The 47,806-nt window shown below is 60.8% G+C and carries 30 protein-coding genes and 1 riboswitch (1 of these 31 running past the window's edge); of the genes, 9 read left to right on the forward strand and 21 right to left on the reverse strand.

The genetic code is table 11. The features are described from left to right. From drmB to ATN37_RS22715, 12 genes are all read right to left on the reverse strand, one after another. Positions 1-1,971, reverse strand: the 5' portion of a protein-coding gene (gene drmB, locus ATN37_RS22665; protein ID WP_256933458.1) for a DUF1998 domain-containing protein. The gene continues 96 nt to the left of window position 1, outside the view; 1,971 of the gene's 2,067 nt are visible here — the first part of the coding sequence; its start codon is at positions 1,969-1,971; the stop codon falls past the left edge of the window. After that, positions 1,971-5,687, reverse strand: a complete 3,717-nt coding sequence (gene drmA / locus ATN37_RS22670; RefSeq protein WP_218695635.1) for a DISARM system helicase DrmA — start codon at positions 5,685-5,687, stop codon at positions 1,971-1,973. The genes drmB and drmA overlap by 1 nt, the downstream gene beginning before the upstream one ends. Then, on the reverse strand, positions 5,687-9,757 hold the full coding sequence (locus tag ATN37_RS22675; RefSeq protein WP_218695636.1) for an Eco57I restriction-modification methylase domain-containing protein: 4,071 nt from the start codon (positions 9,755-9,757) through the stop codon (positions 5,687-5,689). Before ATN37_RS22675 ends, drmA begins: the two co-directional genes overlap by 1 nt. Continuing rightward, positions 9,757-12,921, reverse strand: a complete 3,165-nt coding sequence (drmD, locus tag ATN37_RS22680; RefSeq protein WP_218695637.1) for a DISARM system SNF2-like helicase DrmD — start codon at positions 12,919-12,921, stop codon at positions 9,757-9,759. Before drmD ends, ATN37_RS22675 begins: the two co-directional genes overlap by 1 nt. Before the next feature lie 1,185 nt (positions 12,922-14,106). Next, the gene (locus ATN37_RS22685; RefSeq protein ID WP_218695638.1) at positions 14,107-15,150 is read right to left on the reverse strand and encodes a DUF262 domain-containing protein; all 1,044 of its coding nucleotides are present in this window, start codon (positions 15,148-15,150) and stop codon (positions 14,107-14,109) included. 111 nt (positions 15,151-15,261) lie between these two features. Further along, entirely contained in the window at positions 15,262-15,753 is a 492-nt protein-coding gene (locus ATN37_RS22690; RefSeq protein WP_218695639.1) for a hypothetical protein, read from the reverse strand. Next, a complete protein-coding gene (locus ATN37_RS22695) occupies positions 15,750-16,604 on the reverse strand; it encodes a ParA family protein (RefSeq protein WP_003940667.1) in 855 nt (284 codons plus the stop codon). Before ATN37_RS22695 ends, ATN37_RS22690 begins: the two co-directional genes overlap by 4 nt. Positions 16,605-16,637: 33 nt before the next feature. Then, positions 16,638-18,146: a Z1 domain-containing protein gene (locus tag ATN37_RS32750; RefSeq protein ID WP_256933459.1), complete on the reverse strand. Its 1,509-nt coding sequence runs from the start codon at positions 18,144-18,146 to the stop codon at positions 16,638-16,640. After that, complete coding sequence (locus ATN37_RS32755; protein WP_256933460.1) at positions 18,119-19,561, reverse strand: hypothetical protein; 1,443 nt, start codon at positions 19,559-19,561, stop codon at positions 18,119-18,121. Before ATN37_RS32755 ends, ATN37_RS32750 begins: the two co-directional genes overlap by 28 nt. Beyond that, positions 19,558-21,075 carry an ATP-binding protein gene (locus tag ATN37_RS22705; protein WP_218695640.1) on the reverse strand — a complete coding sequence of 506 codons (1,518 nt, stop codon included), beginning with the start codon at positions 21,073-21,075 and terminating at the stop codon, positions 19,558-19,560. Before ATN37_RS22705 ends, ATN37_RS32755 begins: the two co-directional genes overlap by 4 nt. Beyond that, on the reverse strand, positions 21,068-23,191 hold the full coding sequence (locus ATN37_RS22710; RefSeq protein WP_308125229.1) for a hypothetical protein: 2,124 nt from the start codon (positions 23,189-23,191) through the stop codon (positions 21,068-21,070). Before ATN37_RS22710 ends, ATN37_RS22705 begins: the two co-directional genes overlap by 8 nt. A 109-nt stretch (positions 23,192-23,300) precedes the next feature. Continuing rightward, entirely contained in the window at positions 23,301-24,401 is a 1,101-nt protein-coding gene (locus tag ATN37_RS22715; RefSeq protein WP_054825837.1) for an LLM class flavin-dependent oxidoreductase, read from the reverse strand. 296 nt (positions 24,402-24,697) lie between these two features. Here ATN37_RS22715 and ATN37_RS22720 point away from each other — a divergent pair, with 296 nt between their 5' ends. After that, complete coding sequence (locus ATN37_RS22720) at positions 24,698-25,699, forward strand: MBL fold metallo-hydrolase (protein WP_058037188.1); 1,002 nt, start codon at positions 24,698-24,700, stop codon at positions 25,697-25,699. 42 nt (positions 25,700-25,741) lie between these two features. Here the strand turns inward: ATN37_RS22720 and ATN37_RS22725 are convergent, their stop codons facing one another. Both ATN37_RS22725 and ATN37_RS22730 read right to left on the reverse strand, forming a co-directional pair. Next, positions 25,742-26,662, reverse strand: a complete 921-nt coding sequence (locus ATN37_RS22725; RefSeq protein WP_218695642.1) for a universal stress protein — start codon at positions 26,660-26,662, stop codon at positions 25,742-25,744. After that, a complete protein-coding gene (locus tag ATN37_RS22730; protein WP_007729264.1) occupies positions 26,659-28,104 on the reverse strand; it encodes an amino acid permease in 1,446 nt (481 codons plus the stop codon). Before ATN37_RS22730 ends, ATN37_RS22725 begins: the two co-directional genes overlap by 4 nt. Before the next feature lie 160 nt (positions 28,105-28,264). Here ATN37_RS22730 and ATN37_RS22735 point away from each other — a divergent pair, with 160 nt between their 5' ends. Next, positions 28,265-30,058 (forward strand): alanine racemase, encoded by a 1,794-nt coding sequence (locus tag ATN37_RS22735; protein ID WP_218695643.1) that lies wholly within the window; start codon positions 28,265-28,267, stop codon positions 30,056-30,058. Between the two features lie 31 nt (positions 30,059-30,089). Continuing rightward, the gene (locus tag ATN37_RS22740; RefSeq protein ID WP_218695644.1) at positions 30,090-30,932 is read left to right on the forward strand and encodes a hypothetical protein; all 843 of its coding nucleotides are present in this window, start codon (positions 30,090-30,092) and stop codon (positions 30,930-30,932) included. Here ATN37_RS22740 and ATN37_RS22745 read toward each other — a convergent pair whose 3' ends face one another. Continuing rightward, positions 30,933-31,907, reverse strand: coding sequence for a TauD/TfdA family dioxygenase (locus tag ATN37_RS22745; RefSeq protein ID WP_218680129.1), 975 nt, complete (start codon positions 31,905-31,907; stop codon positions 30,933-30,935). Between the two features lie 234 nt (positions 31,908-32,141). Here ATN37_RS22745 and ATN37_RS22750 point away from each other — a divergent pair, with 234 nt between their 5' ends. Continuing rightward, positions 32,142-32,567, forward strand: a complete 426-nt coding sequence (locus ATN37_RS22750) for a nuclear transport factor 2 family protein (protein WP_029538424.1) — start codon at positions 32,142-32,144, stop codon at positions 32,565-32,567. Positions 32,568-32,570: 3 nt separating this feature from the next. Here ATN37_RS22750 and ATN37_RS22755 read toward each other — a convergent pair whose 3' ends face one another. Continuing rightward, positions 32,571-32,804 (reverse strand): hypothetical protein, encoded by a 234-nt coding sequence (locus ATN37_RS22755; protein WP_047269827.1) that lies wholly within the window; start codon positions 32,802-32,804, stop codon positions 32,571-32,573. A 279-nt stretch (positions 32,805-33,083) separates the two neighbouring features. On the opposite strand from ATN37_RS22755, the gene ATN37_RS22760 reads away from it, so the two are divergent. Continuing rightward, a complete protein-coding gene (locus tag ATN37_RS22760) occupies positions 33,084-34,577 on the forward strand; it encodes a stealth family protein (RefSeq protein ID WP_020970156.1) in 1,494 nt (497 codons plus the stop codon). A 51-nt stretch (positions 34,578-34,628) separates the two neighbouring features. Here the strand turns inward: ATN37_RS22760 and ATN37_RS22765 are convergent, their stop codons facing one another. From ATN37_RS22765 to ATN37_RS22775, 3 genes are all read right to left on the reverse strand, one after another. Continuing rightward, positions 34,629-35,996, reverse strand: a complete 1,368-nt coding sequence (locus ATN37_RS22765) for an NtaA/DmoA family FMN-dependent monooxygenase (RefSeq protein ID WP_007729254.1) — start codon at positions 35,994-35,996, stop codon at positions 34,629-34,631. A gap of 20 nt (positions 35,997-36,016) precedes the next feature. Further along, positions 36,017-37,255: an LLM class flavin-dependent oxidoreductase gene (locus ATN37_RS22770; protein ID WP_256933461.1), complete on the reverse strand. Its 1,239-nt coding sequence runs from the start codon at positions 37,253-37,255 to the stop codon at positions 36,017-36,019. Positions 37,256-37,342: 87 nt separating this feature from the next. Next, positions 37,343-37,456: riboswitch (SAM riboswitch) on the reverse strand. A 78-nt stretch (positions 37,457-37,534) separates the two neighbouring features. Then, positions 37,535-38,440, reverse strand: coding sequence for a phosphodiesterase (locus ATN37_RS22775; RefSeq protein WP_218695646.1), 906 nt, complete (start codon positions 38,438-38,440; stop codon positions 37,535-37,537). Positions 38,441-38,779: 339 nt separating this feature from the next. Between ATN37_RS22775 and ATN37_RS22780 the strand changes: the two genes are divergently transcribed. Then, entirely contained in the window at positions 38,780-40,153 is a 1,374-nt protein-coding gene (locus ATN37_RS22780) for a dicarboxylate/amino acid:cation symporter (protein WP_058037184.1), read from the forward strand. 172 nt (positions 40,154-40,325) lie between these two features. Beyond that, positions 40,326-40,685 carry an excalibur calcium-binding domain-containing protein gene (locus tag ATN37_RS22785; protein ID WP_003940648.1) on the forward strand — a complete coding sequence of 120 codons (360 nt, stop codon included), beginning with the start codon at positions 40,326-40,328 and terminating at the stop codon, positions 40,683-40,685. Between the two features lie 52 nt (positions 40,686-40,737). On the opposite strand, the gene ATN37_RS22790 is transcribed toward ATN37_RS22785, so the two are convergent. Further along, entirely contained in the window at positions 40,738-41,865 is a 1,128-nt protein-coding gene (locus ATN37_RS22790; RefSeq protein WP_165639749.1) for an alpha/beta hydrolase family protein, read from the reverse strand. Between the two features lie 112 nt (positions 41,866-41,977). On the opposite strand from ATN37_RS22790, the gene ATN37_RS22795 reads away from it, so the two are divergent. Next, positions 41,978-45,160, forward strand: a complete 3,183-nt coding sequence (locus ATN37_RS22795) for a DEAD/DEAH box helicase (RefSeq protein WP_218695647.1) — start codon at positions 41,978-41,980, stop codon at positions 45,158-45,160. A 113-nt stretch (positions 45,161-45,273) separates the two neighbouring features. After that, complete coding sequence (locus ATN37_RS22800; RefSeq protein ID WP_003940660.1) at positions 45,274-45,849, forward strand: TerD family protein; 576 nt, start codon at positions 45,274-45,276, stop codon at positions 45,847-45,849. Between the two features lie 81 nt (positions 45,850-45,930). Here ATN37_RS22800 and ATN37_RS22805 read toward each other — a convergent pair whose 3' ends face one another. Further along, complete coding sequence (locus ATN37_RS22805; protein ID WP_233405556.1) at positions 45,931-47,220, reverse strand: plasmid pRiA4b ORF-3 family protein; 1,290 nt, start codon at positions 47,218-47,220, stop codon at positions 45,931-45,933. Between the last annotated feature and the right edge of the window lie 586 nt (positions 47,221-47,806).

A 47,806-nucleotide genomic window follows, 5' to 3' on the forward strand; every position in this document is an offset into this window, starting at 1 on the left:
CTTCTCACACGAAGTTTCTGATGCAAAGGAGCAGCAGTGGCATGCGGCGCCGTGGAGGAAATCCTCCGGGTCGCGCGGGGTCCGTGTGGCACAGACCGGGTCCGAGGAGCATCGCACTGCGCGGCGTAGCGCCGACACCAGCAGGTTATGGAGTCGGGCCGGTTCGGAGAGTGCGACCAGCCCGCCGAGAGTGCCCTCGCTGTCGGAAGCGGTGGTGCAGATCAGCAGTCCTGCCGCCGCCTCACGTTGTGGAGTTGCGGTCCATCCGTAGATACGTTCGCTGAGGCTGGCTGCACCGTAGCCACACGACATCGCCATTTCACGGATCAGGACATGCGAGAGGGTGTGGAGCAACCAGTAGCGCGGAGCAGGCAATCGGGTATCGGGGTCGACCTGCTTGGCAGTCTCGGAAAAGCGTCGCTGAAAGTTACGCCTGTGCGCGTCCTGATGGACGTCCCACAACCGTGTTCCGCGAATCTTGTTCTCCCACTCTGCGACTGCATCGAGGTCGAGCTGGAGGAAGACACCTTCACCGCGGTCTTCGGTGGCCGGAACCCATGTGGGCTTGCCACTGCGGGTGAGCTTGACGAGGCGGCTGGCGAGATCGTTGACGCGATCCATCTCGTCGAGTCGCGTGAACCCGAGTACCGCATTGACCTTCTTCATCTGGTTGACCGCGACGACGCGGCTTACCTTCGGATGCAGCCCGGGCGCGCGCTGCATCTCGGTCACCATCAGACCACTGGAGTTCGGCTGCTGCGGGAACAGCGCTGGCTTCTGCAAGTACCGCCATTCCGGTACAAGCAGCTCGACCGGATCCCAAGCCGCCAGCTTTTCCTGCCGATCTTCCTCCGAGTCCGCAGGAGCGAGTACATCGGCTATGGCCGCCGAAAGGTCATCGTCGGTGACACTCGACATGTCGATGCCCTTGGCTCCGGCCAGGGCCCGGATCACGGCGATCTGGTCCCCGAACTGCTTGACCTGATCGAGGCCCAGCTCGACGCGAAGCTTGTCGGCAAGGGCCTTCTTCTCTTCGGCTTCGGTGCGGGGCATGACGATGATCGACTGTGTGGACGCGAACCATAGATTCGATGCGCCCATCATGATGAGCGCCGGGCGGGCTCCACAGTTACTGTCGAACGCCCCGAGATGCGGGTGCCGACCGCGGCACTTCTCCGGAAGTTTTTCGCGCCCAACCGTTCCCTGTGCCTCGGCCATGCCGCGAGTGGATCCACACGAAGCGCAAGCGATGATCGACCCGACGCTCTGGCCGACGTTGGCGTCACGCATCTTCAGATCGGGCAGCTCTGCCTTGGGGCATTGGCGACCACGGTGCACCCATAACGTGTAAGGGAATTCGTCGAGGTGCCCGTTCGTGCATGTCAGCAGATGCTGCGCCGGGACCGCGGGGCTTTCGCGTTTACGGGCAGGTGCTCCGGGCCGCGGTCGACCTCGCCCTGGGCAGCTCTTGTGAGTGAACTGGGCGAGGTCGGGCCGGAACGGATGGGTGTTGGTGTAGCTGAACCGCGGCAACGGGCCAAGATAGTCGCAGCCGGTGCAACGAAACCATTGTGGGAACACCCGGGCGGGAATGCCGAGGTCGGACCCTTCCTTGGACATCGCGCCCTGTTTGGGCTGCCACGGGTAGGGCCGAAGAGCGTCGACTTGCTGGCCTAGATGCAGTCGGACCACGCTGACCAGTCGCGGTTCGAGGATGCTTGGGATGTGCTCGCGACGCTTCCAGATGGGTCCCCAATCGTCGAGTCCCGCAGGCATGACGGCGAAACCGGGTAGATCCATGATCGCGCCGGGGCCGTACGTGTAGAGCAATGACGAGGGGCGGGCCGAGCCGACCTTGGCGCGGTTCTTGACCAGACCCTCCTCGGCGTCGGCGAGCGGGTCGAGGACATCGGAGGCGTCGTGCAGCATCTCGACGGGAAGATCCGACTCGGTGGTTGCGGTGTCAGTCATCAGTTGTCCTCCCCGGACGGCAGAACCCATGTCGGTGCATCGTCAGGTGTTCGGGCGAACAGCCGATCCGGGATCGGGCTGACCAGCAGGTTGATTTCCGGTTGCACCTCGCGCATCGAGTTCGCGATGATGAACGGGGCCTCCGTCGAACTGCCCGTGGACGCCTTCGCATTTTCCGGGCTGATGATCAGCGGTAGGTACTTGTCACCCTCGCCGGTGCGCTCGTAGACGAGTGTCTTGCTCATCAGGACCGCGCGCTTGGCGCGTTCGGTCCAGCGGTCGAGCCGATTGACCAGCAGATCATTGGCACGCTTGGTCGCCTCGTCGCTCTGCGCGGCGGCAGCGATGCGTTTCTTGAGCCGCTCTACCATCGCCTCGACTGCCGAACGCTCATCCTTGATTCGCCATGCGCCGCGCTCCTGCGAGAGCCCGTCGGGTTGCACGGCCTGCATAACCCGAGCGACGCTGACCAGCAGACCGTCGATCCCCCGGGCGAGCGAGGTAGGTGAGTACGGCGTGACTGACAGCGCTTCGACCTGGGCATAGAAGGTTTCGTGGTAGTGCCGGAACTGTTCGAAGTGCGCGAGGTCGCGCGGTCGAGCCCAGTTGCCGAGGGCAACAACGAGTCCAGGGCGATCAGAGGGATCGCGTCCGACGCGGGAGGACGCCTGGATATATTCGGCGGTGTTCTTCGGTTGTCCGACCACCAGCATCAGACCCAGCCGCTGGACGTCGACGCCGACCTGGAGCATCGAGGTTGCGAGCACCACGTCGAACGGCATCTCGGTGCGGGCGGGCATTTTCTTTCCGGTGTCCTGCTTTGCCATTCGCGCGCGAAATGCCTCGGTGGTGTCGTGGTCGGGATCGAACTCCAGACCGAGTCGGTCGAGAGTGCGGCCGATTTCGGCTGATGCGATGCGTGAGGTCAATTCACCGATGTTGAGCAGACCGAACGATGTTCCGAGCCGTGACGGGAATCCGGAGTCCCTGCGGGGACGCTTGACTCGGCTCTGGACGTCGTCGGCCATGTAGCGCGCCATGCCGGCCAGCTCACGAGTGGCATTGAAGTAGCCGACCAGCGTCATGTAGGGATCCGCCGCGGCACCAGCGTGATCGAAGAGCAATTGACCAGAAGACAGCAAGACCTCCGCAACGCGAATCTCCGCGCTGGAGAGGCGCACGCCCTGCGCGCTCACCCCGATGTAGCGGCGCCCTGGGTTCGCCTTGTCGATCGGAATCTCTTGGGAGAAGTACGTGTCCGCGACGTCGAGTAGCTGGGGTGGGAAGATTTCGACCTGCCGGCCGTACAACCCCCGCGCCTGTTCCTGGGCGTTGCGCACCGTTGCGGTCGATGCAACGATCAGCGGCTTGACGGGCTTGCCGTCCTTGGTCTCCCATGAGCACAGGGTCTCGACCGCAACCTCGAACAGGCCGACCGAGGTTCCCAGCGCGCCGGTGATGAGGTGGAGCTCGTCCTGGATGATGAGGTCGGGGGGCCGCAAGCGATCTACCGGTCGAACCGTCGCGGCGGGGTGACCGCTCTTGCTCGCCGGGTGCGTCGTGGTGATGTCGCACTTGGAGTAGTCCGAGTGCACATACCCGTGCCGTCCGCACCGTCGGCTGACGTACCCGAATAGTGCGGCAGCTTCGCCTTCGCGGGCGAGGCGCGCAAATTTGTCGACGGTGGCGATTACGAACGCCGGTGTCAGCCGGTAGATTTCTTCATCCACGGTGAGCACTGGGAGTCCCTCGGATGCCGCGCCGCCCTTGGAGAACGGGCACCGAGCAAGCTCGTCACCGCAATACACGTAGATACGGCGCATTGTGGCATCAGCCTTGACCTGTGCCGCCCCGATCGGGGTGCCGCACCACGGGCATCGCTGAATCTGCAGCACCGTGAGTCGATGCGATCCGTACTCGTTTGCCTTGGTGAGTTGCTCGTCGGCTTCCTCGAAGCGCTTGGGGCTGACGTCCGTTCCGACCCACAGGCCGATCCGGAACGGTTCGACACCCCAAGTGGCTTCGTCTTCGAGCCGGGCGAGCTCCGCCGCACACATCAGAGCCGTCGCACGCTGGAACTGCTGGGCGGTCAGGAGCCTGAGCGTGTAGCGCATCAGAACTGCAACCCCGTCGCGGCCGTCCAAAGGTCCGTCGCCGGACTCGATGACGCCTTGCCTGCGGCGAATCGCGAAGGTATACGCAGCGAGGCCGAGATAGGCCTCGGTCTTACCACCACCGGTTGGGAAGAACAGCAACTCCACCCGCGCATGATGTTCGGCGCTGCGCAGTTGCGCGGCAGGGTCTGTCAGCGCACCGAGCTGCATCAGGATGAATGCCAACTGGAATGGGCGCCACGACGCCGCACCAGCACCCCGGGCGGCAACTTCGGCTTGCGCATGCTCGATGGTCATGGTGCCGTCCGCGGCCCGTGCCGCTGCCACCTGAGAGGCGATGCGCTGATCGCGCATCGAACGGTTCATGAACTGGAAGCAGCGCAGCGCTTCGGGATCGGTCGCGACGTGCTCCAGGCCCGCGGCCAACCGGTTGTGTGCCTGCCGGGCCTCCAAGAGTGCGAGTTCTGCGGTCTCCTTCAGGTGCTCGGGTAGATCGTGGGCAGCATTCTCTTGGCTGCTAATCCACGCGGCATAACCCTTCACCAGTGGCTCCAGTCCGGCGCGAAGTGCGTCAGGCGTAACGGATGACAGAGCGTCCATGGACAGCATCGCGTCTTTCACCGACCGCGCGCGTGTCTGGGGCGTCTCCCCAACAGGGAGCCAGGTTGTGGATACCTCGGTCGCGCGACGTGCGCCGTCCTTTGCCACCCAGTCGACCGAACAAGTTCGTCCTATCGCGAACTCCAGGCGGTTTCGGTACTGGAGGTTCAGACGACGAACCTCGTCGTCATGCTCGGGCCAGTTGTGTTCCACTACATCTCGGACCGGCAGGAACACCTCCGCTCCGCCCGCATGGATGCGGATTTTGGTCTGGAACATCCACATGTTCATCGGGATGGGCATGGGGGTTTCACGGTCGTTGCACAGCGCGATTTCCACTAGCACACGCCCGAATTCGGGGTCGTCGTACCGGTCCACGCGCAGGCAGGTGGAGTCGCGCAACGGAATCCCAGCGGTCTGGCCAGGTACGAGGTCAGCCAGTTTGATCGTGCGTGGCTCCTCCACCGGCGTGCGCTGGAAGTCGCGGATCGGTCGTCCAGCCTTGGTCGTCCTCTCGGTTTCGACCGATTCGTACGTTCCCCACGACGCCGTAACGGTGAACGAATCGAGGTCCGCAGGCACCTGGAACCGCAGCCCCATCGACGCGGGGATCATCAACCCCTGCTTCGGAGTTCGGTCCTCGACGTCATCGTCCTCGGAATCCGCTTCCGTCTCGTCGGCCGACTGGGCGGGCACACCACGTTGCTCATGTGCGGCGTCGCCGTCGGTGCGCGCCGCGACGAGGTCACCTCGTTCCGTTGTACCCTCAGAGTCGCCGCTCGCGATGGAGGCACCGGTGAGCTTGACCGGCGCGATGTGACCCACAAGGTACTGCGAGCGAGGACTGAACGACAGAATCTCTTCCGGACCATGCATTGGCCCGAGGAGTTCGCGCTCCAAGATGTCGACAAGGTTCTCGCGAACATTGAACGACGTGCCATCCGGTTCGTAACTCAGCTCATAGGACGCCTCTGGACCTGCACTAACTGTCACGTCACTCATTACAGCAGTGTCCCTTGTCCCTCTGGTACGTGCTTGGCCTTACGGCTCCTGGTCGAGCCTTTGCTGTCACCCTCGTCAGCTGCGGTGCGGCGGTGATTCTCTTCAAGCAGGCGGTCGAGTATTTTCACCCGAGCAGCCGGGCTAACGGTCCAACGCTCAACTTGACGGTGGGTATGAATGCCGTGTTCGAGGCAGATGTCTGACCACCCATAGGCGTCCATCACCACCTGATCGAGTTCGGTATGAATGGTACGTAGTCGCCCTATTTCTGGGTCCGATTTCTCCGTAACTCGCGGATCATTCACAAGGTTGTACACTTGCGTGACACCTAGGTCTCGATCCAGCATTAAGGTTCGTCGGTATGTGTCTAATTTGGCTCCGATAGCGTTTAAATCATCGTTCATTTGGGGAAGAGGGAATGTCTCGAACACATCGGATACGGTGTAAGAGATGCGGGACCCCATAGTCGCGCCATACGTGATTGACCATAGTTGGTGCAGACTTGAGGAGAGCACGGCCTGAATACTGTATGAATCGGTGGCGAAGATATAAAGGGTGTTACTGAACACCTGCGAGGTCGAAACCCTTAGGGGCATTACTGCCTTGCTGACTCTTGCGATTGCGAGCACCTCGGTCATCCCCGTGATTGCTCGGGTCAAATCAAGGGCGAGCCCGGTGAATTGCCACCAGATCTCCCGACGCTTCTTGACTGAGTTCTTTGCTCGCTCGGACTTCACACGTTCCTTCACTCTCGCAAACGGAAGTTGGTAGTTAGACGCCTCAGACTCCGTGCGCGTTCCGAAGTTGATCACCCAACGTGACGGTGATACATCGGAACGAGAACTGAGATCGTCGCCGTTGATGTAGGGGAAGATGACATCCTTATAGTGTGGTTCGCTTTGGAGCCACGTTATGGCTTCTTGTGAGTCGAGAATAAAACCGGCCCCAAGCGGAATGCACCCCTGGAACCCAAGTCCACGGTTCGTAGCTATCCTCTTAGGCAGATGAGCATACTTTCCGGCTGCCTCCAACAAAGTTGAGATTCGTTCAACCTCTTCACCGTCCGCGATCCGCGCTGCGGAGTCCGCAACCGCTCGTCCCCCCCAAACAACTGCGTATTGAAGGTTGGCGCTGAATGATGGCCAAGGCTCACTCTTGACGGAGCGATTAATGATCAGTCCTGCCTCTACAAGCCGATCCAATCCCGCAGCTCGTGTGTCACCCTCGGCAATGGTGTTCGTGGCCACGAGACCCATGACACCTGAACGGGCTAGCAGATGAAAAGCTCGATTGAAGAAGAAAGCGACTAGGTCAGCATTGGCAACGGTGCCTCCTCCCAGTATATTTGCATACCATTCCCGTACATTCGCGCCTACAGCTGGCGTAATCTTCTTGAAGCCCAGGAAGGGTGGATTCCCGATGACCACATCGAATCCCTCACGGTCGATGAGTACATCCGGAACCTCCAAGACCCAGTGGAGGGGTTGCCAGCGCTCATAGTCAGTCACGACGGTCGGTGTCAGACCCGAGTCGACGAGCGCGCTCAGCAATGATGAGTCTGGCGTACCGCTCTGAGGATGCGCGGCCTTCACCGCGATACGCAAGTTCTCGTACGATTCTTCCAACGCCTTCCCAGGTTTCCCTCCCAGTCTAAGTCCTGCTGCAACGATTCCGTCTGCGATCTTTCGAAGGTCGGCGGTGACCACGTGGAGCTGCGTGAGCTGCCGTCGCTTTGCGGCACTATTCTGTGCAGGGTTGTCCTCATCGATCTCGGTGGCGAGCCGCTGGCGGAGTTCGACCGCTCTGCGAGTAATGGAATCGATGTCGACGTCAAAGATTTCGAACATCTGTTGTTGCGATACGTGGGATGGGTCGATGTGCAGCTTGCGGAGCTGGTCAAGGCTGGTCAGCCCGAGAAGCGAGTTCCCAACAAAGATCTTGTCGTCGACAAATGAGAAAGGCAGGTCACGGTCGAGCGAGACGAGCCAGAGTGAGAGCTTGCACATCTCCACGGCCATGTCGTTGATGTCCGCGCCGTATAGGCAGTTGGCAACAACACTACGAATGGCCCGCACGTATAGGTCGTTGCGTTGTCCATTGGCGGAGTCTTCATTTATCCACGCCTCGACGACGCGGTCAGTGAGGTAGCGGGCCGCAGCGACCAGGAATGCGCCTGAGCCGCAAGCGATGTCAACGATTTTGAGATCAAGAAGTTCATCGGAAGATCTCAGATTCCACGCAGACTCTTCGGCAGTCTGGTGTGGGCCAGGTGAGTAGCACAGCGGCTGGAGTGAGTGGAGGACAACCTCTTCGGCCAGAGACTTGGGTGTGTAGTGCGCGCCGGCGTTCTTCCGTGATGGGGTCTCCTTGACCAACAACCCTCCAGCAAGTACTACAACCGGGTGCTTGCGCAGGTCCAGGCGAACAATGCCCAGCCAGGGTCGGACTCGCTCACGAAGTTCGTGATCATCACCCACGGCTTGGGTCAGGGCACTGATCACACTCGGGTCCAGAGTCGAGGTGAACGCCTTGGCCATGGCGGCGGCCGAAGGCGGGATCGCGGATGGTTGGTCCTCCCCTGCCCATCCACGGATCGCCGTCATCAGATTCTTTGGGTCGGGATTGATCTCAGCCAGCGACTCAAGCATCGACAACGGAATCTCCGGCTCCGCGCCTGTCTTGCCCAACAGACCCACATGGACCTCGTCGACCGTCGTACATGTGTAGCCGAGCAAGCCCTCGTAGATGTAGCCGATCTGCTCGACGTCGACGTCGCGGAAAGAGATCTGGCGCGCCTCGCCACCTTTGAGGATGGCCAACTGCACCGAGCGCAACACATGCAACATGACACGGTCGGACACTATTACTGAGAGCGTGCCCTGCTTGTTGGTATCGGTCAGGAACGGGAACCTCGCCGGGTCGAACAGTGACCCGCCGTACGCGGGCATACGCATACTCTCGAACGAGGCTCCACTGTAGAGAGCGGCGCTAGTGGCAAGTAAGCGATGCCACGTCAAGGATGTCGCGTCGAGCGCTTCCTCACTCTCTTCGCTCTCACGCGCGACGAGTCGGGCCAGCTCGCGAGAGATGCCGTACCCCTGCTCGAACAATTCACCTGTCGGCAGTAGGTTTCTCTCCTCCGCAAACAAGAGAAACACGACGCGCATCATGACGGTGACGGCGGCCTCGTACGTCTCGTGCGTTCGAGTAGGTAGTGGATCGGGTAAACCTTTCCGGCTGGAGTCTGCGGCTGATTCCGAAAACGACTGGATGAGCAATTCGACAGCGCTGCGCACCTGCCCGCCAAGCGCCTCCGTCACTTCCTCGGCGGCTGTCACGGATTCTTCGAAGAGCACCGGGAGTCGCTCGGACGGCTCACCGCCCATGATGTGCTGTCGCCCGATAAGAGTGAGGAAAGCGTCCCGCGTACGTGGCTCCTCGACCCAGGTAAGGGCGTCTACGATGCCGGATGCGGACATGCTGCCCTCACGGGCGAAAACGAGGCCCCACCAACGGCCATCAGTGACGATACCGATCTCACTCTTGTTCTCACGCAACAGCGCTTCGATTCGATCTACAGGAGTCGCGGCCCAAAAGTCGCCCGGTGTCTGCCGCAACGAGTTGACCGGGTCGACGACATGAACCAATGCACCAGTGCCGTCGGCGCCCTGAAGCGCGGCCTGCGAGGTAACTACGACGGTTCGGTTCGGTGATTGTGCCTGCACACCGGGAACCTCGCCCCAGAGGAGAGACTCTGCCCACCCCGCGATGTCGCGCAAAACTGTCTCGACCCATACGTCGCGAGCGGCACGGTAAGAATCGAGCGTCGTCTCGCTATCGGGGTGTCTGTCGAGATCCTCCCACGCCGATTCGAAGCGCTTCCGCGCATCGACGAGCACGTCGAAACGGTCCGGGTGAGTCTTCTTGAAGTCTGGGATGCCGTTAGGCCACACCCTTTTCAAGGGCGGGATCGCGAGGAACGGGCCCTCGGCGTCGACGAGTTCGAGCCACCCTCGGTGTAGGTCGGCGGCGTTGGTCGTCGGCGTGTGGCGCCGCGTCTGGCGTGCCATCAGTCCACCCATCCTTCAGTATCGGTGCGGGTCAGCGCGAACACCACAGCAGCAGCAGTGGTATGAGGTTTCACGTCCGCATACCGGTCGGCAATCGCGGCGATCTCACGCGACTCCTCGTCGCCCACTTCGTCCAGACGACGGCTCATCGCCTCGATATCACGCCGCCGCTGACGCTGCTGGTCATCGGGCAGCAGCATCATTTGTGCGTCCTCTTCGGCAGTCCGGAGTGCCTTGAGCGAGTCGTGCAGATTGGCACGAAAAGCCGCGAAAATCTCGCGAGCCCGCCGCACATCCGCTTCTTTACGCTGCGCAAGCTGCTCCATGACCAGCTGGTGCCGTCGGTTTGCCCGGGCTTGCATCGACTCTTCCAGCCGTGCGCGAAGCGGAGCGTCGGACATGTTCCACATGCCGCACAGTTGGTCGCGTACCCGATCGTCCGCGAGCTCGAGATTGTCACCGTCGAGCGCCTTGTCGAGTGCAGCCTCGGCCTTCTCCTCGGCCATTGCACGGCGACCCTTCAACCGCACGCCGGCGAGGAAGACCTCCTCGTGCAGCCGCAGGCCACCACGGCCGACCAGGACCATGCGAGTCACCGCCGCGACAAACGACTCGGGCAGGTTGTCGACCACCACTGCGGTGACGCGATCGAGGGGCGAATCGACGCTCCACAGTGACTGGCGCAGCAGGCGTTGCGACTTCTGCACGATCGGATGCCCCAGGTGGACGTACACCAGGTCGTTGCGATCCTTGCCGTTGTGATCTTTGGCCGCCGTGGGGTCGAACGTGATCGGGCGCAATACGCCTGGTTGCAGCCGAGTGTCGAGTCCGTTGAGCGTGCCGTGCCATCCCGAGGTAAGTGTGGGGACATCGAAGACCTCAGCATCGGTATCCTGGGCGAAATCGTGATTGGGAACAAGCGCCGATTGGTGGTTGATTCGCAGGGCGGTGTCGACCACGCGTCGCAGGTTCGCCGGGTCCAGGTGCATCTCGGTGCGCGAGGCGTCGAAGCCCTGCTCGAGTTGCGTGAGTCGGGCATTAAGTTCCATGCCGCCGGCAAGAGCGCTGTTGATGACCTCGTTCGGGTCGACGCCTTTGGCCTTTGTTCGGGTCGGCGCCCGTTGAGCAAAGTGATTCTGAATCTCTCTACCGATCACCTCGTTGACCGAGCCGAGATCCTGTTCGACATTCGCTACTTTCTTCGCGATTCGTGCCATGAAGCCCGCGTCGGCAGCATAGGTGGACGAATCGGCGTCGGGTAGGAAGTGAAAGACCTGCGGTTCTTCAGTCTGCCCGTACCTGTCGATGCGGCCTATCCGCTGTTCCAGACGGGAGGGGTTGAACGGGATGTCGAAGTTCACCAGCCGATGGCAGTACGTCTGAAGGTCGATGCCTTCGCCTGCCGCATCCGTCGCCAGCAACACGCGGACCGGCTCGTTCAACGGGTCCTCGGTGAACTGGGAGCGAATGTACTCACGATCCTCGGGCTTAGTGGAGCCCTGGATCACCGCGAGCACGTCGGCGTATCCACGCTGCGTCAGTACACGAGTGAGCCAGTCGACGGTGTGGGCATACTCGGTAAAGATGACGACGCGCTCGGTGGTCCAGTGCTTGCCGTCCGGACGGCAGACGGCGTCGAGCAACTTCAGTAGCTCGTCGAGGCGGGAGTCCGCTCGACTTTCGAAGCCTAGGCCCCATTCAGTAAGTATCTGCAGTTGGCCGGGCCCGGCGGCACTGAGTGGGTCGGAACCCTTCGACTCGCGGAGCCGGTCGGCCTCGTCCTGATCCAAGAGGCCTTCTTCCTCATCGGACTGGCCCTCTCCGAAAACGTCGTCGTAGTCCTCTTCGGAGAGTCCGCGCCCAGCTTTGGAGTCCAGGTAGTGGCTCAGCGTCATGCCGAACGCGAAGGGGCTGGACAGGAAACGCTTCTTAAGGAGCATCGTGACAATGTCGCCACCGGGCTTGATGCCGTTCAGCTTTGCGCTCTTGGTGACGATTTCGTCGAGCAGGGCGAACATCTTCTGTTCGTCTGCCCGCGGCATGAACGGCACTGCGCTCACCTTGCGCTGCTTAAAGCCCTTGCCTGAAAGATCACGCTTGAGTCGCCGCACGGTGACATCCTTGAGCGCTTTGGAATCGAGCAGCGCGCCGCGCGAGAAACGCCGTGGATCGATCATCTCAAGCAGTGCAGTGAACGATTCCGGATGCCCGTTGTGCGGGGTGGCACTGAGAAACAGGCGGTGCTCACACTTGTCGGCCAACTGCCGGACCGCGACTGTCCGTTGTGTGTCGACAGCGTATCCACGCCCGCCTGCAACCGCCGAAGGGCCTGATGGTGCAACGTGATGAGCCTCGTCGACAACAAGAAGGTCGAAAGCGAACCTCTTGCCCGACTTCGGGTTACCGGCCTGTGCGTACACGTCACGGAGCAGGCGTTGTGCACGAACCTGAGGCAGCCACGCCATGCTCACGATTACCCGGGGAAACATCAGGAACGGATTGGCATGCAACCCGTGCGTACGACGGATCTGCGCCATCAGCTCACTGTTCACGATTGTGAACCCCAGACCGAACTTGTCGCGCATCTCGTCCTGCCACTTCAGCGACAGACTCGGCGGGCACACGATCACCGCAGTGCGTGCCCGGTGCCGCAGGAGCAACTCCTGGATCACCAGACCGGCCTCGATCGTCTTACCCAGGCCCACGTCGTCGGCGAGCAGGAGGTTCGTGCGCGGAGCCCCGAGCGCGCGGCGCAGCGGTTCAAGCTGGTAGGCCTCGATGTTGACTCCCGACCAGAACGGCGCCTGATAGCGGTTCGGGTCCGCCGACGTCACCGCTCCCCAACGCATCGCGTCGACGAAACCCGCCAGCGTGGTCGGGTCGTCGAACGACTCTGTAGAAATACGGTCCGGCAACCCCTGTGCCGGCGTGACCGTATGGCCCACTTCAAGTTCCCACACCACGCTCAATTTCTCACCGAGCCGGTCTTCGTCCAGCGACTGGAGCTCGACCACATGATTGAGTTGAGCGATCGCATCGTCGGCTGAACTGCGGGGTAGTCCCTGCGCCTGAACGCTGGCGACGGCCCACGTCGAACCACGCACCTCGACGACTTGCCCATGTTCCGGCAACTGCGGACCGCCGATAGTAACTGCCTCCGTCAACGCTTCTCCTCATTCGCAATCATCGCTTGGTTCCGCCTTGTGTTGTTACAGCTTCCTCATCGACCGCGCAGGCTTTCGCTTCCGGAGTCAGCTCACTCTATGCGCCGGTCCGTTGTCGGCGAAGCTTTGGCTAGTACGCCACTCGCTGCCCCACTCAGCATAAATACCGAGGAGGACGATCCGACAAGGATCGCGAACAGTTTCGATGATCCGGCCGCTCGTTTGTCCTACTGTCACTATATGGCCTGATGTGACTTGTACGATTAGCACCCGAAGCAGGTGGTAATCCGGCATAGCGAACAGCCCTCACGAGGGCCCAACGATCAATTTGAAAGCTTGGGAAAAGATTTTGAGACTGCAGACCCCTCGAAAATTCTCCGCCAGTGCAGCAGCTATTAAATCGGCAAATTCACACACCACAAGAGCCATGAGAATCCACCCCAAAGAAAAGAGGAATATCAGTTGAATGTCAATTTCACCCGGAATCCAGCGAAACGACAACGAGCGGATCGCATCCATCTATCCGCGTTAGCAGCCAAAATATACGAAACGGAGCAACGCCACAATTCGCAATCTATAAACATCGAAATCAAAAGCGGCGATATTTATCGCGTAGCGGCAATGGATATCAATTCAAGGTTCCTGCACCAAACTGAAAATCTTTGGGATCCGCCGGGCTGAATTTCTCGGAGCCAAAATGGCACGTCTTCCACGGATCTTGCACTGAAGACCTGTTTCGCCGAACCCCATGTATCGATGTTTCGATGCGCTACAAAATTTCGAAGCTTCCGAAGATCATCAGCACACGAGTTACTCGCTCCAATTGCGCCCACAATCGAGGCACCGTTCGCAAGGCCCAATTGCATAACAATGGGAATTACGCGTCGAGAATCTCCCCAATAAATTATCTTTGGACGCTTTCCATTCCTCGGAGCAGCCGCCCAGCATAACGCGATGTCAAAACTACCTCGGGTAGCCACCTCCACCGCCAAAGTCAATCGAGCACCATTTTCCATAACCGGTCTTCGAACCGCTGAGACCAAGACTAAATTCTCAACAAAACGCTCCCATTCGGCATAAATGGAGAGAATACAATAACATGCTGACTCAACATCAGGCGACGATAGGAATTTTTGCTCAATCACCCTAGCTCGCAATATGAACTTTCGACTGACGTTGGACAAACTATTGACCATATCCAACTCCATCTTCATCGCGTCCCGTCAGAGCCCAGAAATATGCGTTGAAACGAACCTTTCGAGTAGCGATTCTCTGAGTGGAACCCTTTGAAGCTGCTACGAACTGTGTGAAGTACGCCGATTCCGCCACCTCTTCGTCGAGCGCAACTGCAAGATTCTCAAGCCGGGGCCGAGCTTCATGTGGGAAAACAGGTATGCCCGATTCAAGCGCCGAAGAATACGCGGCAAAGAACATCAAGAATTGAGTAGAGCGCCTTAACTCGGTCTCAAGTATCAGATCCGAAAAATTATCGATCATTGAATTCAGAGAATCCCTGAAACGGTGCTTGACTTGCACTATCTTCGGAATTCCATCATCATATTTTTTGTAAAGAGAATTTATATAACTCGCACCACCATCTTGAAGACCCTCGATGAGAAACCCATACATCTCAGCGACCAACTCATCATCCTTCATGCGAAGACGATCTCGACCCCTTACTATTCCTAATACATCCCAAAGGACCCTCCATTCCACAGCAGCGTTAACTACCTCCCATTTAAATTCACCTTGAAACTCTGCATGCCGCTTCTCTGCCGGAGAAAGAGAAACGGTATACGAATTGAGACGCGCAAAAACCTCAAGCACATCAGTATCGTCAGCATTAATGAGTTGATCAACTGCAATTGGGTAAGTTAGAAAATCTTCCTTCAATTCTTGACTCAGGTCATCGTAAGTCATGCCAGAGAACTCACGAGCGCGGCCCGTTAGCCTTAATTCACCGCTTGCGAACTGAATAATCGCTTTTAATCTTTGCTGACCATCGACGATTTCTCGGACTGATCGTTTTGTATTCAGATCGACTTTTGTCCGAAGATAGATCTTCGGCATTGGCATCCCACGTAACACGGAGTCGATGAGCATCACTTTAGCGATCGGCGCCCATATTTCACGACGTTGAAAATCGCGGTTAATCTGAAGGGTTCGATCATCGTTCCATGAAAGAAAATCGTGAATCTTGTATTGTTCCAGTATCGATTTGGTAGACATTTTAAGCACCTCTCAAGATAGAAATAGATCTTACTACGGGAGAAATCGTCAAAGATAAAAAATCGATATCCGATATACATCGATCTGATCCATCGCACGTTCGCACCGATGTCAACGAAAGGCACTCCCCTTCGAAGTCAGTGCCTTCACTCGCTCGACGGTCCAGACTGCAAGCACATCCACTTTGCGCTTGCGGCCCGTCTCCTTGTGCGTATCCATTTCCTGTTCCGCGATGATGTCCTTGAGACCGTCTGCGTCGAGGACCGAAAGACGCTCCAAGAGCACCGCTTCACCATCGACCTTGAAGACGTCGAACGGGTCGAAAGCCCCCGGCTCCCGCTTCACCTTCGGTACAGCAGCACGACGACGCGGCGCCGGCGCAGAAGCAGGTACCACAACGGCGGATCCATCCGACGGAACTGCGAAAGCGCTTTCGATTGCCTTCGCGAACCGCGGGGTACGGGCAGCTTCCTCCGCGACGACCTGAACCAGCTTGGCCAGCAACACCGAGGCCGAGGCATTAGTTGCACCCAACTTCAATAGCGCGGCACCGGTCTCCTGCACCTGCACGCGACGACGCGCCTCATCGATACCCGCACTCATAGCTTCGCCTGCGCTTCCGTGAGAATGTTCTGCGTAATTGCACGCATCTGATCGAACTGACCTGCATTGCCGTACTTCACCTTCAAAGTGCTGTACGGGTGAAACTCCGCCGACGCGGCAATCTGATTCGACTCCGCGAGATATTCCGGCAATACGTGTGGGACGTTGGGATCGCGCCGAAGATTTCGCACAGTCGTGCGGTGCACCGCCGAGTTGGACTTGTACTTGGTGATCACCAACCCGAGTTCGAAGAGTTCACGGCCGAGTTCTTTGCCGAACTTCGCGATGTGCGTCTGTATCTGCGGAATGCCGTACGTGGAGAGTACATCCGGGATCGTGGGGATCACGTAGCCGTCAGCCATGGCCAATCCGTTGAGTGTGATCGGCCCGAGATTCGGCGGGCAATCGATCAGAACATAGTCGTAGTACGGCATCACCGGGGCGACGGCATCCCTCAACAATTCAACCGGCTTGGTGGAGTTCCGATCAGCAACCCGAAGGGCACTGATCTCCTCCTGCAGCTCGATCAAATCGAGAGATGAGGGAAGCAGATCCACACCCGTCACTCGCTTGACCGGCGAGACTCCGCGCTGAATCGAAGCTTCGAGATCGAAGTTCGACGTGCCATCGACAGCGTCACGGAAAATGGTTGCGCTGGTCAGCCCTTGCTTGTTGAGTTCGAGCCAGTGATCCTCACTGATCATCATCGTCGTGAGATTGATCTGCGCATCGAGGTCGATCAGCAGCACGCGCTGACCGAATTCGAGCGACATGAACTCGGCCAACCCCGCGGTGATCGTCGTCTTACCGACGCCGCCCTTGAGGTTGATCGTCGCGATCGTCTTAGCCATCAGAACCCATTCCTGTCTCCCACCACAACACACCTAGTTCGCATCGACGATCGCCCCTGTCCCCGACTGCTTGACCCGAAAACCGATTCGCCCCAACGGCTCCGCCGCGTGCGGAAGCGCGTACGAGAACAACGTCGCAAAATCGCGCGAGTCCACGGGACCAGCCTGTGCCCGTTTCAACTGACGAGGAGCCGGATCGTTCGCAAATACCAGAATCAATGCACCGCGAGTCTTCCGATGAAGTGCACCCGCAAGCGGTCCGCCGTTCTTCTTCGGGCTGCCCGCAATGTGCTCGATCGCATCGCGCTCACGAACGGCCGTACCGGTGAAACCTGTTCGGTACTCGCGTTCCTGGCGTTTGCGATTGACGATCGGAAGTTTCTCGTGCCAACCCTTGATCTCGATCGGCTCCCGGGTCTTGGGATACGGAAGCAGAACTGCGAAGTCTTCGAGCAATCCGGATTCGATAGCGGTCGAGAGCGCTTCGCGGTGGGGACCGAAATCCCACCCGTTCGCCCACTCGAACTGGTCGACGGCCTCCAACACCACATGGGCAGGGACGATGCCATATCGCGCAGTGAACGATCGCGAAACGTCATCCTTGTCAACGAAATTGAAGGACCCTGTTTCGTCCAACGACTTCAACAAGGGTGTAACCGCCTCGAAGTGCCGAGCGTTGATCGAACCGTCGCCTCGCGGGGGCTGCATCGTGAAGCTGAAACTTTCACCACCCATGCCTCGATAAACCAGATCGGCGTTGAACATCTTGTTTCGAGCCGTTGGTCTGAGCCACGGCAGCTGCTGAAACACCATCGGCGGCACATCGCGTGGAGTGACCCACGGTTCGCCCTTCTCGTTCACGCCGCTGAATCTGGTGAGCTCGTTCCGGAACTCCTGCTCGTCCCGAACGATCGCCTCGAACGCCTTGTACATGTCGTAGTCCGCGCCGGCGGGTCCGCCAACCGTGCGGCCGATGAACAGGCGCACCAAGTCTCGGTACCCGGGGCGGAATCCGAACCAGCGTCCCATCTGCATCAACGTGTCAGCTTGGCCCGTTCGACGCGTGTAATAAGTGATGGTCAGGCCCTCGACTGTGAAGCCGCGACTCAGCTTTGTTCCGCCGACAAGGATCTTCCATACTCCCCGTTCCTGGAAGTCGAGGGAATCCTGTTTGTAGTCCTTCTCGGCAGCCCCGTTGACCACGATGACGGGGCTGGCTCCCTCGGAAATCTTGTCGTAGGCGGCGCCGATGAACTCCTCCAACTCGGCAAACGAACCAGGATTCTCCAGTTCACTGCCCCGAGCCGCACTCACCACCGCAAAGTCTTCGGCCCAGAGCTTGTCCAGCCGGGAAAGACTCTTGGCCTGGCTGTATCCGGCCGATTTCCACAAGGCCTTGAAGTCGTCGGCTACGGCGTCATGCTCGGCCTGCTTCACCGATTCGTGCACCAACATCGTGTGGTGCCGATACGGCTTGACGCCCTTCGATTCCCGGAAAAGCTTGATCGCCCCGGTCAGGACAAACGAGTCGAGAGCCCGCAATTGTTCGGCAGAACGATCCTCGTCGCACTCGGCCCGGAGATCCCGTACGTACGCTTTCTGGTTCGAATTGGCCGGAGTCTTGTCGTCGTCTTCGAGATCGTCGAGATCGTGGAAGTCCGCACCACCATGTACGGGCCGGGCCGCTCGAGACTGACGATGAAGTCCGAAGGAAAGACGTTGACGCTGTCTTCCGGATCGACAAACACATTGGCAAAAGGTGTTGCGGTGTAACCGATGTACTGGGCACGCTTGAGTAGACCGAGGATCTCAGCAATCTGACCGTTGATCGCCGTCCGCTCGACCTGCTCGGTTTTCATCTTCTTCGGATCGATCGTGTTCACCGATGCCTGATCGGCTTCGTCGTCGATGATCAGAGCCGGGATCTGATCGAGCTCGGTCGGGACTTTCTTCAGATCGGCCACCAGCTTCTTGAGGCTGGAGACGTTCTTCTTCACGACCGCGATACGAATATTGCTCGGGTACAGATTCTTCGGATCATTGAGTGGAAGAGAGTGATCCACGGTTTCGAAGTGCAGTGCGCTCAAGCCCGCGAGCAGACTCTTGTAGTCAAAGGTCGAGGTGGTGAGCCGACGGATAGCCGGGATTTCATTGGTCTTGTTCGGATCGATTTCGTGTTCGAGAAAGTTCCCGTCCCGCCAGTCCTCGTCGTTGGCGTAGTCGTCGTCCACACCGGCACTGATGTTTTGACGACCGACCAATTCCATGTCGAGGCGTCGCTGAGTCTGGCTCCGGAGAATCTCGATAGTGCCGGTCAGAACGATGACCAAGCGGTACCCAGCGTCGATCGCCTTGGCCACGACGCCACTGAAATTCGCCGTCTTCCCGCTCTGGACGTAGCCGACCACCAAACCTTTGGACTGATACGGCTCGGGCCGCGTCGGATCCGCAAGCCGGTGCACAACTTCAGTCGTTGCAATGTCCAGCTTTCCGATTGTCGCCTCGTCCCAGTTCTTGTCGGCTAGAACTCGCTTGTAAGCGCGCCAATAGAAGTCGTGCTCGCGCCGGCGCTCGGAGGTGTACCAGGGGTCCCACGGCTGCTGAGCAGCAATGACAACCGGCCCACCTTCGCGAGGGAAGTGCGCATCCATCTCGGCGTGGGCGTCGACCGGCAATCCCAACAAGTCGTAGATCCGAGCTCGCCGTTCCGGGCTCTGCGGAACAGTCGAGCCCACCCACGTCTCAACACTTTCCGCATCCCACTGCCGGAGACGCGAGGTGAGCGCCGTTCGTACACCGACAGCACTGTCGTCGAGGAACACATCGATGATGTCCGCGATGGTCAGGCCGTCCGGATAGCTCGCTCGCAGGCGCGCGTTGACCGGGTACAGCACGTTCTCGGGCGGAAACCCGTCACCGAGTTCACGTGCAACCGCACGGAATACTTCATCACTCACTGCACTACCTGCTCCCGGTGCGCTGCCACTGCGGAAATCAACACTTCCTGCCACGCCTGCATCTTTTCCCTCTGACGCGCGCCGATTCTCGTTCCTTCGAACATCTCACTCACCAACAGGAAGACGAGAGTCTTGAGCACCGGAGCATCAGCCGGGTCGAGACTGCGACGTCCGAGCAGATCACGCCGAAAACGCGCATTGATCCACAAAGTCCGAGTCTTGAGGTCGACTTCGAAGAACTGATCACGCGCCAAGGCTCGCCAACCCACAGCAACAGGATCATCACCGACGCTGAATTCGAAGGCGTCGCTGAAGGAATCGAGCACGTCTTCCGGAAAGCCGGATGCCGGCTCGATGACGCTGATCGGCCGAGGTGCAGAACTTCGGGCTGCCCGCACGACGCGCTCGGCATCGGTCAGATACGAACGGAATCCACCGTTGCAATCCGTGAAGACGGCCCCGTCGACGGCAGCCGACGCAGTGGCGTCGAGCGTCACCCCCGATTTCTCGGGATTGATGGTGATGTGCTGCAGCAGAGAATCGTTCAGATCGACAGCAATTCGTGCCAATCCGTAGTCCGGTCGGCCCCGCACTATCGCGTTCCAGCCGCCGATCTGCAGGAGTCGATCGTGCCGATAGAAGTAGAGCCCCTGCTGGTCGCGGCCGGGGGCGCCGTGGATGCGAAATTCCGGTGCATTGCTCCGGGCGAGCCACAGGTGAGCTTCGGCGGTTACTGTGGCACCGGCGATCGACACGGTAAGTGTCCGAGGGTAGTTGGGGTCGCCGGTGCGCGGATACCGGAACGGGTCGATGGCACTGACTGTGCGCAGCGCGCCGGCGCGTCCCGCTTCGACGTCGAAGACATCCACAGTCAGAGCGATCCGGCCGGATTCGATGAGACGGTGAAATACGACGCCGAGGTGACTGCGCACGTCGTTGATGGTCTGTTCGAGCCAGCTGGTCTGCTCGTCCGCGTGCGCGGACATGAGAAATGTTGTGATGCCGCGCCATTCGACAACAGTTCCGGTGTCGAAGGGAAAGCGGGGCGTGACTGCGTCGAAGAATTCTTCGGCTTGCCGGTCCTCGATCACGGAAACTGACTGACGCCCCTGCACTGAGGCCGAGTCGATCTCGCGGCCCTGCGTCGGGTGCCCGGACTTTCGAGACCACACTCGGAGCAACCGAGCCTGACTCAACGACGCCGCCTTCATCCCTACACCGAAATGACCCAGGTCCCCGGCGGCATAGTCGCGTCGGCGGCCGTAGGTCATCGCGGAATCAATGGTGTCACTGTCCATGCCGGAGCCGTTGTCGATCACCATCATCGACACGATCCGTGTGCCGTCCTGAACGAACCTGATCAGCACGTGGGAGGCCTCGGCGTCGAGGCTGTTGTCGATCAGATCGGCGAACGCTGTCGCGATGGTGTGGTGCAAGCCGATGGCGCCGGCGAGGGACTCGTCCGCAGCAAGGATCTTGGTGCCCACTATGCGGGTGTCCGCGACGTCAGTCATGGGATGCATCCTTACCCTCTACCTCGTCGATTTCGGATGCTTCGCCGCGCCTCCATGCCGCCTCCAGGAAGTCCAAAACCACGTCTTCACCACGATCTTCGTACGCGCGCAGTATCTTTCGTGGACGGTCTTCGCCGTCCAGACACACGGCTTCGGCGAGAATCCGCACCACATGTCTCTCGGCAGTTCGCAATGGCTCGCGATTGCCAACCTCTGCAAGTGCCTGACGTAGTGGGTCGATGTCAGAGTGAACGATCGCCGGTCGGACCACGCGGAAGGTTCCGTCTTGCCACAGCTCGAGGAACACGTCTTCGCCCTCCACAGCGGAGAGTTCACGCAGGAATCGGCGGATAGTGCCGAACGTCGGCTGCGCTCCGGTCCATCGAACTGCTTGAACGCCGAGGTGACTCTCCAACTCGATGTTCGCGCCGCGCGCACAGCCGGCAGCGACCGCGACACCGGCGGGTACAGCAAACCCGGAGCCCCGCAGATGATCAGAGGTCACGGTCAGTCGATACCGCCACGTACTACCTGACCGGTACAGGCGGCGAGTCAACTCTGGCGTCTTCGCAGTGTTGCGTGTCCGCTTGCGCCGGACTATCCCGTCACCACCAATGTTGAACTCACTGGCTTCTTCAGCCTCTCCCGAAGAAACCGATTCCTCCCCAACGGAATCCGCGCTTCCCCAGGCGTGCAGCCGCCACACTGCGCCGTCGAGCGCCACGCGATCGTCGGCCTCGAGCGCGCGCTCGATCGACCGGTCACTGCGATCGGACTTCAGCAACTCCACAAGCTCCACGACGGACTTCGGCGATCCGACGGCTTCGAGCGCGCCGACTGCCAGATCGGAGATCCGACGCGCACGCGTCAGCGCAGAATCCGCCACTACGACGACCCCGCACCACGCAAGCCACTTCTCCAGTTCGCCGCGTGACATCGACACAACTTCGGCGACGTCGTCGAGTGCAACTACACCGTTGGGGGACTCAAAGTCTTCCAGCAAGGTCTGAGTGCGTTTCTTGGCCGCCGCGACGCCCGGAGCGGCTGCCCAACCGTCAGTCACCTCGAAGTAGTCGTCGAGACGGTCCAGAACCAACCACAGCGGAACTCCGTAACCAGGCACCTCCGCCGCGATGCTCGGATGCACGTCGAGCAGGCGATCAAGCGAAGCTACCGGCTGAATCTCGACGCGCAGGCTGGCAAGCAGGTTCCCCACGGCTGTCCCGAATCCGCACGCCGCGTTGAGTTTGGCTTTCACGTCGGCCTCGATCTGCCCGACCCGCCCCGAGCCCACTCCGAGCTTGGCTCCGATCGCTCCCCTACGCTGCGGCACTCGCGCTACGATCCGCTCACGCAACACCAACGACTCCCGCTCGTCCAACTGGGAGAAGAGATTGTCGATTTCGTCAATCGCGTCGGTACGGTCGGTGTCGGGCAAGTCGTTCGGCGTCAGAGCCGAGATCCGGGCGGCGACTTCCTGAATCGAGGCCGGAGATTCGTCGTCGACCTCGACGGTGACGAGTGGTCTGCTGTCCTGACCTCGGACCCGTCGCCACATAGCAAGCTGAGCGAGATCGTCGAGCAGCGCTGTGATCGCGGGTGGGGCACCTGCTTCCTCAGTGGCCTCGACGCGGGCGAGCGGAGTCGTCATGACCGCACAGACCAACAGGTTGAGCACTATGTCGTGCACCGTCTGTTCGCTCGTTCCGCGCACGCCGAAGATCTCAGCGGTCGTGTGCATCAGCAGTCCGCCGATTGCTTTGTCGGTGGTGAGCCGAGACAGTGCAGTCACTGCGCGAGTATCCAGACTCAACGCCTCCAGCGGGAGATCTTCACCAAGTAGCGGAAAGCTCGCTCTTAATACCGCTGCCGCGTGGTGAGCGATGTAGAGGGACGCCAGCTCGGAGAGAACCTTCTCGAGATCGACCTCGAGAACAGTGAACGACGGCGCTTCGCTGAACCACCAATCAGGTGACGGTGCCAGCGGCTCGAGCAGCGCAGCACGATCGGATACGTAGTCGTCCAGCCAAGGAAACAGATCGACCCACAGCGTCTGACTCAGCTCGTTCGCGGGAAGCGAGTTCACACCCAACGTCAACGCACTACTCCCACTCACGGATACCTTCATTGCGGTCAAAACCGACCGCGATGTCGGTAACAAGTTACTGCAGCTCGTGAGCGGTCGCAGCGCCGGACCCGCTTACCCGACAGTCAGACTTCTCCGCTCAGTCGACGGCGGTGAAACCCTTCGCCCGATCTTTGTCGGCCGAGGTCCACAGCGTCGTCGACAGTTCGGCCTTCACCAGCGGGATAACCTCTTCCGCAAATCGGCGCAGGGTGTCCTTCTGCTGCTCGAAGTCGAGCACGTGATTGACCGACACCGATTGGAAATCGTGGCCGTAGCTCTCGTGATAATCGAGGATCTTCTCGGCGACTCGCTCCGAAGACCCGACCAATGCCGGCCCACGGTCGACGGCTTCCTCGATGGTCCGGAAGCTTGTCGACTTTCCGACCGCTTTGGGATCGTGCTTGCGTTTGTCGGCCTGCGCAACGGCGCCTTCGTAGATCGGACGGAACTCTTCGATGGCCTGCTCGGTCGTGTCGGCGAGGAACAATCCGCCCGAACCCGATCCGACGTACGCCTTGGCCGGGTCATGTCCGTACGCCAGGTACTGCTCGCGGTAGTGGTCGATCAGCACTTTGTAGTTCTCACGAGGCTGGAAGGCGTTGGCGGTGACGATGGGGTCGCCCCACTTCGCCGCGAGTTCGACGGCCTCGAACGAGGTAGCCGATCCGTGCCAGATACGGAACGGGCCGTCGAAAGGACGCGGTAGCGTCGTCGCGTCCTCGAGCGAAGGCCGGTGCGTTCCCACCCACTTGACGTTTTCCTCGCTGATCAGCAGTTTGAGGAGTTCGTAGTTCTCGGTGAGGTACTCGTACTGCTTGGCGATGTCCAGACCGAGGAGCGGGTATTGAAGAACCTCGTTGCCCTTGCCGATCACGATCTCGAGGCGTCCCCGGCTGAGTTGATCGATGGTTCCGAAATCTTCGGCGACTCGGATCGGGTCGAGTAGCGAAAGGACCGTGACACCTGTCGACAGCAGGATTCTGTCCGTGGCCTGCGCAATCGCCCCCAAAACGACGGTTGGCGCCGACGAAAGAACCGGCCCGGCGTGGCGCTCACCCACCGAGAACGAATCGATACCCAGTTCTTCGGCGAGAACCGCCAGTTCGACGACGCGGTTGAGCCGATCGGACGGGGCAACTTCCTCGCCGGTCACTGGATGGGGTGGGTTGAAAATGATGTCCAGAACCTGAAAACGCATGACCCGTCTTTCTCGATAACCGCACAGCGCGCCTGTCCCTCGGAGGCTAGTGCGCGACTGCTCGACGGATCCGCCATCCGAGGACGCCCCTGACACGGCGAAATCACGAAAAACCCTATTCAACAACTACTTTCGACTCAATGGCATCATTCGGTCGATAAAACTCTCCCCGATCCGAAGTCGACCGAAAACATGCCGCACTCCCGCCAGGCAGGACCTGTGTCACCAACCAAACGAGCGCACGGTAAACATGAAGTACTAAGAGTGCGTTCCCTTATCGTTAAGAGGTACTTGATATGAACGGTGCGGCAGCCATCGGTGATGGCATATTTCAGATTCCTGTCCCGATCACGGACAACCCGCTCGGGCACACGCTCGTCTACGCCATGGAATCCCCCGGCGGACTGATCTTGGTCGACGCTGGTTGGGGCGACGACAACGGCTGGCAGGGCCTCAACGCCGGGCTCGCCGAGATCGGGCATTCGGTGACCGACATCGAGGGCGTCGTGGTCACGCACTTCCATCCGGACCACACCGGCCTGTGCGGACGGGTCCGCGAGGCATCCGGCGCCTGGATCGCCATGCACGAGGACGACCACTACTTGTTCGATCAGATGGCCACTGCGCGTAACGAGGAGTGGATGGCGTACCAGCTCGACAACATGGAACGTGCCGGAGCGCCCGCAGCTGACCGTGATGCATTCCGACTGGCTGCCGCGGGTGAGTCTCCGGTGGGCCCCGAGTCCGCTCCCGACCGCCTTCTCGCGGACGACGAAATCATCGCGCTCACCGGCCGCGGCCTCCGCGTTGTCTACACCCCCGGCCACACGCCTGGTCACGTCTGCTTCTACCTCGACGACGCCGACGTCATGTTCACCGGCGACCACGTCCTGCAGAAGACGACACCCCACGTCGGCAACTTCGTGTACCCCCTCGACGAGCGTGATGCCCTCGCCGATTTCCTCGACTCGCTCGCACGGGTGCAGAACATGAACATCACCCGCGGTCTCGGCGCACACGGCATTCCGATCGACGACGTCGGAGGTCGCGCCGGCGAGCTGATCGAGCATCACCAGGAGCGACTCGATCACCTGCTGCAGGAGTTCGCCGACGACAAGCTCACGGTGTGGGACGTCGCGGCAAAGATGAAGTGGTACAAGCCGTGGGCCGAGATCTCCCCGATGGGAAAGACGATGGCGCTCTCCGAGGGCGCAGCTCACCTTCGCCATCTGGTTGCCCGAGAGCAGGTCTCTCAGGTTCCCGGCTCCGAGCCAGCGCTCTTCGCTCGCTCCGTCTGAAAGATCAGGGCCGACAAGCACTCCGCTCGTCGGCCATGATCTCTATTCCGCTTCGGCCTGATCGACTATTCGGGTCGACGCCGATCGCGGCACCACCACCACCGGAACCGGTGAGTACCGCACGATCTTCGCCGCCCGACTGCCGAGGAACACCCGCGCCAGTGGACCTGCCTTGCTCGAGCCGACAGTCAGAACGTCACCTCGGTCCCACTCGACACCCTCGAGCGCCTCGGCCCAGTTACGACCATGGCTGATAACCGATTCCATGACGTCGGGTATTTCGGGCAGTGCACGCACGCGCTCGAAGGCAGCGTTGGTCTCGCGCTCGACCACCTCGGCCCACTCAGAGATGATCGGTGAATCCCCCTCGGTCCCGAGCGTGGTCGTGTACTGCGCGTTTGCGCGAACTGCAAACGCCGCCAGTCTGAGTCCGGCATCGACACGCGCAGCCACGGTCGCGGCGGCGAGCACCAGATCGTCTTGATCGGGTGTGCCCGAGTATGCGGCGGTGACGCGGCGAACCACCTCACCGGGCTTGGTTCGAAATCCCCTCGGCGCCAGGGCGACCGGAACGTCGGAGCTGTGCACCAAGCGTGAGGTGACACTGCCGAGAGCCACGTGACCGAACACCCCGGCCGTAGACGAATCCAGGACGATCATCTTGGCTTCGTGCTCGTGAACGAGATCGAGCAGGCCACTCGACGTCGACTGAGCCTCATGCACGACATAGGTTACGTCGACGTCGGAGGGCATGTCTGCCCGCGCTTTCGCCAGTGCCGCTTCGGCTTCGGCTCGCAATTGCTGGTGGTATTCGGCGTCGACACGCGCCATCCCGGGCGGTGGCGGCGAGGGAATCACCGCGCAGATCACCAGCGGTTCACCGGACGAGCGCGCCAACAGCGTTGCCAGATGGACGGTTCCGGAGCTGTCACCGTCGGGTGCGTATCCCGCGAGCAACGTCATGACTCGGACTCCGATCCCAGTTCGGCGCGGTTCTTCGCCCCGAGGCGCGAGTGCTTCATACCGTAGGCGAAGTACCAGATGATCGCGACGGTCACCCAGACGAGGAATACGTAGATCGTGACGGTTCGGAGGTCCTTGATGATCCACAGGCAGCCCAGGATCGAGAGGATCGGCGTCACCGGATAGCCGGGAACTTTGAAGCTGCGCGGCAGGTCCGGGTCACTGCGCCGCAGGATGATGACCCCGACCGAGACCACGAGGAAGGCCACCAGAGTTCCGATGCTGGTCATTTCGGCGAGGAAGTTGATCGGAATGAAACCGGCCAGAATGCTGATGACGACGCAGACGATGATGGTGTTGGGCACCGGCGTCAGAGTCCGCGGGTTCACCTTGTGGAAGATCGACGGAATCATGCCGTCGCGTGACATCGCGAACAGGATCCGGGTCTGACCGTAGATGACCACGAGCGTGACGCTGCAGATCGAGATCACCGCACCGGCGGCCAGAAGTGTTCCCGGCCAGGTAGATCCGGTCACCTGTTCGAGGATGGCGGACAGTCCGGCTTCCTGACCTTCGAACGATGCGGAATCCTGTGCACCGATCGCCACGGCGACGACGGCGATGTAGATCGCGGTGACAGACACGAGCGCAATGAGGATCGCGAGAGGGAGATTGCGACGAGGGTTCTTCACTTCTTCGCCGGCGGTGGACACAGCGTCGAGGCCGATGTACGAGAAGAAGATGATTCCGGCGGCGGACATGACGCCACTGAATCCGAACGGTGCGAAGTCGGCGAAGTGATTGCTGTTCCATCCGGCGATGCCGACCACGATGAAGAGCAGCAGAATTGCGAGTTTGATCGAGACCATGATGGCGTTGGCCTTGGCCGATTCACTGGCGCCGCGAATGAGCAGAACACCGCACAGGCACACCAGGATCACTGCGGGCAGATTGATGATGCCGCCCTGCTCCGGCGCTTGTGACAGCGCGTCGGGGATCTGGAACCCGAAGAGGTTGCCAAGTAGCTGGTTCAAGTACTGCGACCATCCGACGGACACCGCCGCGGCCGAGACTCCGTACTCGAGAAGCAGACACGCGCCGACGGCCATGGCCGGAAGCTCTCCGAGCGTCGCGTAAGCGTAGGAATACGACGAGCCCGACGCCGGGACAGCTCCGGCCAACTCCGCGTAACAAATCGCCGTGAGTCCCGCGACGACACCGGCAACAACGAAGGAGATGATCACTGCCGGACCCGCAACCGGGACTGCCTGCGAGAGGACGAAGAAGATACCGGTGCCGATCGTGGCGCCGATGCCGAACATGGACAACTGCGCCAAACCGATACTGCGGGTCAGCTCGCCGCCGTTGGTATCTGCGCCGGTCTCCTGGTCTATCTGCAAAGCCGGCTTGCGCCGAAGTACGTGTTTGACGAGAGTAGCCATCGACGCTCCTCTAGAGTGCCTGGTAGGAAACTGTTGTATCCTCATACTGCACGTAAGTGTCCTGCGACACAACAGTTGGAGCAAAGTTGCCCAGCTCACGCCAACCGTCCGGTCTGGAATGCCCGGATCGTGAACCGCCTTCGGAGAAAACGGGGAGATCATGACCGGACCGACCATCACCGTCGACCTGCGTCGTATCGAACAGAATGCGCGCGTCCTCGTCGAAGCGTCCAATGCCAAGGGTATTGCGGTGGCGGGCGTCAGCAAATCTACATGTGGCTCCCCCAAGGTGGCCCGAGCAATGGTCCGCGGCGGCGTCGCACAGATCGCCGACTCCCGCCTGGACAACCTGGCCCGAATTCGCCGCGACGGCATCACCGTTCCCCTGATGCTGATCCGCGCACCGTCGTTGAACGAGATCGACGACACGATCCGCTACGCGGACATCAGCCTCAACTCCGAGTTGACGACGATTGTTGCTCTGGGCAGAGCAGCACTGACGCGAGGAGTCATCCACGACATCGTGCTGATGATCGACCTCGGAGATCTCCGCGAAGGAATCCTGCCGGCGGAGGCGTTGGACGTAGTCGCTGAAATCCTTCCCATCGAGGGCATCAGACTGATCGGAATCGGCGCGAACCTCGCGTGCGTCGGCGGCATCCAGCCGACCGTCGACAACCTGTCGAATCTGGTCTACATAGCCGACGAAATCACGAAGCGGTTCTCGATCGAACTGCCGATCGTTTCCGGCGGCAATACGTTCTCGCTGCCACTCCTCGAGACGGGCACGATGCCCGAGGGGATCAACCATCTGCGTTTGGGTGCCAGCATCGTACTGGCCGAATCACCTACTCCCCCCGGACTGTACGAACTGCTGAACAACGATGCCTTCACTCTCACCGCGGACATCATCGAGGCCAAGGTCAAGCCGTCGCGGCCGTATGGAGTCTCAGGGGAAGACGCATTCGGCCGACGCCCCGTCTTCGACAACGAGGACAAGCCGAGCCGACGCCTGATCTTGTCCATCGGCCGCGAGGACATCTCGCCGGAAGGCTTGACCCCGATAGATCCGCGCCTGAAAGTGATCAGCGCCAGCAGCGATCACCTCCTCGTCGACGCCGGAGAAACAGGTGACGAATACCGACTGGGTGGCACGGTCGACTTCACGATCGACTACGGCGCGCTCTTGATGGCAATGACATCGCCCTACGTCCAAAAGCGGTACGTTCTGGGCACCGAACCGATCGATGCCAATGCGACCGTCGAATTGATCGACCTCGAAACTACCGGGCTGGCAAGCCATCTCCTCGATCACGGTCTACGCGAAGACATGTCCGGAATCGGTTTCAGCTGCATTCAAGCCGAGAACGCCGCCGCGGATCTCACGACGTTGCCGCTGTGGCTCACTACCGAGGCCTGGCAGAACACCAGAATTCCGATCGCCACCGAACCCGGAACCGATTTGGGTGCAATCATTTTCGCCTCCCACGGCGATATCGAACAATTGCTGTCGTCGGCAGCGGATCTGCACGGCCCCAGTTTGGAGAACACCGTCTTGGTGGGCGTCAAGAACGCCACGGTCGATCACAAGCGCGCACTCGACGAGTACGGGGTATTGCTGGTGACGATCGACGAGATCGATCGCCATGGCATGGCGGCCTTGATGCCTCGCGTCCTCGCCGCGGCGGGCCAGGGTGTGAACGGCGTCCACGTCCACTTCGACCTGGACATCATCGACGGGCGTGTTCTCGGCGTCGACGACACGACACATCTGGGCGGCCTCACATTCCGAGAAGCGCACCTCGCCGCCGAATTCATCAGCGAGACCGGCCTGACGAGATCGATTTCGATCGGCAGCGTTGCGGGAGCGGATTCCGATCCTCTCGGCCGTCAGGCGACCTTCGTCGACGGACTGGTTGCATCGCTGCTCGGGCGCAAGGTGGTCAAAGCCTGACGTTGTCGGCAGCCCTTGCGAGAATCGTTCGATGATCACGCGGAGCTCCGGTCAGCACGTATTCATCGCACTCGGCACGCCGTGGCTCGATGCCGTGGTCGCGTTTCTCGAACCCCGTGCCCGTGTCGATCCCTGGATCATGCGCGGAAAGATGGCCATCGGCGACCTGTTGATCACTGTTCTCGACACCACTCCTCGCACGCTGCTCTGCATCGAGACCGTGGCTGCGCCGTTCGACGGCACGTCGCCGATGGAAGTCGATGAACGCCCGTACGAACTCCACGGTTTGCCCACCGTTCCCGAACTCGAACAACGATGGTCCATCACGTTTCCCACGGATCCAGGGCCGGTCGACGACGCACTGGCCGACCGGATTCTCACGGCCGGCCAGTCACACTATGCGCACTACTTCGGCGACATCGACACGCTGGATCCGACGTCCACAGCTGCCCACGCCCGAACGTTGATGCACGAGCGGGGAAACTGCACAGGTTGCCGCTCACCGCTGCCGTTGCGAATGTTCAACAGCGGTGATCGCCTTCACTTTCATTCCGCATCACGGATCTTCAGGCAGGCTGAACCTGGTGACGACTACCCAGCCGTCCTGTGCCGCAAATGCACCGGAAGGATGGCCACGTCCGGGCACACCAACTTCATCGACTACATGCTGTCGAAGAATCCACTGTGCCCGCAGTGCGGTGCACACAGAACCGCTCAGTGTGCCCCGGGGATGCCGGTCCATCCGTTCGATCACCTACCGTGGCTCGCCGGAACAGGCTGCGTCGTGGGACCGGACACCCCGGAATGGACGTGCCGAGCGTGCAGTCACTCATGGGGACAGATGTTCCCGCCGGATCACCCGCAGCACGACTGATCAGTTCGCGGCGAAGCCAGGAAGCCGGTCGATGTCCGCGATGATCGAATACTCCGCGGCGTCACCCTGGAGGATTCGACTCTGCTCGCCGTGGACGTCGACGGGGACGTCGCCGGCCAACGTCACCCGGTGCACGCTCCGGGCCTGAGTCCCGTAGTCGGCGATACCGTAATGCTGAGTCGCCTGGTTGTCCCAGATCGCCAGGTCGCCGGCCGACCAGTTCCATCGAACAGTGTTTTCCAACTTGATGATTCGTGCCTGCAGGATCTGGTAAAGAGCGACCGACTCCGACGGCTTGAGTCCGACGAACTCCTTGAAGAAGTGCCCGAGCAGGAGGGTCTTCTCCCCCGTCGCCGGATGGATCCGCACCACCGGGTGTTCGGTCTCGTAGATCTCACGGGTGAATTCGGCGTAGTAGGCCTGGCGCTGCGCATCTACCGGGTTCGCCTGATCGACAACCTCGGCGTAGTCGTAGGCATTGGTGTGAACGGCCCGCAAATTCTCGACCAAGACCTTGAGCGAACGCGGCAGTTGGTCGTACGCAGCGGTGGTCGACGCCCACGTGGTCGCTCCGCCGTACTCGGGAATGGTCGTCGCTCGCAGAATCGAGGCTTTCGGAATGCGGTCGACAAACGTCACGTCCGTGTGCCAACTGTTGGCGGCACGGTCGAGCACCAACAGCTTGTCGCCCCTGGACTTCACCGTCGGATGCGGGGTGGTCTGGGTGCCGAGGGTTCCGGCGAATTCGTACTGCGACGTGTCGTCGAGATGCTGCTGCCCACGGAAGAACACAACCTTGTGCGCTGCCAGCGCATAGTTGATCGCGTAGGCGGTCTCTTCGGACAAGTCGCCGGAGAGATGGACGCCGTCGATGCGGGCGCCGATCAGCTCGCCTACTTTGTGGACGGTGATTCCGCCGGCAGCGTAGATCTGCTCCGGGGTCTGGGTGACACGTTCGAGTTCGGTGACGGACATGGCGATCTCCTGTGAGTCGGTCAAGCCTACGGGCGCGGCAGTCGTCATGGCGCTGCCTACTGTGAACACTCAATCATTTACGCTGCGGGCTCGAATACGGTTGAACTCGAGGTGATCTCAAAGTTCACCGCTCCCTCGTCGGAGAATACTGCCGCTCACTGGGACGAGGCCGTCGTCGTTGTCGTCATGAGCTGTAGCGTGCGATCTGCCGCACCCACGTCTACGGAGGACAGCATGCAACCCGAGGGCCCTGCCGAACAGATTCGTTCAACGCTCGCTCGCATCGCGCATCTTGCCGATACCGGCTCGGTCGAGGATTACGTGGAGCAGTTCACGCGCGAGGCCGAATGGAACATGCCCGCCAATCCCGATCGCGGTATCCCCGCACAGGTACGACGTGGCCGTGAAGAAATTGCTGCTGGAGTAGTCGAGCGTCGAGCCGCCGGCATACAAGGCCCGGGCACATTCACACGCCACGTCACCACGGCGATCGCCGTGGACGTGACCTCGGAAACGACAGCCCGCGCGGATGCGGTGTGGACGTTCTACGTCGACACGACCACCTCGCCCAAGCTCAGCGGCGTCGGGAGCTACGCGGACGAGTTCGAACTCGAAGACGGGCGGTGGCGACTCTCGCGACGGGTGATTTCGCGCGGCTGACGCTCAGTCTTCTTCGCCGGTGATCGCCTCACACCAGTCCTCGACCTGATCGATCCCCTCTTCCGTCCATTCCGGGCTCATGTCTTCGAGTGCATCGAAGACCACCTCGCAGGTCAGCATCTCCGGTGAACCCTCCGACCCCGCTGCCTCGGTTCGCTCCGCAGACGCTGTCGCAACTGGGCCGGCGGCCAGCGCAACCGCCACCGCGCCTGTTCCGACCATCGCTTTCACACGCATCGGTTCTCCTCCTTCACTCTCGCTTCGGTCCTCGGGGTACCCGACTCGCCCCGCGCTACCCATCCCCGTCACTCATGTCCGACTTTCGGCGCCGACGGCATAGACTGAGCTCGTCGCCACCACGCTCTCGCAGCGTCGGGGCGACAGATACACAGCTGGATCAGAATCGGAAGGCATCCCATTACAGAATCTCCCGCTCCGCACGACATCTACTTCGTACCTCCGGAGCAGGACAGCCCCAATCCTGTGGAGCCGGCGTCGGCCGCGTCACGCGCACGGATGGGCGAGCTACCCGAGACCGTCCGATTCAAGAATCGTTTTGCCCTCGCGATCACGACCACCACGCCGCTCGAAGCGATGGTCGAAGATCTCCTCTTCATCCGCGACATCCTCGACGCCGCAGGAATCGAGTATCTACTCGTCCGCGGAAACGACGAGCGCCCGGTCATCGCGGTCAGCTGGACGGAACGCAAGAACCTGCGGCAGGCACTTGTCGAGGGATGCGCAAACGCACCCTTCTATTCCAAAACTGTCGACGCGAAGAAGAGTCCAGCGCTCCTTGTCGCGGACGGTGCCCTGTCGAAAACCAACAAGTCACGGATCTTCCGCTTGTTCCGTCCGAGGGTTCACGTCGCAAGCGGTATGAACTACGGCGCGAACATCGGCGTTCAGATCGAATTGTGGTCGATTTCCGACGAAGAAATCGTCCTACCCGTCGAGAACTCACTGACACGACGAACCGTCCTCCCCGAAGAAGCTGTCCGAGGAACCGTCGAGCGATTCGGCCGGATCTGGCCGACCATCGAGAACATGTTCGCCGATCATGCCTCCGATATCAGCTTCGATATCGATCTTGTCTTTTCCTGGGTCGACGGTTCTTCCAAAGAGTTTCAGGCTCAGCGCGCCAAGCGCATGCAGAACTACATCGTCGGCGAGGGCGACGAATCAGAAGCGCGCTTCCGTCAGATCGACGAGCTCAAATACGCACTTAGATCTATCCACATGTACGCGCCGTGGATCCGGCGGATCTTCGTCGCAACCGATTCCGATCGTCCGGACTGGCTTGCCGACGATCCGCGAGTCACGTTCATGCCCAGCGAAAAGTTCTTCGCCGATCCAAGTGTGTTGCCCACCCACAATTCTCAAGCTGTCGAGTGCCAGCTGCACCATATTCCGGGTCTGGCAGAGCATTTCCTCTACTCCAATGACGACATGTTCTTCGGTCGCCCCGTCGGCCCTGACATGTTCTTCTCCCCCGGTGGGATCAGCATGTTCATCGAGGCCGACACCAGAATCGGATTGGGACACAACGACAACGACCGCAGCGGGTTCGAGAATGCGGCCCGCGTCAACCGCCGTCTGCTGCAGGACCGCTTCGGCCTGATGACCACCAGACATCTGGAGCACGCAGCGACGCCACTACGCAAGAGCGTGATGGCCGAGATGGAACGCGAGTTCGCCGAAGACTTCGCGGCCACTGCAGCAAGCACCTTCCGCGCGAGTTCCAATATCTCGGTGACCAATTCGCTGTACCACTACTACACGCTCATGAGTGGACGGTCGGTGGTGCAGAAGTCCGCCGCCGTCAAATACGTCGATACGACGGTCAAGGCCGGTTTGCGCGACATGGACTCACTGCTCGCCAAGCGCTCCATGGACTTCTTCTGCCTCAACGACGGCAGCGCTCCGGAGATCGATCTGGAACTTCGCACACGCAAGATCACGGAGTTCCTGGAGAGCTACTACCCCATCCCGGCTCCCTGGGAAGCCTAGACGAAACAAGGGCCCAGCCGATTTCGGCTGGGCCCTTGCTACTTCGGTCGATCAGCGTGCTGTCACATGCTCCCGTTGCACCGGAATGGGCAGTCCGAGATTGTCACGCAACGTCGTTCCTTCGTAGTCACTGCGGAGGACACCTCGATCCTGCAACAGCGGCACCACGTCGTCGACGAACTCATCGAGGCCGGTCGGCACAAGGTGCGACCCGAGGATGAACCCATCCGAACCGTCGTTGCTGACAAACGAATCTATTTTCTCGGCAACCTGCTGCGGTGTACCGACGATCGGTCCACGCTCGAACTGATCGATCACCACTTCGCGCAGATTCAACTTCTTGCTCTCCGCTACCGCGCGCAGTTTTGCGACGGTCGCGAAACGATCTTGGTGAATGAAGGCGCGGCCCTGGATGATCGGCGGAGCCTCGGGATCCGGAGCGATATCGGGTAGTGGTCCTTCGGGGTCGTACTTCGACAGATCGAGATTCCAGATCTGTTCGAGCAGAACCAAAGCGGTCTGGCCGGTGACCTGCTGGTCGCGAATCTCTCGGTACTTCTCGATCGCATCTGCCTCCGAGGTGCCGAGAACAAAACTCGCCGACGGCAGGATCTTGATGTCACCCGGGTCACGTCCGGCCGCAACGGCACGTGCTTTGATATCGCGATAGAAATCGGCCGCCTCGGGCAACTGACCGTACGGTGAGAAGATCGCGTCGGCATTGCCGGCAGCAAAATCGCGCCCCTGCGGCGACACCCCGGCCTGCAGAATAACCGGGCGCCCTTGCGGGCTACGCGGCACTGTGAATCGGCCGTTCACGTCGAAATGCGATCCATGAAAAGCGAATTCACCGGCATCCGGTCGCGCGAGAAAGCGCCCTGATGCCTTGTCGGCCACGATGTCGTCGCTTCGCCACGAATCCCACAGTTCACGCACCAGCGCTACGGTCTCCTCCGCACGCTCGTATCGTTGCGCGCGGTCGAGGTATCCGCCGCGGCGAAAGTTCTGGCCGGTGAATGCGTCGAACGAGGTGACGACGTTCCAGGCGGCACGTCCTCCGGACAACTGATCGAGCGTCGCGAATTGGCGGGCCAGTTCGTACGGCTCGTTGAACGTGGCATTGATAGTGCCGGCCAATCCGAGGTGTTCGGTTACCGCCGCCAACGATGCAAGGACCGTGAAGGTGTCCGGCCTACCGATGATGTCCTGATCGAAAATCTGTCCTGCACGCTCACGAAGGGCAAGGCCTTCGGCGAGGAAGAAGAAGTCGAACTTCCCACGCTCGGCGGTTCGAGCGGTGTGTTCGAAGGAATCGAACTCGATCTGGCTGCCCGCCTGCGGATCCCACCATGCAGTGTGATGGTTGACGCCGCCGAGGTAGGCACCCAGGATGACCTGCTTACGCTTCTGAGAACTCATGAAAATGTATTCCTCGTCTGTCAGGCGGCCGGAGTACCGGCGGCGTAGCGGTTGGGAACGTCGATGGGTAGGCCAAGCAGTCCGCGAAGATTCGTCTGCGGATACTCGGTGCGGAATACGCTGCGTCGCTGCAATTCAGGTACCAGCTCACCGGCGATGGCGTCGAGGTCGTCCACGACGACGCCCGGCCGCAACCGGAAGCCGTCGATTCCCAACTGCTGCCACCGGAGCAGAAGATCTGCCAACTCAGCCGCGGTGCCGGTGAAGGTCAGCGCGTCCGAACGGTATTCGGCGCCGGCCTGCGCGTCGAGGCGAGCGAGCCGTTCCTTTCCGGTTTCTTCCGGAGCATCGAAGAATACGACGATGTCGGTGAAGACCCGAAGCGGTTCGCCGGTGCGCTGCACGTGTTCTTCGGCTGCTCGCACTTCACCCAGGATTGCCGTGACCTGCTCGTCGTCGAACGGCGTCACGAACACCAGATCGGCCGTCCGCGCCGCCAGCTCGTACGCGACCCGCTGATGTGCCAATGCGGTGACGACGGGATGCCCCTGCGGCGGGCGCGGAGTCACCGACGGTCCACGGACCGAGAGGTACTTTCCCTCGAAGTCGATGTAGTGCAGCTTGTCCCGGTCGATGAATCGGCGCTGCTCCACATCACGGATCTCGGCGTCGTCCTCCCAACTGTCCCAGAGTCTCCGGACGACGTCGGCTGCCTCCGCAGCTTCGTCGAACAGCGCGCGCACGAAGTCCGGGAGGACGCCTGAAACGATCGACTGACGGTCGGCATCGGTGAGCGCTGGGATGTCGCGGCGCCCGAACTGTGCTGCCTCGGATTCCGACGCCGACACCTTCACCTGCCACCCGGCGCGACCGCGCGAGGTGTAGTCCAGCGTGGCAACGGCTTTGGACACGTGGAACGGTTCGGTGTGAATGGTGGTGATGGTCGGGATCAACCCGATGTTGCTCGTGATCGGTGCCAGTCGGGCGGCCACGAGATGTGCGTCGAGCCGAGCGCGCACCCGGTCAACCGCGTCGTCGACAGGCTCGAGTGGGTTGGCCGGCACCGAGAGACTGTCCTCGATGGTGACGAAATCGAGCAGACCACGCTCGGCGATCGTCACCACGTCAGTCCAATACGACGCGCTGAACAGCTCACTCGGGCGCGAGTGCGGCTCTCGCCAGGCCGCTGGGTGCCAACCGGCACCGTCCAGCGCTACGGCGAGATGCAGCGGAGCAAGATGAGAAGGGGTCGAGGTCATCGGCGCATACTCCTGTTCGAGAACTACTCGGGAGCGCACAGTGCCGACCGCAGAAACCGTCAGCACCGGACTGACGGTTCTCGTGGCGACTGCCGCTTGCGACACGCACCGCGCGTATCGCCAGGTGTGATTCCGGGGCACCCCATCGGCATGAAGGGTTGCCGTCCAGCTAGCCGGTCCTTGTTGCTGGAGCTCTGCACCTACCTCGACGGTAGTGAGTACGCGACCGCCCGGCAATCACCCAGAACTGCGCGTGGGTGTCGGAAACCGCCTGCCACCTCAGATGATCGAGCGTGCCGCCTTTTCGCTCTCGAGGATTCGAATGCCGGCAACACTGAGCCTCCGGGCACCCTCGGCCGCGTCGACGGGCTCACCGACCGTCACGTGCGCGCCGAGTGGAACGACCGAATGAACAATTGTCTCGTCGTACACGTGCACCAGATTGCACCCCTGAGCCCCGTCACGACCACGCTGACCACCGACTTCCACATTCAAGTCCTGGGTGTAACACGTCGACGACGCCACGGAAACCGGAATGCCGGCGAACGTCGCCGTCGTCGAATAGTGCAGATGCCCAGCAAGAATCGCCCGGACGTCGCTGCCACGCAAGACGTCCGCCAACCGGGACTGATCGCGCAACTCCACCAGAACCGCGAGATCCTGAATGCACGGAACCGGCGGATGATGCAGCGCCAGAATTGTTCCGTCGGGCGCCGGCACCGCCAATTCTGCGCGTAGCCAATCCAATTGGCCATCCGTGATCTCACCGTAGTGATGCCCGGGAACCGACGAATCCAGGGTGATCACCCGCAGTCCGTCAAGGTCGTAGACGTTGTCGACGGGATCATCGGTGGCGTCCTCGCCCAACAGCAGAGATCTGAACGTAGGGCGGTCGTCGTGGTTGCCCATCGCCCAGACGACCTGCGCATCGATCTCGGCCGCCACGGGTTCCACGATGGCTTTCAGTTCCGCGTATGCGTCGGGGTGTCCCTGGTCGGTCAGGTCGCCGGTGAATATCAGTGCATCCGGGCGTGCGCCCGAGGCCACGATCCCGCTGAGCACTTCCCGCAATCTCGTCGACGCATCCACGGCGTCGTACAACTCCCCCTGAGCCACCAGATGCGTGTCACTGAGGTGCACCAGGAAATGCTTCGGACGCGGGTACTCGGCATTCCGAACGCTCATCGGTCTCTCGCTTCCGCTTGCCGACGCGTAGGCGCCGGTGCGGCACCTACTGATCGTCGAGACTAGTCAACCGACCAACAGTGACTGATCGGGGCACGCCCGACGAACACGAAGCGAACTCCCGCGGCGACCCTCGGGATCGAGTAGTTGAAGCTGCGAGTAGTGTGTGGACAGTGTTGTTCCTGACCAGTCGGCGTTACGTCGACCTTCGCCTGCAGGCGAGCGCAATGTGTACGCGCTCGCTCTGACCTGACGCGTACCAGGAAACATTTCTTCGAATCTGCCCGGCCTCTGGTGCCGCGCTGCGTTTCGCTCCCTTGATTTTCGAAAGGCATAGTCATGCCCAGCTCCACCTCCACCGGCGTGCCGGAAAAGTCCACGTCCCGTTTTCCGTCCTGGGCGACGGCATTCGGACCGCAGATCGTCGCCGGTCTCGTACTCGGTGTCATCATCGGTCTCGTCGCCCGGGCAATGCCTGATGCGGCCGACGGCAACGTCAACTGGTTGGTCGGCACCGTGCAGACCATCGGCTCGAGTTACGTCAAGCTGCTCACCGTTGCGGTGATCCCGCTGGTGTTCACCGCCATTGTCAGCTCCATCGCCAACCTGCGCCAGGTCGCCAATGCAGCTCGCCTGGCCGTGCAGACCTTGCTCTGGTTCGCGATCACCGCTTTCATCGCTGTGATCATCGGCATCATCGTCGGCCTGATCACCGATCCCGGTTCACGGACCGACGTCGCCGCCGAAGCCGCGAAGGAACCCAAGAGTTCCGGTTCGTGGTGGGCGTTCATCACCGGACTGGTTCCGAACAACTTCCTCGGGTTGGGTGCAAAGACTTCCGTCGCCGAAGGCGTGGCGACTACATCGCTGAGCTTCAACGTCCTGCAGCTGCTCGTCATCGCCGGTGCAATCGGTATTGCTGCACTCAAGATCGGTCCCAAGGCTGCGCCGTTCCTCGAGTTCAACGCTTCGCTGCTCGCGATCGTCCAGAAGGTCCTGTGGTGGATCATCCGCCTTGCCCCGATCGGCACCGCTGCGCTGATCGCCAACGCTGTCGCCACCTACGGATGGGATGCGATCGGGTCGCTGGGCGTCTTCACCGCCGCCATCTACATCGGTCTGGCGATCGTGTTCTTCGTGGTCTACCCCATCCTGATTGCCGCACACGGCCTCTCGGTTCGAAGCTTCTTCTCCGGCGTCTGGCCCGCAACTCAGCTCGGATTCGTCTCGCGCTCGTCGATCGGCACCCTGCCGTTGACCGAACGCGTCACCGAACGCAACCTCGGCGTTCCGCGTGAGTACGCCTCGTTCGCCGTTCCGCTCGGTGCCACCACGAAGATGGACGGTTGCGCCGCAATCTATCCCGCGATCGCGGCGATTTTCGTCGCAGGCTTCTACGACGTTCCGCTGACCTTCACCGACTACCTGCTGATCGTCGTCGTCTCGGTCATCGGCTCGGCAGCAACGGCGGGAACCACCGGTGCGACAGTCATGCTCACACTCACGCTCTCCACCCTGGGTCTTCCCCTGGCCGGCGTCGGACTGCTCCTCGCAGTCGAACCGATCGTCGACATGGGCCGTACCGCAGTCAACGTCACCGGCCAGGCACTGGTCCCGGTCATCGTCGCAAAGCGTGAGGGAATCCTCGACAAGGTGCGCTTCGACGCTCCCCGCAACGGTGACCCCTTCGCCGAGGAACTTGTCGACGCGTAACCCTCGATGACTACAGCAGCGTCCTCGCACCTGAGCAATACGGTGCGGGGACGCTGCTTTTCACCCCAGATTTCACCCTTACCGAAATAAACCATTTGGTCGTTATGACCAGTATGCTCAGCCGGCACAGCCCTCCGAAGTGGAAGGGCTGCCCAGTTGAACACGAGGTCACATGAAGCTCCGCCGTCTGGCATTCAGCGTCGCAGGTTGCGCCGCAATCACTCTGGTTGCCGCGCCCGCCGCTCAGGCATCCACGGTTTTCGATTTCCTACCGATCGAGATCGCACGCATGATTCCGACTGGCTCTGCCGACGCAGTCCAGCCGTTCCTTCCCCCGGTCTTCGCACCGCCGGCGCCGCCCGCTCCGCAAGCGCCCCAGAACCAGCCGGCGCCGCAGAACACTCCCGCACCAGCGCGGTACTACCAGAACTGCACAGCCGTTCGTAATGCCGGCGCAGCTCCGTTGTACCGGGGCCAGAACGGATACGCCCCGCATCTCGACCGCGACAACGACGGCATCGCCTGCGAGTGATCCAACGCTCGGGTTGTGGTGCATCCACAACCCGAGCACTGTTGTCGAACCGTCAGACGCCCAATGCCCGGGACAGAGTCGGCCACGCCTTCGGCAGTCGTTCACGCCAATACGCCCACGCGTGCGTGCCGTTCGGCTCGTAATCCACCTGCGCCGGAATCTTCAGCTCCTGCAACCGAGCGTCGAACATCTTGGTGCAGGCGTGGGCGGCAACCTCGATGCCGCCGCCGATCACCAGACGCTCGAGCAGTTCAGGAGTCTGCAGCGTCTCGTCAGATCCGGGACGACCGTTTGCCGTCGACACGTAGATTTCCTTGCCACGCAACTTCTCTGCGTTGATCAACGAATCGTGTGCCTCCCACTCCGGGCCCCCTGGCACACCCCAGATGTTGGCCGGATCTCCGCTTCGAGAAGAAATCGTGGCCTGGACGGCAGTTCGGCCGAGCGGATCCATCGTGGAATAACAGCCGCTGAACACGGCAACGCCGCGATACATGTCCGGAAAGCGTTGGGCGAGCATCATTGCACCCATCGCGCCCATGGAATTGCCGGCAATCGCGTTGATTCCGTTGGTCTCGAGTCGCGCGTCGATCAGCGGTGGCAACTCCTCGGTGATGAAGGTTTCCCACTTGTGCAGTCCCAGCCGCGGATCCGGATTCTCCCAGTCCGAGTACAGGCTCGCGATTCCGCCATTGAGCATCACGACGTTGACGTTCTTGTCGGCGAAGAACGCCGGGGCGCCGCCGATCGTCATCCATCCGCTGCTTTTCTCTCCGGCGTCGACACCCTCGAGCATGTACAGCGCTGGGCGCGGAACCGAATTGTCAGCGGGTAGCAAAATCTCGACGCCGACCTCGCGTCGAAGTGCGAGCGACGCCACCGTCAGCCTGATCGCTTGTGGTGCGGTCACCTTCTCGCCGACGATGGCCGGGACGACGATGTCGTCGCGCAGGTCCGGTTTGGGGCCCGGATCCTCCTGAAGTGGTCCCGGGATCGTCGACCCCGAGCTCACGCTTCCCTCGACGCTGCCCAGACTTCCCGAGCTTCCCGAACTACCCGAGCTTCCGGAACTCGGCGCTGCCGTCGACAGTCCGCCCAATTGCAAAGAAAGTGCACAGACGGCCAAACACACCGCACCTGTGCGCGCAGATCGAATCCACGCACGCCGCTCAGTCCTCATGAAACTCCCAAACCAGTCAAAGATGTTTCCGTGAACATACCGTGCAGTTCGGACTTTCTTGGACAAACGACCACGACAAGATCTGTCGGTCGCCGCTACTAGGCTGGCCCCCGTGCAACCGGATTCAGTCAGGGCCCTCGACCTCGACCGAATTCGCGCTGTCGTGGGCACAACCACCTACGAACGCGGACTTGTCTACCTGGGGGAGAATGCAGTCGAATCCATCGGATGGAACGACACCGCTGACATCTTGACCGGCGCTGTATCGGGAACTGCGCGAGAGCCGTACACCTGCACGATTTCGGTAAGTCGCAGCGCGGCCGGTACAGCAACGTTCACGCGTGGCCTCTGCACGTGTCCCGTGCGGATGAACTGCAAGCACGTGGTCGCGTTGGTGCTCGCAGCGGTGGCCGAGGCGAACACGACGCCACGACAACTCGGATGGGACCGCGCGCTCGAGGAGTTGCTCCGACCAGACCCGGCCGGCCGCACTACACGTGGACTTGGCATTCAATTCACCACCCGAACCAAGGGCGCATCGACACGGCTCCTCGTCAAACCAGTGCAACCAGGAGCGAGAGGGTGGATCTCCGGCGGACTCGCCTGGAACAAACTCGGAAGCACTTTTCAGTTCCCCGCAGATCACCTCCGGGTTCTACGCGACATTCATCTCCTCCACAGCGCCGGCAACTACTACCGAAATCAGAATGCAGCGGAGATCGATCTTGCCGGGTTCGCGAGCCCGCAACTCTGGTCGCTTCTTCGTGAGGCCATCAGCGTCGGCGTTTCACTCGTTCACTCGAAGGCCGGCCTCGGCAACATCTCCCTACTCGACGATGCCAACATCTGCCTCGACGTCCACGGAGCAGAAGACGACAACCTCCGTCTCACTCCCCGAATTCAGACCGATGGGCACATCATCACCCATTCCGACTGGGGACTTGTCGGTACGCCGGCACATGGTGTCTTCGCGCTCGACGCCGCCAACGCGATCACGCTCGCACCGCTGCACACGCCGGTCACCCACCAATTGAGGCAGTTGATCGACTCCGGAAAGTCAGTCGACATACCCGCCGAGCATCGAGATGCGTTCACTTCGCGGTTCGTGTTCAAACTCGGAAGCCTCGCTCCCGTCATATCTTCCGACGGTGCTTACAACCCACCGACTGTGTCCGGTCCTCGGCTACAACTGATGGCCACTTACGAAGGCGACCACCGCATCGACATCGAGTCGGCATGGAAGTACACCGTCGATGCCGACGAACTGATCATTTCTACCGCCGATGCAACCACCGACGAGTCCGAGGTCCGCAATCACGCTGCCGAAGATGCCATCACCAACAGCCTCGGCGCGGCCGCGGCGAAGGCCACTCTCGCGGGAACTTTGACCGGCCTCGATTCCATGCAGTTCACACTCGACCTCCTGCCCCAACTCGAAGCGCACGACGCCATCGACCTCAAGGTTGCAGGAACCCCCGCCGACTACCGGCCTGCAGACGACGCTGTCGTGATCGGCCTCAGCACATCAGCCCCCGACGGGGACAGCGGATCCGACTGGTTCGACCTCTATGTCACCGTCGATGTTGCGGGACAAAGCGTTCCGTTCACAACACTGTTCTCTGCTCTGAGCAAGGGCGAGACTCACATACTGCTACCGGACGGCGCCTTCTTTCGGCTCGACGCACCTGAACTACTCGGCCTGCACCGTCTCATCACCGAAGCGCGGTCGCTACTCGATCGGCCTACCGGCAAACTCGGGATCAGCAAATTTCAGGCCGGACTGTGGGAAGAATTGACGGCGCTCGGAAGAGTCGAACATCAAGCAGCAGCATGGAAGAAGCAGATCGCAGGATTGCTCGGCAGTTCGGGCATCGATCCCGTCGAAGTCCCGGACACGTTGACGGCAACGCTACGTCCCTATCAGGTCGACGGATTCCGTTGGCTCAATTTCCTGCGCCAGCACAGCTTGGGCGGCATACTCGCCGACGACATGGGCCTGGGCAAGACACTGCAGACCCTCGCAATGATCTGCGCTGCAAGGCAATCGAATCCAGCCGCGCCTCCCTTTCTGATCGTCGCACCCACCAGCGTCGTATCCAATTGGAAGTCCGAAGTGGCGAAGTTCGCACCGACCCTCCACACCGCTGTCATCACGGACACGCTGCGCCGCAGAAAAACCGATCTGGCCGCACTCGTCGACGGGGCGGACATCGTCGTGACGTCGTACGCCCTCTTCCGCCTCGACACCGATGCGTATTCCGCGGGCCGCTGGTCCGGACTGGTACTCGACGAAGCCCAATTCGCCAAGAACCACAAGTCCAAGGTCCACCAGTGCGCGAGGGCGGTGAACGCACCGTTCAAACTCGCGATCACCGGAACACCCATGGAGAACAATCTCATGGAGTTGTGGTCTCTCCTCGCGATCACTGCACCAGGACTGTTCCCCAGTCCCACCACCTTCACCGACGTCTACCGCAACCCCATCGAAAAGGAAGGCGACACAGAGCGATTGGCGCAACTTCGGCGGCGCGTCAAACCGCTGATGGTTCGGCGCACCAAGGAACAGGTGGCTGCAGACTTGCCGCCGAAGCAGGAACAGATACTCGAGATCGAGTTGCATCCGAGCCATCGCGCGATCTACGACACCCACCTGCAACGCGAACGGCAGAAGATTCTCGGACTGCTCGACGACGTCGACAAGAATCGGTTCACGATCCTGCAATCGCTGACGCTGCTACGCCAACTCAGTCTCGACGTCTCGCTGGTCGACGAGGAAAGCGGACCCGTCCCATCGGCCAAGGTCGACGCTCTCGTCGAGCAATTGGACGACGTCATTGCCGGCGGACACCGTGCGTTGATCTTCAGCCAATTCACCGGGTTCCTCGGTTCTGTCCGCAACCGACTCGACGAGGAAAGAATTCCGTACAGCTATCTCGACGGTTCGACGCGCAATCGCGGTGAAGTGTTGGAGGAGTTCAAGTCTGGTGCAGTCCCCGTCTTCCTGATCAGCCTCAAGGCTGGTGGCTTCGGCCTCAATCTCACCGAGGCCGACTACTGCTTCATTCTCGACCCCTGGTGGAACCCGGCCGCCGAGGCACAAGCGGTCGACCGTACTCACCGCATCGGGCAGACACGAAACGTCATGGTCTACCGCCTCATTGCCAAAGACACCATCGAAGAGAAGGTCATGGCACTCAAAGCCAAGAAGTCGGCATTGTTCTCGAATGTCATGGACGCCGAAGGCACACTGGGCACCGGACTCGACGCCGACGATCTTCGCGCGCTGTTCGAGTGAGGTGCCTATTCGGTCGAACCGCACCTACCCGCTCACGGTAATGTGAGTCGCGAACGGACAACACAGAACTCCCGAACGAAGAAATCCACTTCGTTCGAACGAGAGGAACCTGAATGGGCGTCACACTTGCCAAGGGCGGCAACGTATCTCTGTCGAAGGCCGCACCCAATCTGACCAAGGTCGCAGTCGGTCTCGGCTGGGATGCACGCAGCACCAGTGGTGCCGACTTCGACCTCGACGCCAGCGCGTTGGTCACCGGCCCGGAACGCAAGGTCCTTTCCGACCTTCACTTCGTCTTCTACAACAACCTTCGCTCGCCCGACGGATCCATCGAGCACACCGGCGACAACCTCACCGGTGAAGGTGACGGCGACGACGAGGTCATCAACGTCGACCTCCCGGCTGTACCGCCCAACGTCACCAACATCTTCTTCCCCGTCTCGATTCACGACGCCGATGCGCGACTCCAGTCCTTCGGACAGGTCACCAACGCCTACATCCGCGTCGTAGATCTGTCGAACGGCTCCGAACTGGCACGCTACGACCTCTCCGAAGATGCATCCACCGAGACAGCCATGCTTTTCGGTGAGCTCTACCGCCACAATGGCGAATGGAAGTTCCGTGCAGTCGGACAGGGATACGCATCCGGACTCGCCGGAATCGCCCGCGACTACGGCGTGAACATCTGATCTCTATCGGTACACGAAACGGGGTTCGATTCGGCATTGCCGGATCGAACCCCGTTTCGGTTGTCTGCGTCGACGCGCGAGTTAACGCCGCAGGATCGCCCTCGCGAGGTGAACAGCCCAGGGCGAGTCCGCTTTGCTGCCGAACTTCCCCAGCTCGTACCCCGTAGCGCCGATCAATCCGAGCACCTCTACGGTGCTCCCTGACGTGTCACGTCTGGGAGTCTGAGCCCCAGCCATCAGGATGCTCGACGACCGAATCGGCTCCAGCGCTCCCGCGACGAAACGATGACGATCCGCCGGCGACATGCCGGCGGCTACAGCAAGGAGGACAAGGAGTTCCACCGCTCTCTGCGAGCCGCCGGGCGCAACCGGAACTCCCTCGACGATCACCGACCACGTCATTGACGCGTCCCGCTCTGCCGACTGTCCCCGCTTCGTCAGAACAATCTGCCCTTTGTGCTTTCGCACCAGGCCGAACTTCTTGAGCACTGCGAAGAGTGATCGCCCTTGTGGAAGGTTTACAGGTCCCAGTTCAGGTTCGTCGAGCATCGCGTCGACCGTCGTGAAGAAATCATCGGCACCGATCCCTTCGACACCGATCAGAGCCAGAACCGCTTGAATGCGTTGGCCCGCCTCGACGTGGACCAACTCCCCGATTGCCGACTGATCGTCAATGCCTGCTCGGGCGAGGACCGCGTGCAGTTCCGGGACTCGCGAGGGTCCCAGGCATTCGACGAGCTTTGCAATGTCGTACGACGCAGCGATCTCGTCCGGTCTAGGACTATGCAGTCGATTATTGACCTCAGCGATCTCGAATCGTGTCGGCTCGAAATCAGTTTGTGGCCATTCGAGGGTCCATTCATGGGAGCGCAGCTTCTCCGAAGCGAGAACACCGAGGAGTTGCTCGTACTCGTCAGGTCCGACACATTCCTCCGGCGGACAAGCACCGCGACCCGCGGCACACACAACTTGGAACCCTTCGGGCAGTACTTCGGAAGATTCAAGTGTCAGCGTGTGGCGCCAGTTCCCGAAGCGTCCGTAGCGATAACTGATTTCATCGCCAGGCGAGACCATGACCTCGTCCAGGCGTACCGCGGACTCTACGATCGCCGCTCGGCCGGCCCGACGCTGCTCGGCGTTGCTCCCGGAAGCTACGTACTCTTCGACCTCGCCGGGAAATCGGCTGCCGGACTTGGACCACGCGTGCGATTGACGGTCACTCCACCCCATTGCCCGTTGAACCACCGAATGCAGGTCATCCAGATTCAGATCCGACGCGACGAGGATTCGTCGCCAGATCTGAGTGGAAACATTGTCGACACTGATACGTATCGCGTATTGCGCCGGTACCGCGCGCCTCTTCGAACGCAACGATCGCGCAATCTGAATGCCCCCACGCCCTCCGCCAGCTTCTAGTACAAACCTTTGCAGTTCTTCAGGTTCCGTCGGAACGAGTCGCAAATGCGACACCCTCGAGCTGCTCAACCCCACCATGAGACTCAGCCTAGGCCAAAGCGCTAGGGACGAAGGCACAAAATCGGAGAGTACTTCGGACTTATGAGACGGTTCACAATCTATACCTTGGCTAACAAGTCGCTACGTGCGTCGGCGACGGCATCTTCCTGGCCCAATTCCTGCCCTGATGGAGTGAACGTACCGTTCCCCTCGTTGAGGAGAGTGAGAGTGCCGTTCACTCCATGCCGGGGTGCCGGCGGCGTGCCCGCCCCTGATGGTGTGAACGGTACGTTCGGTCGATCTGAGGCGACGACAGTGCCGTTCGCTCGAAGTCGGGGGCCGGCGAAGGTACTTTCGGGTGATGGTGGGGGTGTTTCGGGTACGAGAAAGCCCCCCAACCAGTACTGGTTGGGGGGCTTCTCTAATGTGTGTTCGGCGGTGTCCTACTCTCCCACACCCTGTCGAGTGCAGTACCATCGGCGCTGAAGGGCTTAGCTTCCGG

The organism is Rhodococcus sp. MH15 (assembly GCF_019266045.1).
Classification (GTDB): domain Bacteria; phylum Actinomycetota; class Actinomycetes; order Mycobacteriales; family Mycobacteriaceae; genus Rhodococcus_F; species Rhodococcus_F qingshengii.

What these genes read in the sequence shown, in the direction of transcription:
- drmA (WP_218695635.1), bottom strand. Translation starts at nt 5,687, where the DNA reads ATGAGTGACGTGACAGTTAGTGCAGGTCCAGAGGCGTCCTATGAGCTG.
- ATN37_RS22675 (WP_218695636.1), bottom strand. Translation starts at nt 9,757, where the DNA reads ATGGCACGCCAGACGCGGCGCCACACGCCGACGACCAACGCCGCCGAC.
- ATN37_RS22685 (WP_218695638.1), bottom strand. Translation starts at nt 15,150, where the DNA reads ATGTCTACCAAATCGATACTGGAACAATACAAGATTCACGATTTTCTT.
- ATN37_RS22690 (WP_218695639.1), bottom strand. Translation starts at nt 15,753, where the DNA reads ATGAGTGCGGGTATCGATGAGGCGCGTCGTCGCGTGCAGGTGCAGGAG.
- ATN37_RS22695 (WP_003940667.1), bottom strand. Translation starts at nt 16,604, where the DNA reads ATGGCTAAGACGATCGCGACGATCAACCTCAAGGGCGGCGTCGGTAAG.
- ATN37_RS22705 (WP_218695640.1), bottom strand. Translation starts at nt 21,075, where the DNA reads ATGACTGACGTCGCGGACACCCGCATAGTGGGCACCAAGATCCTTGCT.
- ATN37_RS22715 (WP_054825837.1), bottom strand. Translation starts at nt 24,401, where the DNA reads ATGCGTTTTCAGGTTCTGGACATCATTTTCAACCCACCCCATCCAGTG.
- ATN37_RS22720 (WP_058037188.1), top strand. Translation starts at nt 24,698, where the DNA reads ATGAACGGTGCGGCAGCCATCGGTGATGGCATATTTCAGATTCCTGTC.
- ATN37_RS22725 (WP_218695642.1), bottom strand. Translation starts at nt 26,662, where the DNA reads ATGACGTTGCTCGCGGGATACGCACCCGACGGTGACAGCTCCGGAACC.
- ATN37_RS22730 (WP_007729264.1), bottom strand. Translation starts at nt 28,104, where the DNA reads ATGGCTACTCTCGTCAAACACGTACTTCGGCGCAAGCCGGCTTTGCAG.
- ATN37_RS22735 (WP_218695643.1), top strand. Translation starts at nt 28,265, where the DNA reads ATGACCGGACCGACCATCACCGTCGACCTGCGTCGTATCGAACAGAAT.
- ATN37_RS22740 (WP_218695644.1), top strand. Translation starts at nt 30,090, where the DNA reads ATGATCACGCGGAGCTCCGGTCAGCACGTATTCATCGCACTCGGCACG.
- ATN37_RS22745 (WP_218680129.1), bottom strand. Translation starts at nt 31,907, where the DNA reads ATGTCCGTCACCGAACTCGAACGTGTCACCCAGACCCCGGAGCAGATC.
- ATN37_RS22750 (WP_029538424.1), top strand. Translation starts at nt 32,142, where the DNA reads ATGCAACCCGAGGGCCCTGCCGAACAGATTCGTTCAACGCTCGCTCGC.
- ATN37_RS22755 (WP_047269827.1), bottom strand. Translation starts at nt 32,804, where the DNA reads ATGCGTGTGAAAGCGATGGTCGGAACAGGCGCGGTGGCGGTTGCGCTG.
- ATN37_RS22760 (WP_020970156.1), top strand. Translation starts at nt 33,084, where the DNA reads ATGGGCGAGCTACCCGAGACCGTCCGATTCAAGAATCGTTTTGCCCTC.
- ATN37_RS22765 (WP_007729254.1), bottom strand. Translation starts at nt 35,996, where the DNA reads ATGAGTTCTCAGAAGCGTAAGCAGGTCATCCTGGGTGCCTACCTCGGC.
- ATN37_RS22770 (WP_256933461.1), bottom strand. Translation starts at nt 37,255, where the DNA reads ATGACCTCGACCCCTTCTCATCTTGCTCCGCTGCATCTCGCCGTAGCG.
- ATN37_RS22775 (WP_218695646.1), bottom strand. Translation starts at nt 38,440, where the DNA reads ATGAGCGTTCGGAATGCCGAGTACCCGCGTCCGAAGCATTTCCTGGTG.
- ATN37_RS22780 (WP_058037184.1), top strand. Translation starts at nt 38,780, where the DNA reads ATGCCCAGCTCCACCTCCACCGGCGTGCCGGAAAAGTCCACGTCCCGT.
- ATN37_RS22785 (WP_003940648.1), top strand. Translation starts at nt 40,326, where the DNA reads ATGAAGCTCCGCCGTCTGGCATTCAGCGTCGCAGGTTGCGCCGCAATC.
- ATN37_RS22790 (WP_165639749.1), bottom strand. Translation starts at nt 41,865, where the DNA reads ATGAGGACTGAGCGGCGTGCGTGGATTCGATCTGCGCGCACAGGTGCG.
- ATN37_RS22800 (WP_003940660.1), top strand. Translation starts at nt 45,274, where the DNA reads ATGGGCGTCACACTTGCCAAGGGCGGCAACGTATCTCTGTCGAAGGCC.